A 55,651-nucleotide genomic window follows, 5' to 3' on the forward strand; every position below is an offset into this window, starting at 1 on the left:
GGTTAGCTCGCCACCCTGTCAAGGTGGAGGTCGCGGGTTCAAGTCCCGTCAGGTTCGCTGAAGCCGGAAACGGTTTCGTGGCTGGGTAGCTCAGTTGGTACGAGCGATCGCCTGAAAAGCGATAGGTCGCCGGTTCGACCCCGGCCCCAGCCACCACAGGAAGGCCCCGTCCATCGGACGGGGCCTTCCGTCGTTACTCCCTCCCTGCGGCCTCGACCGCCCCGGCCGCCGGCCGCGCCCGGCGGCGCCACCGGATCAGGCCCACGGCGGCCGCCCCGACCGCCACCGGCCCGAGCAGCGCCCCGTCGGGGACCCCGCCGGCCAGCGAGCGGACCCGCTGCTCCACCGCGAACGAGTCGTCGACGTCCAGCAGTCCCGGCAGCGCGCTCGCCCCGTCGTAGGCGAGGAACAGCGCGCCCAGGGTGATGAAGAACAGCCCGGACAGCAGCGAGGTGGTGTGCAGGGAGAAGCGGCCCACCGTCAGGGCCCGCCCGCGCAGCCAGCGCCGCCGGCCGAGATCGAACCGTTCCCAGAGCAGGGCCAGTACGAACAGCGGTACGGCCATCCCCAGGGCGTAGACCGCCAGCAGCAGGCCGCCGTAGGCCGGGCTGCCGCTGACCGCCGCGACCGTCAGGACGCTGCCGAGGATCGGGCCGGCGCAGAAGCCGGCCAGCCCGTAGACCGCGCCGAGCGCGTACACCGACAGGGCGGTGGTCGGCCGGATCCGCCCGGACAGCTCGGAGACGCGCTTCGGGGCGAAGCCGAGGCCGAGGATCTGGGCGAGGCCGAGGAGGATGATCAGCCAGCCGCCGGCGAGGACCAGCGCGTCGCGGTTGCCGTGGAAGAAGCGGCCCGCGTACGAGCCGGCCGCGCCCAGGGGTACCAGGGTGGTGGCCAGGCCCGCGTAGAAGATCCCGGTCCTGGCCAGGAGCCGGGAGGCCGAGTCGATCGAGTACGCGAAGAAGGCGGGCAGCAGCAGTGCGCTGCACGGGCTGAGCAGGGCGAGGAGGCCGCCGAGCAGGGCGGCCAGGTATCCGATGTCGCTCACTTGCGGGACGCCGCCCCGGCCTTGGCGATCGCGGCGTCGAAGGCGGCCAGCGGTTGGGCACCCGCGATCGGCTGCCCGTTGACGAGGAAGGACGGGGTGGAGGTGACGCCGATGGAGTAGCCCTCCTCCCGGTCCGCGGCCAGGGCGGCCGCGGCCTGCTCGCCGGCCGCGTCGCGTGCGAAGCGCTCCAGGTCCGGGACGCCGGCCTCGCGGGCCAGGTCCAGGAGGCGGGTCTCACCGAAGCCCTTCTCCTTGGAGCCGTCGGCGTACGCGGCGGCGTGGAAGGGGACGAACCGGTCCTGCTGCCCGGCCGCCCAGGCGGCCCTGGCGGCCGCCTCCGACTCGGCGCCGAAGATCGGGAAGTTGCGCCACTCGATGCGCAGGGTGCCGTCGTCGACGTACTTCCTCACCAGGGCGGGCTCGACGTCGCGGGCGAACTTGCCGCAGTAGCCGCACGCGAAGTCGGAGTACTCGATCAGGACGACGGGCGCGTCGGCGCGGCCGACGGCGAGCTTGTCGCCGGACTCGCGGCGGGCGAGCGCCTTCAGCGCGGCGGCGGGGTCGGCCGCGGGCGCGGAGGCGGCGGCCGCGGGCCCGCCGGAGGGCTTGTCCGCGGGGGCGGTGGCCTGCCAGCTGACCACCCCGAGGGTCAGCGCGGCGAGCGCGACCCCGGCGGCGTACAGCAGGGGCTTGCGGGAGGAAGGGGACGCGGAAGAGGACATGCGGGTGCTCCAGGACTGCGGGTGGGGTGGTGGGCGGGCCGGGGCGACCGGCTCGGGAGGTGCCGTCACCGTCGCTCCGTACGCCCGGAGGGCGGGCCGCGCGGTGTCCGGTGCGTACGTGCCGGGCACCGCACGGCGGGAGCGGGGGCGACGACACCTCCGAGGCCGTCTAGACCCGCAGTACCGAGAGCTCCACCGGGCCGGGAGCCTGCCGGTCGGGCCCGCGTACGGGGACCCGTACGGGCGCCGTGCCGTGCGGCCGGGGCTCCTCGGGCGCCGGCCGGGCCGCCGGGGCCTGGGCGTGGTCGGACCCGGCGCGCGCCGGGACGGCGGGGACGCCGCCCCGGCCGGGGGCACCCGGGTCGCAGACGGGGCCCCGGTCGCCGGGGGCCGTCGCGAAGGCGGCGCCGGCCGCGGGCGGGACCCCGGCCGGGACGGCGTTCACGGCGGCGGGCGCGGCCGTCGCGGGAGCCGGGCCGCCGGCCGGTTGCCCCGGCGGACCGGCCATGACGCCCAGGACGCCCAGCAGCATCGCGAGTGCGGCCGCCACGAGGCTCCACACAGGGCGACGGCGGGACAAGGTGGGCTGCCTCTCACTCACACAACTGGGGTACTCGTCCCGAAATGGTACGGGGAGGGGCACAAATGCGTTCGCCACTCGGCCGCCGCGGGTGAGATCCTCGACCAGGTATGTCTACTTCCTTCGCCGCCCTGCAGACGCTTCTCGGTGAGATCTCCCTCCGTGACGCGCACCGCCTCGGCCGCCGCCTCGAGGGCGCCCGCCGCATCCGCAAGCCCGAGGCCCGGCAGGCCGTGCTCGACGAGATCGCCGCGGAGGCCTCGAAGGCCGCCGAGCGGCTGCTCGGGCGCGCCTCGCGGATGCCGGAGGTCACCTATCCCGAGAATCTGCCCGTCAGCCAGAAGAAGGACGAGATCGCCGAGGCGATACGCGACCACCAGGTCGTGATCGTCGCGGGCGAGACCGGCTCCGGCAAGACCACGCAGATCCCCAAGATCTGCATGGAGCTGGGCCGCGGCGTCCGGGGCATGATCGGGCACACCCAGCCCCGCCGGATCGCGGCCCGCACGGTCGCGGAGCGCATCGCGGAGGAGCTGAAGTCCGAGATCGGCCAGACGGTCGGCTGGAAGGTCCGCTTCACCGACCAGGTGGACCAGGACGCGACCTTCGTGAAGCTGATGACGGACGGCATCCTCCTCGCCGAGATCCAGACGGACCGCGAGCTGCGCGCGTACGACACGATCATCATCGACGAGGCGCACGAGCGGTCGCTGAACATCGACTTCCTGCTCGGCTACCTCGCCACGCTGCTGCCCAAGCGCCCCGACCTCAAGGTGATCATCACCTCGGCGACCATCGACCCGCAGCGGTTCTCCCGGCACTTCGGGGACGCTCCGGTCGTGGAGGTCAGCGGCCGCACGTATCCCGTCGAGGTCCGCTACCGCCCCCTCCTGGAGGAGGAGGGCGACGACAGCGACCGGGACCAGATCACCGCGATCTGCGAGGCCGTGGACGAGCTCCAGGCCGAGGGGCCGGGCGACGTCCTGGTCTTCCTCTCCGGCGAGCGGGAGATCCGCGACACCGCGGACGCCCTGAACAAGCGGAATCTTCGCTTCACCGAGGTCCTCCCCCTGTACGCGCGGCTCTCGCACGCCGAGCAGCACCGGGTCTTCCAGCAGCACACGGGCCGCCGGATCGTTTTGGCGACCAACGTGGCCGAGACCTCCCTGACCGTCCCGGGCATCAAGTACGTGATCGACCCGGGCACCGCCCGGATCTCCCGCTACAGCCACCGCACCAAGGTGCAGCGCCTGCCCATCGAGCGCGTGTCGCAGGCCAGCGCCAACCAGCGCAAGGGCCGCTGCGGCCGTACCTCGGACGGCATCTGCATCCGGCTCTACTCCGAGGACGACTTCCTCTCCCGCCCGGAGTTCACGGACGCCGAGATCCTGCGGACCAACCTGGCCTCCGTCATCCTCCAGATGACCGCGGCCGGCCTCGGCGAGATCGAGAAGTTCCCCTTCATCGACCCGCCGGACCACCGCAACATCCGCGACGGCGTCCAGCTGCTCCAGGAGCTCGGCGCGCTGGAGCAGGGTGAGAAGTCCTCCCCGGAGGGCCGCAAGGGGCAGCGGCTCACGCCGATGGGCCGCCAGCTGTCCCAGCTGCCCGTGGACCCGCGCCTCGCCCGCATGGTGGTGGAGGCCGACAAGAACAACTGCGTCCGCGAGGTCATGGTCATCGCGGCCGCCCTGTCCATCCAGGACCCGCGCGAGCGGCCCGCGGACAAGCAGACCCAGGCCGATCAGAACCACGCCCGCTTCAAGGACGAGACCAGCGACTTCCTGGCGTACCTGAACATGTGGCGCTACGTCCGCGAGCAGCAGAAGGAGCGCGGCTCGTCCTCGTTCCGCCGGATGTGCAAGCAGGAGTACCTGAACTTCCTGCGCATCCGGGAGTGGCAGGACATCTACTCGCAGTTGCGCACGGTCGCCAGGTCCATGGGCCTCAACGTGCAGGAGTCCCCGACGGGTGCGGACGCACCCGAGCAGCTCATCCACGTCTCGCTGCTGGCCGGCCTGCTGTCGCACATCGGCCTGAAGGACACGGACAAGAACGAGTACCTGGGGGCCCGCTCCGCCAAGTTCGCGATCTTCCCGGGCTCGTCGCTGTTCAAGAAGCAGCCGAAGTTCCTGATGTCGGCGGAGCTCGTGGAGACCTCGCGGCTGTGGGCCCGGGTCAACGCCAGGGTGGAGCCCGAGTGGGTCGAGCCCCTCGCGCAGCACCTGCTCAAGCGCACGTACAGCGAGCCGCACTGGGAGAAGGACCAGGCGGCCGTCATGGCGTACGAGAAGGTCACCCTGTACGGCGTGCCGATCGTCGCCCAGCGGAAGATCAACTACGGCCGGATCGACCCCGAGGTCTCGCGCGAGCTGTTCATCCGCAACGCGCTGGTCGAGGGCGACTGGAAGACCCACCACAAGTTCTACGCCGACAACCGCCGCCTCCTCACCGAGGTGGAGGAGCTGGAGAACCGGGCCCGGCGCCGCGACATCGTCGTGGACGACGAGACGCTCTTCGACTTCTACGACCAGAAGATCCCCGACCACGTGGTGTCCGGGGCGCACTTCGACTCCTGGTGGAAGCACAAGAAGCGCGAGGAGCCCGAACTCCTCGACTTCGAGCGCGAGATGCTGCTGACGGAGAAGGCGGCCGGGGTCACCAAGGCCGACTACCCGGACTCCTGGCACCAGGGGCAGCTGAAGTTCCGGGTGACCTACCAGTTCGAGCCGGGGGCGGACGCGGACGGCGTGACCGTGCACGTCCCGCTGCACGTGCTGAACCAGGTCACCGACGCGGGTTTCGACTGGCAGATCCCCGGGCTGCGCGAGGAGGTCGTCACCGAGCTGATCCGCTCGCTGCCGAAGCCGATCCGCCGCCACTACGTGCCCGCGCCGAACTTCGCGGGCCGCTTCCTGGCCACCGCCGTGCCCCTGCAGGAGCCCCTGCACGTGACCCTGGCGCGCGAGCTCCAGCGGATGGTCGGCGTGCCGGTCGCGGCCGAGGACTTCGACCTGACCCGCATCCCGGACCACCTGAAGATCACCTTCCGGATCGTCGACGAGCGGCGCAGGAACCTCGCCGAGGACAAGGACCTGGAGGCCCTGCGGCTGCGGCTGAAGCCCAAGGCCCGCCAGGCGCTCTCCCAGGCCGCGGCGGCGACCGCCGAGCGCGCGGGCGGGGAGTCCGTGGAGCGCTCCGGGCTGACCGACTGGACCATCGGCACGCTGGCCAAGGTCTTCGAGACCCGGCGTGCGGGCCAGCCGGTGAAGGCGTATCCGGCGCTGGTGGACGACGGCGCGAGCGTCTCGGTACGGCTCTTCGACACCGAGGCGGAGCAACAGCAGGCGATGTGGCTGGGCACCCGGCGGCTGATCCTGCTGAACATCCCGGTGAACCCGGCGAAGTTCGCCTCGGACCACCTGACCAACCAGCAGAAGCTGGCCCTGTCCCGGAACCCGCACGGCTCCATCCAGGCGCTGTTCGACGACTGCGCGACCGCGGCGACCGACCGGCTCATCGCCGCCCACGGCGGCCCGGCGTGGGACGAGGCGGCCTTCCGCAAGCTCTACGAGGCGGTCCGGGCCGACCTCGTGGACACGACCGTCCGCACGGTCGGGCAGGTGCAGCAGGTGCTCGCCGCCTGGCAGGCGTGCGAGCGCCGGCTGAAGGCCGTGAACAGTCTGACCCTGGTGGCGAACCTCCAGGACGTGAAGACGCAGCTGGCCGCCCTGATGCCGGCCGGCTTCGTGACGCTCACGGGCCTGCGCCGCCTGGGAGACCTCATGCGCTACCTGGTGGCGGTGGACCGGCGGCTCCAGCAGATGCCGACGGGCGTCCAGCGCGACACCACGCGGATGCAGAAGGTCCACGAGATGCAGGACGAGTACGCCTGGCTGCTGGAGCAGTTGCCGAAGGGGCGTCCGGTGCCGGCCGCGGTCACCGAGATCCGCTGGATGATCGAGGAACTGCGGGTCAGCTACTTCGCCCACGCGCTCGGGACGGCGTACCCGATCTCCGACAAGCGGATCGTGAAGGCGGTGGATGCCGCGGCACCGTGATCGGGTTCGACTGCACCCCCTGAGCTGCTGTACAGTCTGTTTCGCAGCCGGGTGACCGGCAGCCAAGCAAGGACCTGTGGAGCAGTTGGTTAGCTCGCCACCCTGTCAAGGTGGAGGTCGCGGGTTCAAGTCCCGTCAGGTTCGCAGTAACGTCAGGGCCCGTATCCCCCAGGGGATACGGGCCCTGACGCGTGTGCGGGGTGCACGTGGGCAACGGCCTTGGGAGGCCCTCTGTGGCCCCCGGAGGGCCGCGGCCACCCCAACTGCCCAGTACGCCGCCCCGCGGCCCGTACGCGGCGCGACGCGGCCCGATGCCCCGCCCGACGCGCCGGCCGATGCGCCCCGTACGCGATCCGGCGGTTTCCCGGGCCGGCCGCAGAATCCCCCGTTCGCATGATGCGCTTCGCGCGGGACCTCCCCTTACGGGGTGCATTGCCGGATGTACAAGAGTGATCATCTGTGACGGGAGTCACCGTACGGGTTTTTGAGACGTGTACTTTTATCGCACCCCTACGCGCTCTCGATTTAATATGTGCAATGGCACCTATCGCTCCACGGCCCCCCGCTCCCGCCCGATGCCGCCCTGACCTGGGCATAAAAAAATCGCGCTGGACCCGGCGGAGTCCAGCGCGATCAACGACGGGTGAACCTGTTGGGGCAGGTTCGGTCGCGTGAAGCACAGTGGGTTTCATCGGATTGGGGGACCCGAATACGACCCGTTAAAGCAGGGGTGCTGCGGAACCTCAGGCCTCGCTGCGCTGCTGCGGAATTCCCGCAAGCAGTGCGCGGACCTCAGCCTCGCGGTAACGGCGGTGTCCACCCAGGGTGCGGATGGACGTGAGCTTGCCAGCCTTGGCCCAGCGGGTGACCGTCTTCGGGTCCACGCGGAACATCGTGGCAACCTCAGCCGGGGTCAGCAGCGGCTCGGCATCAGGGGTGCGAGCGGTCATGAGCGGCCTCCTCGGGAGAACCGAACCATCTCGGTTCTTTCCTCTAAATTCTGCACCTTGGCCCGCGGTGTCCGAAATGGACAGACGCGGGCCGAGTCGGTTATAGGACGAACGGCTTGTCCTCGGCACTACAACTACACCATCCGTCCAGCCCCAAGGGCCAAACCGACGGAATTGCCCTCCGAGGTGTTCATCAGCGGCGGAAGCCGATGGACCGCCCTATAACGGACAGTCACCCCACTGTGACGATCAGTCACAGAGCGATCAGGAGTCGTCAGACCCCCCGTAGAGCGCAATGCCGAGCATTCCACCCTTAGTTGGACGGAAGGAACCCTCCCCGGACTCCTTGTCCTATTTTGGCACGAGGGTAGGGGAAGGGCGCAAGGGTGTAGATAGTGCGGTCCGTCACGCTTGGGCCAATGGCCCGTATCGGGACGAAGGTCCTGGCACAACGTCCCAAATCTGGCGATCAGGGCTCTGATCAGGCACTTATGTCCGATCGACCGATAGATATCGGTACGTGCGCGTGCCCCGGGGGCCAGATCCGGCCGTCGCCCCCACTTTCGGCCTAATTAGCGAAAAGCCGCTCCCGCACCGCCCTCCAGCGTTCCGCGAGCTCCTCGTACGCCTCGACCGCGCCCTCGGTGTCGCCCGCCCGCAGCGCGTCGAAGCCCGACACCAGGTCCCGGGCCGAGCGGTCGCCCGCCAGCCGGTCCGCCGGCAGCGCGTGCAGCAGCCCGGCGTAGTCCAGCTCGACCATGGAACCCGGGTGGAACTCCTCCAGCCAGCTCCCGACCTCCACCAGGCCGTCGGCGAGCATCCCGTACCCCTCCGCCTCCCGCAGGAGCCGCAGGGCCCGCGCCAGCCGCCGGCGCGCCTGGACCATCGGCGTCCGGTAGCGCAGCCGCTCGCCCGGCACGTACTCCCGCTCCTCGTCCGCCACCAGCACGAACCAGCGCAGCGGCACCTGCCACACGCCCGTACGGATCCACGGGCGGGCGTCCGGGTTCCGCTCGCGCCAGCACTCGTACGCGTCGGTCGCCCGGCGGCGCGCGTCCGGCGGGAGCGCCGCGTCCAGCACCGGGAGCGGGAACCACTCCACCAGCTCCCGGAGCGCCAGCCAGCCCCGGAGCCGGGTGCGCCAGGGGCAGACCAGCAGCACCCCGCCGACCTCCGCCGTGAAGGCGTCGGCGCTCTCCTGAGCCGGGACCCCCACCACGGGCACCCGTACCAAGTCGGCCAGCGACCGGCGCAGTTCGTCCTGAGCCGTCGGGCACACCCCGCGCCGGGCGTAGTCGGCCCAGTGCGCGCGCTCCGGCTCGGGGAAGGCGGCCAAGGGCTCGTAGACCCGCAGGTAGGAGGCGTAGGGGACGGTCGGCGCCGTGCGGGCGGCGGGCAGCTGGGGCTCGGGGGATTCGCTCACGCCCTCGTACCTCCCCCCTTTGGGGGCCCGGTTCACCTCCCGGCCGCCGGCAGCGTGGCGGACGGGTGCGCGGGGGCCTCCGGACGGGTGCGCGGGCCGGTGCGGGGGCGGGCGCGCGGGCGGGCGCGGACCCCCGCGCACGGGGGTCCGTACTCCCGGAGGGTGCCGATCCCCGGACAGGTCGCCTCAGTGCGCCCCGCAGGTCTTACGCTGCTCCCAGCACGCCCTCCCCCACCCGCAGGGCGGGCGTCATTCCGCCGCATCTCTCCCATGGGAGTCACCACCGTGACCGAAATGACCGACGGCGTCCTGCACACCCTGTTCCGTACGGAACAGGGCGGCCACGAGCAAGTCGTGCTGTGCCAGGACCGAGCCACGGGCCTCAAGGCCGTCATCGCGATCCACTCCACCGCCCTGGGCCCCGCCCTCGGCGGTACGCGCTTCCACGCGTACGCCTCGGACGAGGAAGCCGTCCAGGACGCGTTGAACCTCTCGCGCGGCATGTCGTACAAGAACGCCCTCGCCGGTCTCGACCTCGGCGGCGGCAAGGCCGTGATCATCGGTGACCCTGACGTCATCAAGAGCGAGGAACTGCTGCTGGCCTACGGCCGGTTCGTGGAGTCCCTCGGCGGCCGCTACGTGACCGCCTGCGACGTCGGCACCTACGTGGCCGACATGGACGTCGTGGCCCGCGAGACCCGCTGGGCGACCGGGCGCTCCCCCGAGAACGGCGGAGCGGGCGACTCCTCCGTGCTCACCGCCTTCGGCGTCTTCCAGGGCATGCGCGCCAGCGCGCAGCACCTGTGGGGCGACCCGACCCTGCGCGGCCGCAAGGTCGCCGTGGCGGGCGTGGGCAAGGTCGGCCACTACCTGGTCGAGCACCTGCTGGAGGACGGCGCCGAGGTGGTCATCACGGACGTACGGGAAGAGTCCGTGCACCGGATCCTGGAGAAGCACCCGGGGAAGGTCACGGCGGTCCCGGACACGAACGCGCTCATCCGCGTCCCGGGCCTGGACGTCTACGCCCCCTGCGCGCTCGGCGGGGCCCTGAACGACGAGACGGTGCCGGCGCTGACCGCCAAGATCGTCTGCGGTGCGGCCAACAACCAGCTCGCGCACACGGGCATCGAGAAGGACCTCTCGGACCGCGGCATCCTCTACGCCCCGGACTACGTGGTCAACGCGGGCGGCGTGATCCAGGTCGCCGACGAGCTGCGCGGCTTCGACTTCGACCGCTGCAAGGCCCAGGCGACGAAGATCTTCGACACCACTCTCGCCATATTCGCACGTGCGAAGGCAGACGGTATCCCGCCGGCCGCCGCGGCCGACCGGATCGCCGAGCAGCGGATGTCCGACGCCCGCGCCGCGCGCGCGGTCTGACCCCTCCGGGGGCCCCTGGGGCCATCTGCCGGGGCGCGGCGAGACGGAACTCACTGCGCTTCGGCGGGTCGCCCGCCAGGAAAGGGTTAAAATCGCAGCTGACCAGCGAGGACGGGGCGCCCCGTTGGTTCTGCATCGAGGCGCGTCATGCGGGCGGCGTACCGTATGGCCGCGGAAGCAGGTACCGTTAAACCCCTACGGACGGTCTCTCCACGGAGAGCCCGCTCCGAACCATGAACGCGTGTCAGACTCTGGGGCCGTCGAGCCCCGTCACCGAGGGGGTCGAGCCATGGGGCGCGGCCGGGCCAAGGCCAAGCAGACAAAGGTCGCCCGCCAGCTGAAGTACAACAGCGGCGGGACTGATCTCTCGCGTCTGGCCAACGAGCTGGGCGCATCGCCGACGGAGCCGCTGCCTATCAGCGAGCCGGTCGAGGTCGATGACGATCAGGACGATGACGAAGACGACCCGTACGCGCAGTACGCGGCTCGGTACAACGGCGATGACGACGACGAGGACGACGAGTCCGGTCCGTCGGCACACCGCCGCGGCGCTTGACGCCCACGGCGTCGGCACAGCAGGTCAGAAAGCCGAAACCCGGTCCAGGGCATAGCCCCGGGCCGGGTTTCGGTGCTGTTCAGCTCGCGTAGGTGCCGGTCAGGGTGGCACCCTCGGTGCGGTCACCGCGGTCCAGGATCTCGCCCGCGACCCACGCGTCGACACCCCGGTCGGACAGCGCGGTCAGCGCCACGTCCACCGACTCGGCGGGGACGACGGCCATCATGCCGACGCCCATGTTCAGCGTCTTCTCCAGCTCCAGCTGCTCCACCCGGCCGGCCTTGCCGACGAGGTCGAAGATCGCACCGGGGGCCCAGGTCGTACGGTCGACCGTGGCGTGCAGGTGGTCCGGGATGACCCGGGCCAGGTTGGCCGCGAGGCCGCCGCCGGTGATGTGCGAGTAGGCGTGCACCTCGGCCGTACGGGCGAGGGCCAGGCAGTCCAGGGAGTAGATCTTCGTGGGCTCCAGCAGCTCCTCGCCGAGGGTGCGGCCGAGCTCGGCGATCTCCTGGTCCAGGGACATTCCGGCCCGGTCGAAGAGCACGTGCCGGACCAGCGAGTACCCGTTCGAGTGAAGGCCGGACGAAGCCATCGCGATGACGGCGTCACCCGTACGGATGCGATCGGCTCCCAGGAGGCGGTCGTACTCCACCACGCCGGTGCCGGCGCCCGCGACGTCGAAGTCGTCCGGGCCCAGCAGGCCCGGGTGCTCGGCGGTCTCGCCGCCCACCAGGGCGCAGCCGGCGAGGACGCAGCCTTCGGCGATGCCCTTGACGATGGCCGCGACACGCTCGGGATGCACCTTGCCGACGCAGATGTAGTCGGTCATGAAGAGGGGCTCGGCGCCGCAGACGACGATGTCGTCCATGACCATCGCGACCAGGTCGTGGCCGATGGTGTCGTACACGCCGAGCTGGCGGGCGATGTCCACCTTGGTGCCGACGCCGTCGGTGGCGGAGGCGAGCAGGGGGCGCTCGTAGCGCTTGAGGGCGGAGGCGTCGAAGAGGCCGGCGAAGCCGCCGAGGCCGCCGAGGACCTCGGGGCGCTGCGTCTTCTTCACCCACTCCTTCATCAGCTCGACGGCGCGGTCGCCCGCTTCGATGTCCACGCCTGCGGCTGCGTAGCTGGCACCGGTGGTCTTCTCTGTCATGACAGGAGAGAGCTTTCGTGTCGTTACTGCGGGTGGTGCCGAGCCCTGGGAGAAGCCTCAAAGACAGGGCCCGGCGCAGGTGGAGCGGGCCGGAGGGGAATCCGGCCTACGGGCGGCGGAGCGCGTCGGCGGCGTCCGAGCCGCCGGCGAGCTCGGTCTCCAGGAGCTGCTTGCCCAGGAGCTGCGGGTCGGGCAGCTCCATGGGGTACTCGCCGTCGAAGCAGGCACGGCAGAGGTTGGGCTTCTGGATGGTGGTCGCCTCGATCATCGCGTCGAGCGAGATGTACGAGAGGGAGTCCGCGCCCATGGAGGTGGCGATCTCGTCGACCGTCATGCCGTTGGCGATGAGCTCGGCCCGGGTCGCGAAGTCGATGCCGAAGAAGCACGGCCACTTCACGGGCGGCGAGGAGATCCGGATGTGGACCTCCGCCGCGCCGGCCTCGCGGAGCATCTTGACCAGGGCGCGCTGGGTGTTGCCGCGGACGATCGAGTCGTCCACGACCACCAGGCGCTTGCCCCGGATGACTTCCTTGAGGGGGTTGAGCTTCAGCCGGATGCCGAGCTGGCGGATCGTTTGCGAGGGCTGGATGAAGGTCCGGCCCACGTAGGCGTTCTTGACCAGGCCGACGCCGTACGGGATCCCGCTGGCCTCGGCGTAGCCGACGGCGGCGGGCGTGCCGGACTCCGGCGTCGCTATCACCAGGTCGGCTTCGACCGGGGCTTCCCGGGCCAGGCGGCGGCCCATCTCGACACGCGAGAGGTAGACGTTCCGGCCGGCGATGTCGGTGTCCGGGCGCGCCAGGTAGACGTACTCGAAGACGCAGCCCTTGGGCTTTGCTTCCGCGAAGCGCGAGGTGCGCAACCCGTTCTCGTCGATCGCGATGAGTTCGCCCGGCTCGACCTCGCGGACGAAGCTGGCGCCGCAGATGTCGAGGGCGGCGGTCTCGCTCGCGACCACCCAGCCGCGGTCCAGGCGGCCGAGGACCAGCGGGCGGATGCCCTGCGGGTCACGGGCGGTGTAGAGGGTCCCCTCGTCCATGAAGACGAGCGAGAAGGCGCCCTTGACCTTCGGGAGGACCTTGGTGGCCGACTCCTCGATGGTCAGGGGCTTGCCGTCGTCGTCGGTCTGTCCGGCGAGGAGGGCGGTCACGAGGTCGGTGTCATTCGTGGCGGCCACCTGGGTGGCACGGCCGTCCTGACGGGGGAGGTCGGCGACCATCTCGGCGAGCTCGGCGGTGTTCACCAGGTTGCCGTTGTGACCCAGGGCAATGGAGCCGTGGGCGGTCGCGCGGAAGGTCGGCTGGGCGTTCTCCCAGACGGAGGCCCCGGTGGTCGAGTAGCGGGCGTGACCGACCGCGATATGACCTTGGAGCGAGCCGAGAGAGGTTTCGTCGAAGACCTGGGAAACGAGGCCCATGTCCTTGAAGACGAGGATCTGGGAACCGTTGCTCACAGCGATTCCCGCGGACTCTTGTCCGCGGTGCTGCAGTGCATACAGTCCGAAGTAGGTGAGCTTGGCGACCTCTTCACCCGGAGCCCAGACACCGAAGACGCCGCAAGCGTCCTGGGGGCCTTTCTCTCCGGGGAGCAGGTCGTGGTTGAGTCGTCCATCACCACGAGGCACAGAACCGAGTGTAGGCGAGATCGACCACTGGTCCGAATTGGGGACGGCCAGGAAAGAGTCACAGTGCGGACAGTCGGGTTGTCCGTGCGGAGGGTGACCGTCTCGAAATCCGGAATGCCCTGGTTGACAGGTGCCTGTCGCTTCGTACAAGCTCCGCCCCATGCAGCCTTCCGGTGACCGCACCGTCACCCTCGTCGAGCGCCGGCACGTGGACCTGGTCCGTGTCGCGAGCGCCATCTGTCGTCGCTGCGCGTAGGCATCCGCCTTTCCCTTTCGCATTCCCTTTTCTTTTTTCCTGCTCCCCGTCCGAGCCCGCCCCGCCGTGCCGTGCGCCGCTGCGCGCCGCCCCCGGGCGGGCCAGCGGGCCGTGCCCTGGAGTGCCTCTGTGAGCTCGAATGAATCCCCCCTGTCCCGGCGTGCCTTCGGGGGTGCGGTCGGCGTGACCGCGGCCGCCGCCGCGGTGGGTCTGGGCGCCCCGCCGGCGCAGGCCGCCGAGGAGCGCCACGCGGCCGCCGGGGAGCGGGAGTTCCGCGCCGCGCGGGACCGCCGGTCCCGCCGTCCGAACATCCTGTTCATCCTCGGCGACGACCTGGGCTGGGCGGATCTGTCCTCGTACGGGTCCCCGCACATCAAGACCCCGAACCTGGACCGGCTGGCCCGCCAGGGCGTCCGGTTCACCGACGCCTACTCGGGGTCGGCGACCTGCTCCCCGACCCGCTTCAGCCTGTACACGGGCCGCTACCCGGCCCGTACCAGGGGCGGTCTCGCCGAGCCGATCGCCGACAGGTCGGTGGGCCTGGAGCCCACCCACCCGACGCTGGCCTCGCTGCTGAAGGAGGCGGGGTACTCCACCGCGCTGATCGGGAAGTGGCACGCGGGGCACCTGCCCGACTACAGCCCGACGAAGTCCGGCTGGGACGAGTTCTTCGGGAACTTCGGCGGGGCCCTGGAGTACTACTCCAAACTCGGCCCGGGCGGCGAGTACGACCTCTACGAGGGCGACACCGCGTACGAGGACCTGCGCTACTACACGCGGATCATCACCGAGCGGGCGAGCGAGTTCGTGGGGCGGGAGCACCACGGAAAGCCGTGGCTGCTGAACCTCAACTACACGACCCCGCACTGGCCGTGGATCGCCGAGGGCGACACGGAGGAGAGCGCCGAGATCGTCCGCCGGATCGAGGCGGGCGACGGACGGGCGCTGTGGCACCAGGACGGCGGCTCGGTCGAGAAGTACAGGCAACTGGTCGAGGACCTCGACCGGTCGGTCGGCGAGGTCCTGAAGGCGCTGAAGCGCTCCGGCCAGGAGGACGACACCTTGGTGGTGTTCTCCAGCGACAACGGTGGCGAGCGTTTTTCGTACAACTGGCCGCTGTCGGGGAACAAGGCGTCGCTGCAGGAGGGCGGCATCCGGGTCCCGAACATCGCCCGCTGGCCGGCACGCCTGGAGGGCGGGCAGGTCAGCCACGTGCCGGTGTTCAGCCCTGACTGGACGGCGACGCTGCTGGAGGTGGCCGGGACCCGGCCGCACCGCGCGTACCCGCTGGACGGCGTGAGCCTGGCCGGGTACCTGCTGCGCGGCGAGAAGCCGGCCCAGCGGGACCTGTTCTGGCGGGTGCGTGGGGAGCGGGCGCTGCGGCGCGGCGACTGGAAGTACTACCGCGGCAGGGCGGGCCGGGACCAGCTGTTCAACCTGGCCGGGGACGTCCGCGAGCAGGCCGACAAGGCGGCCGTGGAGCCGGTCCGGCTGGCGGAGCTGCGGGCGGCCTGGGAGAAGACCGACGCGGGGCTGCTGCCGTACCCGGTCTGAGCCGGGCGGTGCGCGGGCGCGGTGCGGACGGCGTACGGCGCCCCGGTCAACGGCGTACGGCGCCCCCGGTCAGGGGTGCGCCGTGACGGCCGCACGGCGTCCCCGTCACGGGCCGGCCCCCGGCCGCGGCCGCGGGCCGGCCCGCCGCGGCGGGATCACTCCGCGGCGGAGCCCGCCGTGGCGCCCAGACCCGTGCCGTCGGGGGCGGTCAGGTTCAGCTTGCCGCCCTGGACCTTCCAGGTGAGCGGGCCGCTGCCCAGCAGGCCGGTCAGGGTGCGCTCGACCTCGCCCTCGGGGCCCTGACAGGCCATCCGGGTCGTGGTGAGCGGCCCGAAGACGACGGTGGCTCCGTCGACGGTGGCCTTGGAACTGAACCGGTTGCAGCCGAGATTGCCGCTCGCGGTGCCGTCGGCGGCGAGGGTGAAGCGGGCCTTGCCGGCCGCCTCGGCGGGTACGTTGGACACGCTCGCGCCGCTGACCAGGGAGTCGACGGTCCACTCGGTGACCGTGAGCGGGGCGTCCGGGACGGGGGGTTCGGCGGTCATGGCGAGGGTGCTCCCGTCGGCGGTCTTCAGGGTGAGCCGGTCGGGGCCGCGGTCGACGGTGAGCCGGCCGCGGAACATCTTGGCGAACTCGATCTCGAACGCCTGGTTCGCGCAGGCCATGGTGGTCGACATGCCCGGGGTGACGGTCAGGGCGGCGCCGCCCTCGGGGACCACCTTCGCCGTGAAGCCGTTGCAGCCGTAGTTGCCCTTGGCCTCGTGCTCGGCGAGCTCGAGGCGGGCCTCGGCGGGCGCGTGGAGCGTCCGGCCGCCGGTCGTCAGGGACTCGACGCGCCAGGAGCCCTGGCCGCCGGGCAGTGGATCGGCCGGCTCCTCCCCCGCTCCGCCGCCGCAGGCGGCGAGGGCGAGGACGAGGGCCAGGCCGGGGGTGAGGTTCCGGAGAGTACGCATGGCCCTGTGACGGAACGGCCGCCGGAGCGGTTCCGCTCAGCTCATCAGCGGGAGCAGCGCGGACAGGTCCGCCCGCTCTCCACTGGCCCGCACCAGGGCGCCGTCGAGCGCCTCCGACCAGCGCGTACGGCCCGTCGCGAGCCGGATCCAGGTCAGCGGGTCGGTCTCCACCACGTTCGGCGGGGTGCCGCGGGTGTGGCGGGGGCCCTCGATGCACTGGACCACCGCGAACGGGGGGATCCGTACCTCGACCGATCCGCCCGGCGCCCTGACGGCGAGGGCGTCGGCGAGCAGCCGGGTGCAGGCGGCCAGGGCCTGGCGGTCGACGGGGACGTCCAGTCCGGCGGCGCGGTTCAGGTCGTCGGTGTGGACCACCAGCTCGACGGTCCGGGTGACGAGGAAGTCGGCCAGGGTCATGTCCCCGATCCACAGGTCCAGCACGCGGTGGCCGGGGTGTGCGTCGAGGGCGCGGGCCAGCCGGGTCCCCGCCCGCTCGTACAGCTCGGGCAGCGGGGCGCCGCCCAGGGTCTCCCGGGCGGCCTCCGAGATCTTCCCGGCGAGGGAGGCGGTGGCGAAGGGCCACTCGACGGCCGACAGCTCCGCGACGGCGGCGGGCGGCCGGTCCAGGCCGGCCGCGAGGGAGTCCGCGATCCACGCGACGTGCGCGGCGAGGTCGGCGACGGTCCAGTCGCCGAGCCCGCTGGGCCGTTCCAGCTGCCCGGGGGTCAACTCCCCTACGGCGCGGGCGACGTGGCCGAACTGTGTGGTGACGGCCGTACGGATCCGGGTGGGGTCGTAGGCGCGCTGCTTCTTCCTGGCGGGCGGCATGACCCGACCCTACTCGGCGTCCTTCTCCGGCCCCGGGACCACCGGACCGGTGCGGCCGCGGCCCTCAAACGGGTCCGTGGTCGGGCGTTCAGGACGGCCGGGCCGGCGCTCCGGCGTCGAAGGGGGTGCCGGCGGCCGGGACGCCCAGGCCCCGCCAGGTGAAGGGCAGTCCGCGGGCCGTGTCCGGGTCCGGGCCGTCCATCAGCTGGAAGTGCAGGTGCGGTTCGGTGGAGTTGCCCGAGTTGCCGCAGTCGGCGAGGCGCCGGCCCGCCGCGACGCGGTCCCCCGGGCGCACCGTGAGGGAGCCGCGGCGCAGGTGGGCGTAGAGGGCGTACCTCCCTCCGCCGAGGTCCAGGACCACGTGGTTGCCGAGGACCGGGCCGGCGCCCCCGAGGTCGCGGAAACCGCCCGCGAGGAGCATCTGGTAGAGCGCGGCCGGGCCGGAGTTGCGGCTCAGGTGGTCGCGCGCCCGGTCGCTCGTACGGACCACGGTGGCGTCCGCGACGGCCAGCACCGGGGCGCCGAAGGCCGGGAAGTCGCCGGGTCGGCGGACCAGCGGCCGGAAGGCGGCGAAGGCGGGCCGCTCCCGGTCGGAGCCCGGCTCGCCCTCGGCCACGAGGTCGATGGCGCAGGCCTGTCCGTAGCGGTGGGTGCCGTGGCTGGGCACCCGGTCGGCCGGGCTGTTGAGGGCCGACCAGCGCCCCGAGACGGGCGGTTCGACCTCGACCGGCGGCTCGCCGGTGCGGGCACCGCGCGCCGCTCCCGCTCCGGCGGCCGCGTGGAGCAGCGCCCCGGCGCCGGCGCACAGCAGGAACCAGAGCATGCCGAAGGGCAGGCCGACGGCGAGGTCCACCGCGATCATGGCGAACGCGAGGACCATCAGGATCCGGTAGAGGACGTGGAAGGGCTTGGGCACGACGGGTTCACCTCACGCGGTGGCGGCGGACAGCAGGACGAGGAGCGGGACCACGCGCGCTCCGGGCACCTCGTGGCGGGCCCGGCCCGCCGGGTGCAGCCAGCCGGCGGCGGTCAGCTGGCGCAGGTGGTGGTAGACCTGCCCGCTCGTGCCGACCCCGTCGAGGGCGGTCAGCTCGGCGGCGGTGCGCCGACCGGCCAGGATCTCGCGCAGCAGCCGCAGCCGTACGGGGCTGCCGAGGGCCGCCAGCGACTCGGCGGTGCGCCCGCCGTCGGGCCCGTCGTGCGCTCCGTCCCCGGGGGAGCCGTGGGCCCCGTCCCCGAGGAGGGAGCCGGTGACCGCGGCCTGCTGCCACTCGTACCGCTCTCCGGTGGGCAGGGTGACGGCGCCCGTGAACAGCACCCCGCCGTCGTCGGCGCCGAGCGCGGCGAGCTGCGCCTTCCAGCCTTCCAGAGCCCAGAAGTCCCCCTCGGTGGACTCCGGCGGGACCGGTGCCGACCGCTCCGACGATCGCTCCGACTCCAGTGCGGCCAGGCGGCGTTCCAGCTCCGCGACGCGTTCCTCAAGCTCCATGGACCCGAAGTTACGTCATTACGTAATCCCGTACAAGGCGGGGAGAGGCCCTCGGGGCACGAACGAGCCCCCGCCCGGTACACATCCGGACGGGGGCTCGGAACGGAGCGGGATCAGGCGAACAGCGCCGGGATCGTCGCCTCGTGGGCCTCGCGGAGCTCGGCCAGCGGGAGCGTGAACTCGCCCTGGACCTCGATCTCGTCGCCGTCCACCACGCCGATGCGGGCGGCCGGCAGGCCCCGCGCACCGCACATGTCGGTGAAGCGGAGCTCCTCGCTGCGCGGAACGGACACGATGGCCCGGCCCGCGGACTCGGAGAACAGGAAGGTGAAGGCGTCCAGGCCCTCGGGGACCACGATCCGCGCACCGTTGCCGCCGCGCAGACAGGACTCGGTGAGCGCCTGGATCACGCCGCCGTCGGACAGGTCGTGCGCGGCGTCGACCATGCCGTCGCGCGAGGCGGAGATCAGGATCTCGCCGAGCAGCTTCTCGCGGCCCAGGTCCACCTTGGGCGGCATGCCGCCGAGGTGGTCGTGGACGACCTGGGACCAGGCCGAGCCGCCGAATTCCTCGGCCGTGTCGCCCAGCAGGTAGAGCAGCTGGCCGGTCTCCGCGAACGCCATCGGCGTCCGGCGGTTGACGTCGTCGATCACACCGAGGACCGCCACGACGGGGGTCGGGTGGATCGCGGTGTCGCCCGTCTGGTTGTAGAGCGAGACGTTGCCGCCGGTGACCGGGGTGCCCAGCTCCAGGCAGCCGTCCGCGAGACCGCGGCAGGCCTCGGCGAACTGCCACATGACGCCCGGGTCCTCCGGCGAGCCGAAGTTCAGGCAGTCGGAGATCGCGAGGGGCTTGGCACCGGTCGCGGCGACGTTGCGGTACGCCTCGGCCAGCGCCAGCTGCGCACCCGTGTACGGGTCGAGCTTGGCGAAGCGGCCGTTGCCGTCGGTGGCCATGGCGACGCCGAGGTTGGTCTCCTCGTCGATGCGGACCATGCCCGCGTCCTCGGGCTGCGCCAGGACGGTGTTGCCCTGCACGAAGCGGTCGTACTGGTCGGTGACCCAGGACTTCGAGGCCTGGTTCGGGGAGGAGACCAGCGCGAGGACCTGCGCGCGCAGCTCGGCCGACGTGGCCGGGCGCGGCAGCTTGTTCGCGTCGTCCGCCTGGAGCGCGTCCTGCCACGCGGGCCGGGCGTACGGGCGGTTGTAGACCGGGCCCTCGTGGGCGACGGTGCCCGGGGGCACGTCCACGATCTGCTCGCCGTGCCAGAAGATCTCCAGGCGCTCGCCCTCGGTCACCTCACCGATGACGGTGGCGATGACGTCCCACTTCTCGCAGATCTCCATGAAGCGGTCGACGTGACGCGGCTCGACGATCGCGCACATGCGCTCCTGCGACTCGCTCATGAGGATCTCCTCGGGCGAGAGCGTCGCGTCGCGCAGCGGGACGGTGTCCAGCTCGACCCGCATGCCGCCGGAACCGGCGGAGGCCAGCTCGGAGGTCGCGCAGGAGAGCCCGGCGCCGCCGAGGTCCTGGATGCCCGCGACCAGCTTCTCCTTGAAGATCTCCAGGGTGCACTCGATGAGGAGCTTCTCCTGGAAGGGGTCGCCGACCTGGACGGCGGGGCGCTTGGTGGGCTTCGTGTCGTCGAAGGTCTCGGACGCGAGGACCGAGACGCCGCCGATGCCGTCGCCGCCGGTGCGGGCGCCGTAGAGGATGACCTTGTTGCCGGGGCCGGAGGCCTTGGCGAGGTGGATGTCCTCGTGCTTCATCACGCCGATGCAGCCGGCGTTCACGAGGGGGTTGCCCTGGTAGCAGGCGTCGAAGACGACCTCGCCGCCGATGTTCGGCAGGCCCAGGCAGTTGCCGTAGCCGCCGATGCCCGCGACCACGCCCGGCAGGACGCGCTTGGTGTCGGGGTGGTCGGCGGCGCCGAAGCGCAGCGGGTCCACGACGGCGACCGGACGGGCGCCCATGGCCAGGATGTCGCGGACGATGCCGCCGACGCCGGTGGCCGCGCCCTGGTAGGGCTCGATGTACGAGGGGTGGTTGTGCGACTCGACCTTGAAGGTGACCGCGTAGCCCTGGCCGACGTCGACGACGCCGGCGTTCTCCCCGATCCCGACGAGCATCGCGTCGTTCTGCGGGGCCTTCTCGCCGAACTGCTTCAGGTGGACCTTGCTGCTCTTGTACGAGCAGTGCTCGGACCACATGACCGAGTACATGGCGAGCTCGGCGCCCGTGGGGCGGCGGCCGAGGATCTCCCGGATGCGGGCGTACTCGTCCTGCTTGAGGCCGAGTTCCTGCCAGGGCTGGGCCGCGTCCGGGGTCTCGGCGGCGTTCTTGACCGTGTCCAGGCTCATGCGTTGACCAGCTTCTTCAGTACCGACGTGAAGAACGGGATGCCGTCGGTGCGGCCGGTGCCGACCAGCGGCTCGACCGCGTGCTCGGGGTGCGGCATGAGACCGACGATGTTGCCCCCGGCGTTGCTGATGCCGGCGATGTCGCGCAGCGACCCGTTGGGGTTGCCGGCTCCGTCGGCGGCGTCGCCGTCGACGACGTACCGGAAGGCCACGCGGCCCTCGGCCTCCAGTTCGTCGAGCGTGCGCTCGTCGGCGGTGTAGCGGCCGTCCACGTTCTTGAGCGGGATGGAGATCTCCTGGCCGGCGGTGTAGTCGCCGGTCCACGCGGTCTCCGCGTTCTCCACCCGCAGCTTCTGGTCGCGGCAGATGAAGTGCAGGTGGTTGTTCCGGAGCATCGCCCCCGGCAGCAGGTGGGCCTCGGTGAGGATCTGGAAGCCGTTGCAGATGCCGAGGACGGGCATGCCGCCCCTGGCCTGCTCGATGATGGTCTCCATCACCGGCGAGAACCGGGAGATGGCCCCGGCGCGCAGGTAGTCCCCGTAGGAGAAGCCGCCCGCGAGGACGACCGCGTCGACCTGGTGCAGGTCCTTGTCGCGGTGCCAGAGCGAGACCGGCTCGGCCCCCGCGAGGCGGATGGCGCGCAGCGAGTCACGGTCGTCGAGCGTTCCGGGGAACGTGACGACTCCGATGCGAGTGGTCACCGTCAGGCCTCGACCTTCACGGTGAAGTCTTCGATGACGGTGTTGGCGAGGAACGTTTCGGCCATCTTGTGGATGCGGTCGAGGGCGGCCTGGTCGACCGGTCCCTCCACCTCCAGTTCGAAGCGCTTCCCCTGGCGGACGTCGGCGATCCCCTCGAAGCCCAGACGCGGCAGTGCACGCTGCACCGCCTGGCCCTGGGGGTCGAGGATCTCCGGCTTGAGCATGACGTCGACTACGACGCGTGCCACTGGCACTCCCGTGTGGTGGTTGGTGCGAAGGCGGTTCCCTCAGCGTACCCGGCGAAAATTTCTACGCGGGTAGATATCCTTCGGCCTTGATCGCCGGATCGATTCGGCTTCACCAACGCTTCGCAAAATCCGCCGGAAAACCACGCCCCCGGCATTGCGGCGGGACACGCGGAGAGAATTAACTGGGCTTCGCAATGCAATGGGAATCAAGGTACAAAGGAATCACCCGCTGCGAGTGACTTTTGCCGCTTCGCAACGGGGACGGAAAGATGCATTGCTCCGAAACATCCACACAGGCGACATCACCGCACGTCAGTAGGTGGCGTTGTCGCACGAAGGGACCGATATCCGTGGCGCAGCGCGTAGTAGTCACGCTCTCCGACGACATCGACGGCGGAGAAGCGGCGGAAACGGTCGTGTTCGCTCTGGACGGTAAGTCGTACGAGATCGACCTCAATCCCGCCAACGCGAAGAAACTGCGGAAGGGCCTCGCGCCCTTCGTGGCGGCGGGCCGGCGCCAGTCCCGCTCCGGGAAGGCCTTCAAGCACACGGCGGTCGCACCGGACCCGGCGGTCGTGCGGGCCTGGGCCCGGTCGAACCAGCACGAGGTGCCGCCCCGGGGCCGCATCCCCAAGAGGATCTACGAGGCCTACAACGCGGCCCACTGAGAGCCGATTTGCCATCCACCCCCCTCCGTCGGCTAGTGTGTGGATCACGCCGAGGGGCGAGGCCGCAGGTCAAAGCCTCCGAGGTCGTGCGGGTGTAGTTCAGTAGTAGAACATCCCTCTTCCAGAGGGAAGGCGCAGTGTGCGATTCCTGTCACCCGCTCTGCATCGCTTTACCGACCACCACAGTGGATCAGGTAGAGTGATGCACGCATTGCCGAGCGCGTAGTCCAGCGCGGTGCATGCGGACGTAGCTCAGTTGGTAGAGCACCACCTTGCCAAGGTGGATGTCGCGAGTTCGAGTCTCGTCGTCCGCTCAGAGTGAGAAGGCCCCGGTCGTTATGACCGGGGCCTTCTTCGTGTGCCCGGCCTTTCCCGTCGAGCCGCCCGCTGCCGCCCGCCCCGCCGGCCGGCGACGCCCCTGACAAATGTCATCGGCGGCCATGACAGCGCGCACTGCCCGGCCCGTCCGGGCGCCGCGAGGCTGGATCCATGACTGACACCGTGATCGACGTCGAGGACCTGCGCCGCGGCTACTCGGGCGGCTTCGAGGCCGTCCGGGGCGTCTCGTTCTCCGTGCCGCGGGGCGAGATCTTCGCGCTGCTCGGCACCAACGGCGCCGGCAAGACCTCCACCGTGGAGCTGATGGAGGGGCTGGCCGCGCCGACCGGCGGGCGGGTGCGGGTCTTCGGGCTGGACCCGTACGCCCGGCGGGCCGAGGTGCGCCCCCGGACCGGCGTCATGCTCCAGGAGGGCGGATTCCCCTCCGACCTGTCCGTCGCCGAGACCGTACGGATGTGGGGCGGGGTCACCTCCGGCGCCCGCCCGGCGGGGGAGGCGCTGGAGCTGGTGGGGCTGGGCGCGCGCTCCTCCGTACGGGTCAAGCAGCTGTCCGGCGGCGAACGACGGCGCCTGGACCTGGCGATGGCCCTGCTGGGGCGGCCCGAGGTGCTGTTCCTCGACGAGCCGACCACCGGCATGGACCCCGAGGGCCGCCGGGACACCTGGGCGCTGGTGCGGGAACTGCGGGCGCAGGGCACCACGGTGCTGCTCACCACGCACTACTTGGAGGAGGCCGAGGAGCTCGCGGACCGCCTCGCGATCCTGCACGAGGGGGAGCTCGTCCTGACCGGAACACCCGCCGAGGTCACCGCGACGCGGCCCTCGCGGATCCGCTTCACCCTGCCGGCGGGGGTGCCCGCGGCGCAGCTGCCGCTGACGCTGCGGGCGGCCGCGGACGGCCGGGACGTGGAGGTCCGCACCGGACGGCTCCAGGCCGACCTGACCGAGCTGCTGCGCTGGGCCCACGACCACGGGGTGGAACTCGGCGGGCTCGACGCCCGCTCCGCCTCCCTGGAGGAGGCCTTCCTGGAGATAGCGCGGAACCGCCGCGATGCCGGCGGCCGTACCGAGACCACGACGGTGGGGACCCGATGAACACCATGACCCTGAACCCCGGGCGCCTGTCGGCGCTCGGCCGCTCCGAGCTCACGCTGCTGGTGCGCAACCGGGCCGCGCTGAGCGTGGCACTGCTGATGCCGCTGGTGATGGTGTTCGTCCTGCGCACCTCGGTGACCGGCGTCGACGGCCTGGCCGCCGTCGGGGAGGCCACCCTGACCGGCGGGATCGGCATGGTGCTGATGCTCGTCGTGTACATGAACCTGGTCTCCGCGTACGTCGCCCGGCGCGAGGAGCTCGTCCTCAAGCGGCTGTGGACCGGCGAGGCGGGCGACCTGGAGATCCTGGCCGGGACCGCGCTGCCCTCCGCCGTCCTGGCCCTCGGCCAGATCGCCGTCCTCGTGGTCGCGGGCTCCGTCGTCCTCGACGTACCGCTGCCGCGCGAACCGCTGCTGATCGCCGTCGCCGTCCCCGCCGCGATCGTGCTGCTGGCCGGGCTGTCCGCGGCGACCAGCGCGGTCACCCGGAACGTGGAGAGCGCGGGCATCACCACGCTGCCGCTGTTCCTGCTGACGTCGCTCGGCTCCGGGCTGTTCGTGCCGGTGGACCTGCTGCCGGACGCGCTGGCCCCGGTCTGCGAACTGCTGCCGCTCAGCGGCGTGATGGCCCTGGTGCGCGCCGGATGGTCCGGGGGCGTCGCGGGCGGGGACCTGCTGGGGGCCGCACTGATCACGCTGGCCTGGACGGCGATCAGCGTGTTTGCTGTCCAGCGGTGGTTCCGCTGGGAACCGCGCCGCTAGTACGCGGAACGAGCCGGGGGGAGGCGCCGTGTCGAAGCTGACCGGATGGTGGAGGAACCGCAGCAGTGCCGGGAAGGTCGAGCTGTACACGCGCTGGTCGTTCCACTTCTTCGTGCTGATAGAGATCACGACGATCGGCCTCGCCGCGCTGGGGTCCATGACCGCCACCAGCTCGGCGCTGCTGCCCTTCGCGCTCTTCCTCGCCGTGTGCGTCCACTCCGTCCTGTGCGGGGTGCTCTCCTCCAGGGCGCTGGACTGGCACGTGGAGCGGCGCGCGCGGCCGACGCGGCTCGCCGTGGCCGCCGTGGCCGTGACCGCCGCGGCGTGCCTGGCGGTGCTCCTCCTGCGCCGGGCCGGACTGACCGGGCCTCCGGAGGTGGCTCCGACGCTGGTCCTGGGCCTGGCCTGCTTCACCTGCGGTTCGGTGGTGCTGTGCATGCGCAGGGTCCGCCACATGCTGCTGACGGCCCCCGCCATGGCGGTGGGCACCGCGCTGGCCATGCTCGCCATGGGCCTGCCTGCCGCGGAGGCCCTCGGGTACGGCGTCGGGATCCTGCTGAGCGGCTGCTTCCTCGTCGCCGCCTGCGGCTTCTCGGCCTGGCTGGTGCGCGCCGTACGGGAACTGGACCGGTCGCGGGAGCTCCAGGCGCAGCTGGCGGTCGCGGAGGAGCGGCTGCGTTTCGGCCGCGACCTGCACGACGTGATGGGGCGCAACCTCGCGGTGATCGCCCTCAAGAGCGAGCTGGCCGTCCAGCTGGCCCGGCGCGAACGCCCGGAGGCCGTGGACCAGATGATCGAGGTGCAGCGGATCGCCCGCGACTCCCAGCGGGAGGTGCGGGACGTCGTGCGCGGCTACCGCGAGGCCGACCTGGCGGTGGAGCTGGAAGGTGCGCGGGGTGTGCTGAGCGCAGCCGGGATCGACTGCCGGGTGGAGTTGCGGGAGCGCCGGCCGCTGCCTCCGGCGGTGCAGTCGGCACTGGGCTGGGTGGTGCGCGAGGCCACCACGAACGTGCTCCGGCACGGGGAGCCGCGGCACTGTGTGATCCGGCTCGCGGCCGTGGACGCCGGGGAGGACCTGGTCCTGGTCGTGGAGAACGACGGGGCGCCCGCGGTGGCCGCGCCGGGCGACGGCAAGCCCGGTTCCGGGCTGGCCGGGTTGCGGGAGCGGCTGGCCGCGCTGGAGGGAACCCTGGAGGCCGGTCCCGCGCCCGGCGGCCGCTTCCGGGTCCGGGCCGAGATCCCCGCGCGGCGGCTGCGCGGGAACACCGAGGAAGAGGAAGAGGAGGTCCGGGTGTGAACCCCGTACGCGTCCTGCTCGCGGACGACGAGCACCTGATCCGCGGGGCGCTGGCCGCCCTGCTCGCGCTGGAGGACGACCTGCTGGTCGTCGCCGAGGCAGCTTCGGGCCCCGAGGCGCTGGCGATGGCCAGGGCCCACCGGCCGGACGTGGCGGTGCTGGACCTCCAGATGCCGGGGGCGGACGGTGTGAGCGTGGCCACATCGCTGCGCACCGAACTCCCCGGCTGCAAGACCATGATCGTGACGAGCCACGGCCGTCCCGGACACCTGAAGCGCGCCCTGGCGGCCGGGGTGCGGGCCTTCGCCCCCAAGACCGTCTCGGCGCAGCGGCTGGCGGAGCTGATCCGGACCGTGCACGCCGGAGGGCGGTACGTGGACCCGGAGTTGGCGGCCGACGCGATCAGCGCGGGGGACTCGCCGCTGACCGCCCGGGAGGCGGAGGTGCTCGAACTCGCGGCGGACGGGGCGCCGGTCGCGGAGATCGCGGAGCGGGCCTCGCTGACGCAGGGGACCGTAAGGAACTACCTGTCCTCGGCGGCGACGAAGCTGGGGGCCGAGAACCGGCACACGGCGGTGCGTCTCGCACGGGAGCGGGGTTGGGTATAGTGGGTACCGCGCTACGGCGCATGCGGACATAGCTCAGTTGGTAGAGCACCACCTTGCCAAGGTGGATGTCGCGCGTTCGAGTCGCGTTGTCCGCTCAGCGCAAGAAGCCCCCCGGCCATCGGCCGGGGGGCTTCTTCGTGTCTCAGGTCCCGGTGGCCGCGGTCCAGGACAGGCCGGTGAGCCGCTCGTACGCCTCGACGTACTTGGCGCGGGTCTGCTCGACGACGTCCTGCGGCAGTGCGGGCGGCGGGAGTTCGCCCTTGGGGTCCCAGCCGGAGGCGGGGGAGGCCAGCCAGTCGCGGACGTACTGCTTGTCGAAGGACGGCTGGCTGTGACCCGGCTCCCACTGGTCGGCGGGCCAGAAGCGCGAGGAGTCCGGGGTCAGCACCTCGTCGGCGGCGACCAGGGTGCCGTCGGCGAAGCCGAACTCGAACTTGGTGTCGGCCAGGATGATCCCGCGCTCGCGGGCGATGTCCCGGGCGCGGCCGTAGACGGCGAGGGTCGCCTGGCGCAGCAGGGCGGCGGTCTCGGCGCCGGTGGTGCGCGCGACCTCCTCGTACGAGACGTTCTCGTCGTGCTCGCCGACGGCGGCCTTGGCGGCCGGGGTGAAGATCGGGGCGGGCAGCTCGGAGCCGTCCACGAGCCCCTCGGGGAGGGCCAGTCCGCAGACCGTACGGGTCTTCTCGTACTCGGCGAGGCCGGAGCCGGTGAGGTAGCCGCGGGCCACGCACTCGACCGGGACCATGTCGAGGTTCCGGCAGATCAGCGTGCGGCCGGCCCAGTCCGCCGGGGCACCGGCGGGCAGTTCGGTGGAGACGACGTGGTTCGGGACCAGTTCGGCCAGCTGGTCGAACCACCAGAGGGACAGCTGGGTGAGGACGCGGCCCTTGTCCGGGATCTCGGTGGGGAGCACCCAGTCGAAGGCGGACATCCGGTCGCTGGCGACCATGACGAGGTGGCCGTCCCCGTCGCGGTAGAGGTCGCGCACCTTGCCGGTGTGGAGGTGGACGAGGCCCGGCACCTGGACCGGCTCGGGCTTTTCGACGAATCCGGACACGGGGTCTCCCTGTGGTTCTGTACGAGCGCACGGCCATTCTCCCGCACCGGGACCCCCCGCACCGCCCGGGGGGTGTCAGTCGCGCTTGCAGATGCGGTCGAGGAGATTGGCCGTGGCCCGCTGGACCCGCTCGTCCACGTGACCCGGCCGGTCGAGCGCCGGGGACCAGGCGAAGGTGCCGGAGGCGAAGACGAGCGCGCCGCTGGGGGCCCGGTAGAGCGAGGTCTCCTGATGGCGCCGGTGGCCCTCGCCGTCGAGGTAGGGGGAGTGCGCCAGCAGGATGCGGTCCCGGTGCTCGGGGAGCTGCGTGCGGGGGAAGTACCGGTCGGCCTCGCCCGCGACCAGGCCGGGCAGTTCGTCGTTCTCGCCGGCTCCGGTGGAGTCCCAGATCCAGTGCGTCGCGTTGCGCACGATGAGGGGCTCGGGCTCGGGGACCCGCCCGGCGTACTGGATGCCGAGGAGCTGCTGCTCGGGGCGGTCGACCTCGCGCCAGAGGCTGGAGCGTCCGGGGCCGCGGCGTTTTCTGCAGGTGAGGAGGCGGTCGTCGGTCCCGGAGGGGGACGGGCCCAGCTCCACCTGCCAGTACATGGTGTTGGCGGAGAGGAAGACGAGCGAGGTGCCGTGCTCGCGGGCGCGTTCGACGGTGCGGCGCATGGGGGCCGACCAGTACTCGTCGTGGCCGGGGAAGACCAGGCCCCGGTAGCGGGTGGGGTCGACGCGGCCGGCGTGCAGGTCGCGGGTGTCGGCGTACGCGAGGTCGTAGCCGTAGCGCTCGGCCCAGCGGATGAAGTCGTACGCGTGGCCGACGTGCAGGGGCAGGCCGGCGCCCGCGTAGGGGCGGTCGAAGGAGACCGTGATGGCGGCGTCCCGCTCGCCGAGCAGCCGGCCGTCCTCGTCCCAGGCGTGGTAGAGGCTGGCGCCGGTGCGGCCGTCCTCCGGGTAGAGGTTGTAGGCCTGCCAGGTGATGTCGGGGAGCAGGAGCAGCAGGTCGGCGGGGTGGTCGTCGCGGACCGTGAAGGGGACGTGGGAGCGGTAGCCGTCGACGGTGGTCAGGACGGCCACGTACGCCCCGACGCTCCAGTAGCTCGGGACCTGCAGGCGCCACGACATCCACCAGTGGTGGCAGGAGACGGTGCGGTCGGCGGTGAGGGGGGCCGGCTGGACGATGCCGGAGAGGCGGGGACTGGTGGTGATCTTGGAGGCGCCGTCGCCGCCGTAGTGGCCGATCCGGTAGACGTCGACGGAGAACTGCTGGGGCGGGTCGACGGTGATGTGGAAGTCGATGGCCTCGCCAGGGGTGACGGCTCCGGTGGAGGCGAACCCCTTGATCTGGCGGTGCACGTCGTCGGCGGTGCGGGGCCCGCCGTTGGTCCGGGCGCGGGGGATCCTGCCGGTGTCGGCGGCCGCGGCGGCCGGGTCCACGTACCAGGGCACGACCTGGCCGGTGTCGTCGAAGTAGAGCTCGCTGCCCCGGAACCAGGGCAGGGGCCCCTGCCCGAAGGGGTCGGTCACCGCGTGCGCGAGCGCACCTGACTCCCAACGCCGGATCTGGTCCGCACCCATGACCGCTCCCCTCCCTCGCTCCCCCGAACGGGCGTTCTCCGAGCCGCTGCGCGGCACTGTTTCCGGTCGCCGTTTCCGGTCACCGGGCAGCGACCGGTCCCAGCACATCACATAACGCACGCACTCCGTCACCGTTCGTCGCGAATTGACGTGAGCGGAACATCTGCGTCCGTTTGCCTGTACGAGCCGCGGCCGACGGCGCGGCCCGTCCGGACGCGGCTCAGACCAGCCGTACCGGCTTCTCCGGGCGGACGCCCAGATCCGCCAGCCAGTCCCGCAGCGGACCCGGGTCACCGTCCTCGACCAGGGACAGCACGCGCGTCGCCAGGTCGGAGCGGCGCGCGCCGCCGACCAGGAGCACCGGTCCGTCGAGCCAGTCCAGCCCGGGTGCGGCGCCGGCCGAGTCGACCGCCGCGCAGCACACCATCGCGGTCACGTGGTCGGCCAGCAGGTCCCTCCCGCTGCGGGGCGGCTGCAGCGGGAACAGCGGTACGGCGTCCGCGCCGCGCGCCTTCCCGGCGCCCTCGGCCGGGCCGGAGGCGCGCTCCTCGCGGGCCAGGTCGCCGCTGAGCCGGCCGGCCAGCGCCTCGCCGGCCCCGCCGTCACCGGCGGGGTCCGTGAGATAGCCGAGCACCCGCTCCAGCGTGGGCCCGGTGAAGGCGTGGTCCGAGGACGCCGCACCGGCGCTTCCCCCGGCGGGGCCAGCGACCCCGGGCGCACCGGCGGAGGTCCTCGGGGCGGAGGTGGCCGGGGCTCCCGCGACCGGCGCCGCGGGGGCCGCCGGGACGGCCGGGGCCGCCGCCTTCGCCGAGGCGGCCGACAGGGCGGGCGTGGCGGTCGCGGGGACCACCGGGACCGGCGCGGGGGCCGGGGCGGCCGGTCCGTCCGTGCGCGCCGGCGCCGCGGTCCGGTCGGCGGAGCCCGCCGGACCCGCCGCGCCGGACGGGACGGCCAGGGCGTCCAGGGCCGTGTGCAGGCGGGCCGCCTCGGTGCGCCACTTGCGGTCCACGACCTCCTCCGGGTACGCCGTCCAGTCCACGGGGGACCAGTCGGGTCCCCCCTCGGCGGGACCGCCGTGGAAGAGGCGCGCGGCCAGCAGGGACGTCGCCTCGTCGATCACCCCGGGCTGGTCCAGCAGGTCGCACGCGGGCCGCTCGCCGAGGCGGGAGGTGAACCCCTCCGCCAGCCGGTCCCGCCGGGACAGCTCGGTCAGCGCGGAGACGACTCCGGCGTCGAGGTGCGCCGGCCAGCGGCCCATCCGCCAGGCGGGCAGCGCGACCCGGGTCAGCAGCCGGTCCCAGCCCGCGTAGGCGAGGCCGACCTGCTCCTGGGCGACGATGCGCAGTCCGTAGTCCACACCCTGTGCACGGTCCGAGGCGGCCGCGGCCACGCCGCGCTCCATCTCGGCCGCGTCGACCCGGCACAGCCGCAGCAGCAGCCTCGCGAACCCGGCGATCCAGCCGAGTCCGGGCCGGCCGCCCACGTCCACGGCGGCGTCCAGCCCGCGCACGAAGCCGCGGGCGTCCGCTATGTCGGGATGGGCGGACGGGCCCGTCCCGGCGACGACCGGGGCGAGGACGGCGCGGAGCTCCGCGACGCGCATCCACCACAGGAACGGAGAGCCGATCACCAGGACCGGTGCCGCACCGGGCGCCGATTCCGGGCCGGCGGACGTACCGCCGCGGCGGTGTGCGGCGTGGGTGCGGTCCTCCAGCCAGCTGTCGCAGTCGGGGGTCAGGGCTATCGCCGAGGGCGCCGGCACGTCCATCCGGTCGGCCAGGTCGCGCACCAGCCGGTAGAGGTCGGGCGCGGCGGTCTCCGACAGCGGGACCGTCGGGGTCACGGCGGGGCTCGCCCGCAGCACCACCGCGGCGAAGACCCCGCCGACGAGCAGGACCAGTACGGCGACGGCGCAGACGGCCAGGGTCACCACGGGCCAGGGGTCACCGGCCAGCCTGCCCGTCATCCGGGCGGTGACCAGCACCACCGCGAGGGCGGCGGGCAGCAGCCCGACGGCCAGGGCCCTGCTGCGTACCCGCAGCACGGCCAAGGCGCGGGAACGCGCGGACGGCACGCCCACTTCCATGATCGAACCGGTTCCGGACACAGCCGGACCTCACCCCCTCTGCCCTGCGGCGGCTTTGCTCACTCCCCCACTGTGACACCCGCCCCTGACATCGCAATGCCGGTGGGCCAAGTGCCGGAATGCTTGCGCCGCACCCTAGTTGGGGCACGCCCGGACGTCAGGCGGTCGGGGTGACGATCACCCGATGGAATGGCTTTGGGTAAAGCTGGGTGCGTTCGAACGCGGCCGGATGCAATCGCCCGGGGACATGCCCGCGGGCCCGGACGCACCTCGTGCGCACCGGGCCCGCGGGTCCACCTCGTCGCGGATCAGCGCCCCGCGGCCGCCGCGGCCGCGATGTCCGTACGGTGCTGGGAACCGTCCAGCCGGATCCGGGCGACGGCCTTGTACGCCTTCTCGCGGGCCTGCGCCAGATCAGAACCGGTCGCCGTCACCGACAGCACGCGGCCGCCCGCGCTGACGACCGCGTCGCCCTCCTGCCGGGTCCCGGCGTGCAGCACGTACGCATCGGGCGCGTCCTGCTCGGCGACCTCCGCGAGGCCCTCGATGGGGTCACCGGTGCGCGGGGTCTCCGGGTAGTTGTGCGAGGCGATGACCACCGTGACGGCGGCGTCGTCGCGCCAGCTGAGCGGGGGCTCGGAGTCCAGGGTGCCGTTGGCGGCGTTCAGCAGCACGCGCGCGAGCGGGGTGCGCAGCCGGGCGAGGACCACCTGGGTCTCGGGGTCGCCGAACCGGGCGTTGAACTCGATGACCCGGGTGCCGCGGCCGGTGATCGCCAGCCCCGCGTAGAGCAGCCCGGAGAACGGGGTGCCGCGGCGGCGCAGCTCGTCGACGGTCGGCTGGAGGACCAGCTCCATGACCTCGTCGACCAGCTTCGGATCGGCCCAGGGCAGGGGGGAGTACGCCCCCATGCCGCCGGTGTTCGGGCCCTCGTCGCCGTCGAGCGCGCGCTTGAAGTCCTGCGCGGGCTGGAGCGGGACCACGGTGACGCCGTCGGTGATGGCGAAGAGGGAGACCTCCGGGCCGTCGAGGTACTCCTCGATGACGACCCGGTCGCAGGCCACGCCGTGGGCGCGGGCGGCGTCCCGGTCCGCGGTGACCACCACGCCCTTGCCCGCGGCGAGGCCGTCGTCCTTGACGACGTACGGGGCGCCGAAGGCGTCGAGCGCCGCGTCCACCTCCTCGGGGGTGGTGCACACGTAGCTGAGCGCCGTCGGGACCCCGGCGGCGGCCATCACGTCCTTGGCGAAGGCCTTGGAGCCCTCCAGTTGCGCCGCCGCCGCGGTCGGGCCGAAGCACGGGATGCCGGCGGCGCGGACGCTGTCGGCGACACCGGCGACGAGGGGCGCCTCCGGGCCGACGACGACGAGGCCGACGCCGAGCTCGGCGGCGAGCCGGGCCACGGCGGTGCCGTTGAGGGCGTCGACCGGGCGCAGTTCCGCCACCTCGGCGATGCCGGCGTTGCCGGGAGCGCAGTAGAGCGCGGAGACGTCGGGGTCGAGGGACAGAGAGCGGCACAGGGCATGTTCGCGGGCGCCGCCGCCGATGACGAGGACCTTCACGCTGCTCAGCCTAGCCGGGACGGCGCGGCCGGATTCGTGCGGCCACCCCAACTCCGGGGTCCTACTCGTTCGTGTATTCCTCCACAACCGTAGCTCCGAGCTCCCGCACGATGAGGTCGTGACCCGTCAGGGCGCTGTCGACCAGGTCGGGATCGTCCTCCTCGGGGACGTCGTCCTCGGGGGCCACGGGCGGCGGCGCCTGGTGCGCCGGGGGCTGCGGGGCGGGGGGCTGCTGCGGGGACTGATGAGGCTGCTGCTGATAGGGGGCCGCGGGGGCCTGCTGGGCCTGGGGCGGGCTGTAGGCGGGCTGCGGGGGCGCGTACGAGGAGGAGACGGCCGGGCCGCCGCCGCCCACCACGGCCTCGATCTTCCAGGTGACCTGGAACTGCTCGGCCAGGACCGCCTTGAGCACCTCTTCGCTGCCGCTGCTCGCGAAGTTGTCGCGGGCTCCGGCGTTGGGGAAGCCGAGCTGCAGGGTGGTGCCGTCGAAGCCGGCGACCTGGGCGTTCTGGCTGAGCAGGATCCAGGTGAAGCGGCGGCGGTTCTTGACCGCGTCCAGGACCGCGGGCCACATGGCCTGGATCTGCCCGGCGCCGGCGGCCATGCCCGGAGAGGGTGCGGAGGCCGCGGGGGCGGACGGGGCCTGCGCGGCCGGCGCCGGTGCCTGGGCCGCGGGCACGCCCTGGCCGGGAGCGGCCGCGCTGGGCCAGGCCCCCGCGGCCGGGGCGGACGGGGCCGGGGCGGACGGTGCGGGGGCGGACGGTGCGGGGGCGGACGGTGCGGCCGCCGCCGGCGCCGCGGCTCCGGGCCAGGCGCCGGGGGCGCCGCCGCCGGGCTGCGCCGCTCCGGGCCAGGCCCCCGGGGCGGGGCCGGCGGGTGCGGGCGCGGCCGGGGCGGCCGCGGGCGGGGCGGCGGGGGCGGCCTGGTGGGACGGCTCCGGGGGCGCGGGGGCTCGTACGGCCGGGGCGGGCGCCGCCTCCGGCTCCGGGGCCCGCGCGGCGGCCCGCGCGGCGGCGGGGCCTCCGCCCGGCCCGGCGGGGGCCATGGCGTGCGCCTCGGGGCCGGGGGCGTACCCCATGGCGGGCTGCGGAACGGCGGCGGCAGCGGCGGCGGCCATCGCCAGGCCGGCCCCGCCGCGCTCCAGCCGGTCGAGCCGGGCCTGGAAGGACCGCTCGTCGTCGAAGGCGGCGGGCAGCAGCACGCGGGCGCAGATCAGCTCCAGCTGGAGCCGCGGCGCGTTGGCGCCGCGCATCTCGGTGAGCCCGGTGTTGACGAGGTCGGCGGCGCGCGACAGCTCGGCGGCGCCGAACACGGACGCCTGGGCCTGCATCCGCTCCACGACATCGGCGGGGGCGTCGATCAGCCCCTTCTCCCCGGCGTCGGGCACGGCGGCCAGGATGACCAGGTCGCGCAGCCGCTCCAGCAGGTCGGCGACGAAGCGGCGCGGGTCGTTCCCGCCCTCCACGACGCGGTCGACGACCTCGAAGGCGGCGGCCCCGTCCCCGGACGCGAAGGCGTCGATGACGGAGTCGAGGAGCGAGGCCTCGGTGTAGCCGAGCAGCGAGGTCGCCATGGCGTACGTCACACCCGTGTCGGTGGCGCCTGCGAGCAGCTGGTCCATCACGGACATCGAGTCGCGCACGGAGCCGGCGCCGGCGCGCACGACGAGCGGCAGCACGCCGTCCTCGACCTTGGCGCCCTCGCGGCCGCAGACCTCGCCCAGGTAGTCCCGCAGGGTGCCGGGCGGAACCAGCCGGAAGGGGTAGTGGTGCGTCCTGGACCGGATGGTCCCGATCACCTTCTCCGGCTCCGTGGTGGCGAAGATGAACTTGAGGTGCTCCGGCGGCTCCTCGACGACCTTCAGCAGGGCGTTGAAGCCCGCCGAGGTGACCATGTGGGCCTCGTCGATGATGTAGATCTTGTAGCGGCTGGAGGCCGGTCCGAAGAAGGCCTTCTCGCGCAGGTCACGGGCGTCGTCCACACCACCGTGCGAAGCGGCGTCGATCTCGATGACGTCGATGGAGCCCCGCCCGTTCCTGGCGAGGTCCTGGCAGGACTGGCACTCCCCGCACGGGGTCGGGGTGGGGCCCTGCTCGCAGTTCAGACAGCGGGCGAGGATGCGCGCGCTGGTCGTCTTTCCACAGCCGCGCGGCCCGCTGAACAGGTACGCGTGGTTGACCCGGTTGTTCCGCAGGGCCTGCATCAGCGGTGCAGTGACATGCTCCTGCCCGATGACCTCGGCGAACGACTCGGGGCGATAGCGGCGGTACAGCGCAAGGGACGACACGTCTACGAGGTTATCCGGGCCCGCCGACAACGGCGGCCCTCGGCCACCGCGGGATCCGCCCCGGGATCCACAGCGGGACCCGCCCCCGGAACGCAAAGCGCCCCCCACGCACCCGCCAGAGCCCACTTACCCTTGCTGCCTTCCGGCCCTGGGGGAATTGGGTGAGATAGCGCCACGTGAGGGGCTGGCCCCACCCTAGCGGATGGAAGGCCCCGGAATCGAGCCGGACTCCGACCGGAACTCCCGCCCGATCGTTCGCGGACGATCACGTTCGCGAGCACCCCTCAACGTCTTGTATTGTTTGCCGCGGAGGATTCGCCTAGTGGCCTAGGGCGCACGCTTGGAAAGCGTGTTGGGGGCAACCCCTCACGAGTTCGAATCTCGTATCCTCCGCCAGTGCCTCACCGGGCACGATGTCGAAGAGCCCCACCGCTTGCGGTGGGGCTCTTCGCGTCGTCCCGTCTCAGTTTCCGTCTCAGTTGGCCTTGACGGAGGACCCGGCGACGATGGCGAGGTCCTCGACCGCGTCGGTGGTGATGGCTGCGGTCAGGTCCTGGCCGCCCTCCAGACGGACCTTGACCGTCGACAGGGCCTCGCCGGAGGTGACGGCGGTGACGGTGCCGGCCGGCTGGTTGCGGATGCTCAGCGTCATGGGTGGTTCGACCTCTTGCCGTGGGGGCTGCGGGGCCCGGGGGCCGCACGGCTCGGGGGAGCCGCGGGACCGACCGTAGGCGGCGTCGCCGCGCCGCGGGCCCGGCCCGTCGCACCCGCGGACGGGAACCACCCGACCGGCTGGCGCCTGCGCGAGCGGCTGGCGCCTGCGCGAGCGGCGGTCCGGGCCCGGCGGGGACCGGGCCCGGCAAGATCCGGGCAGGGCCGGCCGCGAGCCGGGAGCGCCGGCCTACGCGTCCGACAGCCGCGGCATCTCCCCGACGGTCGTCGTCAGGTCGATGACCGCGAAGGCGGCCCCCTGCGGGTCCGCGACCGCGGCGAAGCGCCCGAACGGGCTGTCCATCGGCCCGAAGTACAGCCTCCCGCCGTGCTTCCTCGTCTTGGCGACCGCCTCGTCGCAGTCCGGGACGGCGAAGTAGACCTGGACGTAGGAGGGGATCTCGGGCGGGAAGTCCTCGCCCATGCCCATCCGCCCCAGCACCGCGTGGTCGGGCTCGGAGCCGCCCAGGGTGAACAGCTTGAAGTCCATGTCGCCCGGGTCCGGGTCCTCGCCCGGCTCCATGCGCTGGACCCCGTACGGGAAGACCTTCGGCAGGAACCCGTCCGCCTTCTCCGGTTCCCGGGAGAAGACCTCCGCCCAGGCGTAGGAGCCCGGCTCGCCGGTCTTCTCGAAGCCCTTGTGCTCGCCCGGCTGCCAGACGCCGAACACCGCCCCGCTCGGCTCCTTCGCAAGAAGCATCGTGCCGAACGTGCCGACCTGCATCGGCTCCATCAGCAGCTCGCCGCCGGCCGCCTTCACCTTTTCGGCGGTGGCCGCCGCGTCGGGCGAGGCCAGGTACAGGCACCACTGCGACGGGGCGTCCGCTCCCGGCATCGGCGGGACGACGGCCGCGACGGCCTTGCCGTCCGAGTAGGCCTGCGTGTAGTTGCCGTACTCACTGCTGGACTCGCCGAAGGTCCAGCCCAGCACGTCGGCGTAGAAGGTCTTGGCGGCCTCCACGTCGGTGAACATCGCATCCGCCCAACACGGTGCGCCTTCCGGGAACTCAGCCATGATCGATCGACTCCTGTGTCGTGTGCCCGCGCCCGCCGTACGTTTTCGTGCGTTCTGTCCGTGCCGTACTCACGCTAGGCGCGCGGTGCGGCGACCGCGCGGGGAGCGCGACCCGGGGGCAGGCTGGAGCCATGGAGCACAAGGACACCCCCGTGATCCGGCTGGCCCAGCAGCCGGAGGCCGACGCACTGCTCGGCCGGAGCCCGCTCGCCGCCCTCGTCGGGATGCTGCTCGACCAGCAGGTGCCGATGGAGTGGGCGTTCTCCGGGCCCTGGACGATCGCCCGGCGGCTCGGCGCCGACGACCTGGACGCGCACGCGATCGCCGGCCAGGACCCGGAGGCCTTCGCCGCCCTGCTCTCGGAGAAGCCGGCCGTGCACCGCTATCCGGGGTCGATGGCCACCCGCGTCCAGCAGCTGTGCGCCTACCTGGTGGAGCACTACGGAGGGGACGCCGAAGCCGTATGGGCCGACGCCGGGACGGGCGCGGAGCTGCTGAAGCGGCTCAAGGAGCTGCCCGGCTTCGGCGAGCAGAAGGCCCAGATCTTCCTCGCCCTGCTGGGCAAGCGGTTCGGGGTGCGCCCGAAGGGCTGGCGGGAGGCCGCGGGCGGGTACGGGCCGGACGGCGTCTACCGGTCGGCGGCCGACATCACGGGACCGGAGTCGCTGGCCAAGGTGCGCGCCCACAAGCAGGAGATGAAGGCCGCGGCCAAGAAGGCCAAGGCGGAGACGGCGGCGAGGGCTGACAAGACGGCGAGGGCTGACGGGACGGAGAAGGCTTGACCGGCGGCCGAGGCTGCAAGCCCGACGGAATTGACCGGCCTGGCAGCCCTCCGATTGACCCCTGTGGCCGGTCTATCAGGTCCGTAGATTGAGGGCATGACAGAGACCGCGGTCCGCGCCGCCACCGCCGAAGCCGTCCAGGACGCCCCGGGCAGCGTCATCACGCTGCTGACGGACACCGCAGAGCTCACCTGCAACACGGCCACCTTCGACGAGGGCGCGGCCGGCGCCCCGGTGCACTTCCACACCAGGGCGACCGAGTTCTTCCACGTCACCGCCGGGCGGCTCGACGTGCTCGTCGGCGACGAGATCCACACCCTCGGCGCCGGCGACTTCATCGTGGTCCCGCCCGGCGTCACGCACGCCTTCGCGCCCGCCGCGGGCCACGCGGCCTCGGTGTTCGTCGGATTCACGCCCGGCATGGGCCGCTTCGACTACTACCGGCTCCTCGGCCGGGTCCATGCGGGCGAGGCCACCGTGCAGGACATCAAGGACAGTTCACCGACGTACGACAACCACTACGCGCAGAGCCCGGTCTGGAGCGGCCGCCGCCGCAGCGCGGCCCCGTAGACCTCGTCCGCGTCCAGGCGGCGCAGCTCCTCCGCCATCAGCTCGGCGCCGCCGCGGATCTTCAGGGCCACCTTGCGGTCCGGGCTCCCCGGCAGGGCCAGGGTCGCCAGCACGCCCCCGGGCCGGTCCACGCTGATCTCGCCGGCCCCGGTCTCCAGCACCACCCGGGTGATCACCGGGCCCTCGCTCGCCACGCGGGCGGCGGGCACCCCGAGCCGGTCCTCCAGCCACCGCGCCAGCAGCTCGGAGCTGGGATTGTCGGGCTCGCTCTCCACCCGTGCGCCGGTCACCCGCAACGGCTTCTGGTCCAGCGCGGCGGCCAGCAGGGCCCGCCACGGCGTCAGCCGGGTCCAGGCCAGGTCGGTGTCCCCGGGCTGGTACGCCGCGGCGCGCACGTCCAGTTCGGCGACCGGGTCGGCCGCGGCCTGGGCGTCGGTGATCCGGCGCTGCGCGAGGACCCCGAGGGAGTCCCGGGCCGGGTCGGCGGGGGCGTCGGCCGGCCACCAGGCCACCACGGGCGCGTCCGGCAGGAGCAGGGGGAGCACCACCGAACCGGCCTGACCGGTCAGCTCGCCGTGCAGGCGCAGCATCACGATCTCGCCCGTTCCGGCGTCCGCCCCGACCTTCAGCTCGGCGTCCAGCCGGGTCGCGCGGAGCTTGTGGGGCCCCCGGGAGGTCCGTTTGATCACCGCGATGATGCGGCACGGGTGCTCGTGCGAGGCCTCCGAGGCCGCCCGCACGGCGTCGTAGGCGTTCTCCTCGTCGGTGACGACGACGAGCGTCAGCACCAGCCCCATGGTGGGGCTGCCTATCGCCCTGCGGGCTTCGAGCAGCGCCCGGTTGACCTTGCTGGACGTGGTGTCGGTGAGTTCGGTCCGCATGGACCGAGTCTGTCAGCGACCGGTCCGGTCCCGGCACCAGGTTCGCTCGAATCCGCCCGGAGCGGGGTGCGGGGCCGCGGCCGGCGTCAGCGGCGCTTGCGCGCCGTACCGAAGACCGACCGCGAGATCTCCCGGCCCAGCTGCGTCCCGATCGACCGGGCCAGCGAGCGGAACAGCCCGCTGCCCACCACCTGTTCGGCGAGCGAGGGGGCGGGCTCGGGGGCCCTGCGGGCCGCCTTCCCGGCTTCCCTGGCCTCCGCCCCGGCCCGCTTCTCGGCCTCCGCGGCGGCCGCGGCCGCCTCAGCCGCCGCCTCGGCCGCGGCCTGCTCGGCGCTGATCTTCTCGTACGCGGACTCGCGGTCGACCGGCTCCGCGTAGCGCGGGTACAGCAGCGAGCCCTTCACCGCCGCGTCCAGGGCGGCCGCGTCGACCGGCCCCATGAGCGACTGCGGGGCGCGCAGCCGGGTCGCCGCGACGGGGGTGGGGGCGCCGTTCTCGCTGAGCACGGTGATGACCGCCTCGCCGGTGCCGAGCCCCGTGAGGAGCTCCTCCAGGTCGTACGCGGAGTGCGGGAAGGTCCGCACCGTCGCCCTGAGCGCCTTCGCGTCGTCGGGGGTGAAGGCGCGCAGCGCGTGCTGCACGCGGTTGCCGAGCTGGGCGAGCACGTCCGCCGGTACGTCCTTGGGCGTCTGCGTCACGAAGAAGACGCCGATGCCCTTGGAGCGGATCAGGCGCACGGTCTGGGTGATGGAGTCGAGGAAGGCCTTCGAGGCCCCGTTGAACAACAGATGGGCCTCGTCGAAGAAGAAGACGAGCTTGGGCTGCTCCAGATCGCCGACCTCCGGCAGGTCGTTGAACAGGTCGGCCAGCAGCCACATCAGGAAGGTGGAGAAGAGCTGCGGCTTGTCCTGGACGGCCGGGAGCTCCAGTACGGAGACCACTCCGCGGCCGTCGGCTGCCGTGCGGAGGAACTCGCCGGTGTCGAACTCCGGCTCGCCGAAGAACTCGCCGGCGCCCTGCTGCTCGAAGGCGGTGAGCGCCCGCAGGATCACCCCGGCGGTCACCGTCGACAGTCCGCCGATGCCCTTGAGCTCCGGCTTCCCCTGGTCGGAGACGAGGAAGGCGGCGACGGCGCGCAGGTCCTTGAGGTCGACGAGCTCCAGGCCCTTGGCGTCGGCGTAGTGGAAGATCAGGCCGAGGGACTGCTCCTGCGTCTGGTTGAGCTGGAGCACCTTGGACATCAGGACCGGCCCGAAGCTGGTCACGGTGGAGCGGACCGGGATCCCGGGGCCGATGCCGCCGAGCGAGTAGAACTCGCTCGGGAAGCCGGTGGCGTGCCACTCCTGGGCGACGTCGGCGGCGCGCTGCACGACCTTCTCGTGGGAGGCGCCGGGCGCCGAGATCCCGGAGACGTCGCCCTTAACGTCCGCGAGGAAGACCGGGACGCCGTTGGCGGAGAGCTGCTCCGCGATGAGCTGGAGGGTCTTGGTCTTGCCGGTGCCGGTGGCGCCAGCGACCAGCCCGTGCCGGTTCAGCATCGACAGGGGGATGCGGATCTGGCGGTCCGGCAGGCAGACGCCGTCCCAGAGCAGGGCCCCCAGGTCGAGGGCGGGGCCGGTGAAGGCGTATCCGGCGGCGATCCGCGCGGCCGGTCCGGAATCGTCGTCCGGTCCCGCCGCGTCGGCCGCCGCGCCCGCGGCCGGTGCCGCACCGTCAGCCGGGGTGCTCGCGGGCGTCGTGGCGTCTGGGTCGGTGCTCTCACTCATGCATCACTCCCGAGTTGGTGCCGTTCGCCACTTTTGCACCAACCGTGCAAGGCTGCGCCCGCAGGCACCGGCCCGGTAGGCTTTCCGTGTGATCTTCAAGCGCATCGGTAACGGAAAGCCGTACCCCGACCACGGCCGGGAAAGCACCCGGCAGTGGGCGGACGTCGCGCCGCGCCCGGTCCGGCTCGACCAGCTGGTGACGACCAAGGGGCAGCTCGACCTCGAAACGCTGCTCGCCGAGGACTCCACCTTCTACGGCGACCTCTTCGCGCACGTCGTCAAGTGGCGGGGCGACCTCTATCTGGAGGACGGGCTGCACCGCGCCGTGCGCGCCGCCCTGCAGCAGCGCCAGGTGCTGCACGCCCGCGTCCTCGAAATGGACTGACGACCCGCCGACGGCCCGCCCCGGTGCCCGTCGGCGGCCCCGCGGCCGGTCCCCGCGCCGAGCGTCGGCGCTTCGTACCGGATTGCGCCTTTCGGGTCGCCCTTTGCGTATCAGCACATCATCGAGTGGGCATCGCCGGTGGGCGGCACTACGCTGCGCTCATGAGCATGCTCACTCCCCCCGGCATGGGCGGAAAGTACCGCGTCACGGGAGCGGCTTACCCCCGCATGAGCCGTAAGCGGAGCCTCCGCCGGATCGTCCTCACCGCACTCGGCGCGGTCCTCGCCCTCGCAGTGATCAGCTACGGGGCACTGCAGCTCATCGACGTGTTCCGGGGCGACAGCCTCAAACGGAACACGGCGGCCGGCGCCGGGGACTGTCCGACCGCGAAACCCGCGGCCGCCGTCAAGGGCGCCCCCGCGGCCGCCCCTTCGACGTCTGCCAAGCCGGCCGTCGTGCTGCCCCAGCCCGGCCAGATCACGGTCAACGTCTTCAACGCGACCCCGCGCGCCGGGCTGGCGAAGGCAGTCGGCGACGAGCTGAAGAAACGCGGCTTCCTCGTCGGCAGCGTCGGCAACGCCCCGGCCACCTTCGACAAGAAGGTCCCCGGCACCGGGATACTGGTGGGCTCCCCGGCCACCGACAAGGCCGCCTTCGCCGTGCTCGGCACCCAGCTGACCGGCACCACGCTGCAGACCGACAACCGCGAGGGCGCCGACATCGACCTGATCCTCGGCGACGCCTTCAAGGAGCTCAGCACGAAGGAGGACGCGGACAAGGCACTGGCCCTGCTGGCCAACCCCGCACCCGCACCCGCCAAGAACTGCTGACGGCCCGGAGCCCCGGAGCCCGCGGGGCTCCGGGGCTCTCCTGTGCCCTCCGCCGCTCCCGCTCCCGCGGGTCGCGGCCGCCGGGACGGCTGCGCGCTACTCGGCGGAGCCGTACATCCGGTCACCCGCGTCGCCCAGCCCCGGCACGATGTAGCCGTGCTCGTTGAGCCGCTCGTCCACCGCGGCGGTGACCACGGTCACCGGCGTGCCCGCCAGGTCGCGCTCCATGACCTCCACGCCCTCCGGGGCGGCCAGCAACACCACGGCGGTGACGTCGTCGGCGCCGCGCTTGATCAGCTCGCGGATCGCCGCGACCAGCGTGCCGCCGGTGGCGAGCATCGGGTCGACGACGTAGACCTGACGGCCGGAGAGGTCCTCGGGCATGCGCGTCGCGTACGTGGAGGCCTCCAGGGTCTCCTCGTTGCGGACCATGCCCAGGAAGCCCACCTCGGCGGTCGGCAGCAGCCGCACCATGCCGTCGAGCATGCCGAGACCGGCGCGCAGGATCGGCACGACCAGCGGGCGCGGGTGCGACAGCTTCACCCCGGTGGTGGGACCGACCGGGGTCTCGATGTCGGCCTGCTCGGTGCGCACGTCCCGGGTGGCCTCGTACGCGAGCAGGGTGACCAGCTCGTCGGCGAGGCGGCGGAAGGTGGCGGAGTCGGTGCGCTTGTCGCGCAGGGTGGTGAGTTTGTGCGCCACCAAGGGGTGATCGACGACCTGCAAACGCACAACATCCTCCAAGACTCGGAAACCCAGGGTTCTCGACCTGCGACCTGCGAAAACGGCCGCACGACGCGACCCGCACCCAAAAGGCTACGCGCTGCCGGAGGCGCTTCACGTCTCAAGGCGCGGACGCACCGCCGCCGTCTGGAGATGCGGCCCGGGTGCGCACCCAGCACGCTGGACGGATGAGCAGCGCACCGGTGATCGCGGCCGTCGACGGATCCGACCACAGCCTCGGAGCCCTGGAGTGGGCCCGGGCCGCCGCCCTGCGGCACCGTACCGGACTGCTGATCGCCCATGTGCTTCCCGACCACGCCCAGTTGTACGCCGGCCGGCGGGCCGCGCTGCACGACGCCTCACAGCCCGACGAGTTCGCCGACCCGGTCCGCGACCGCATCCGGGCCCTCCTCGACAGCGGCCCGGAGCTGCCCGGCGAAGTGCGCTACGAGGCGCTGGAGGGCTCCGTGCCCGAGGCGCTGCGGGTCATCGGCGCGCGGTCCCTGATGCTGGTGATGGGCTCCCGGGGCCGCGGCGGCTTCGCCACCCTGCTGCTGGGCTCGAACAGCCGCGCCGTCTCCACGACGGCGCCGTGCCCGGTGGTGGTGGTCCCGCACGAGGAGCGCCGCGCCGGCGCCGCGCCGGACGCGTCCGCCGGGCGGGTGGTCCTGGGGCTGCACGCCGCCGAGACCCCCGAGGACGTACTGGACTTCGCGTTCGCGGAAGCGGCCGCACGGGGGACCACCGTCCAGGTGGTCTCCGCGTACCTGATCCCGCCCTCGCCGACGCTGGTGATGGACAGCCCCTTCGCGGTGATCCCGCCGGAGGGGCTCGCCGACGGCGGGGACGCCGTGCCGGCCGAGCGGGAGATGCTGCGCTCCCAGACGGAGCGGCTGGCCCCGCTCCGGGCCCGCCACCCGGACGTCCCCGTCGAGCAGGCCGCCGTCCCCGGGGACCCGGCGGGCCGACTGGTCGAAGCCTCCCGCTCGGCGGCCCTCGTCGTCGTGGGCCGCCACCACCCGCGCCGCGGCGCGATGTCGCTCCTCATGGGGTCGGTCGCCAACGCGGTCCTCCAGCACGCGCACGGCCCGGTGGCCGTCGTCCCGACCCTCACGGACGACTAGGGCCGCCGGGCGACCGGTCTGACCTGCACCGGGGTGGCATCAATCGGGCCGACCGGGGGAAGGTGGTCCGCGGGGGGTCTGCTTCGCGCCGGCGGAGGAGGACGACCGGACCAGCCGGGGTGGTGGCCGATGCCCGACACGCAGTCGAGCGACGAGACCGACAACTACGGAACGCCGGAGACGGCGGCGCAGCGCCGTGCGCGGCGCGCGCAGTTCCTGCGCGACCTGAACGAGGCGCGCGAGCTGCGCGACCGCGTCCAGCCCCGGCGCGCCCGCGCGGCGCGGATGCGCCAGCAGATGCGCATGCGCACGTTCCGCTGGTAGCCCGGCGGGCAGCCCGGCGGGCGCGCCTCCGGACCGGGTCGCGGGCCGCGTCCGGCCCCGAACGGCCACCGGCGCCAGGGCCGCCCCGGCCCGCGCCGCGCCCGCCGACACGGCCGGGACGCGCCGGGCCGCGCGACCGCCGGAGCGGGCCCCGCCGGAGCCTCCGGACCCGTACGGCACCACCGTCCCGGGGTCCCCGTACGCGCCGCGCGGCGCACGGCACGGCGCGACGCAAGCGCGGAAGACCTCTCGCAAAGCCGCCGTTTCTGCCACGATGCCGATTGGGCGGGGCACGGGCGGCGAGCAGAACGGCCGTTCCACCCCATCCTCCGGCCGGGGGGACCTCCAACCGGCACGCCTAAGACCAGTGGGAGAGTCACGGTGTACTTCGCCGCACTGCTCGCGCGCACCGAAGACGGGTGGGAAGCGAGCGACATGGAACTCGACAACGTCGAGTCCCTCAGTGATCTGATCGATCTCGCCCGTTCCGCCGCTGTCGACGACGACACGGTGGTCGCCCTCATCGAGCAGGAGGACGCCTGGTTCGGCGTCGTCCGCGTGGACGGCGAGGAGGACCCGCGGTACTTCGTGTCGAACGCCGCCGGGGCCGCCCGCAGCTCCTACGGCTCGATGCTGACCAAAGAGCTGCTGGGCAACGACGAGGAGGACGACGACGAACTCGACGAGCTGGACCTGGACGGCACCGAGGACGGCGAGGAGGAGCCCGTCGCCCCGTTCGCGGCCGGGGCCGCCGACGCCGACGAACCGGGCGGGAGCGGCGCGGAGCCGGTACCGGCCGGGCCCCTCGGTGACCCCGCGCTGCTGGACGACCTCGGCGTGACCAACAAGCAGCTGATGAACCTGAATGGGGAAGCCCTCTCGGAGATCGCCGACTCGCTCGGCGCCACCGAGGTCCTGGAGGCCGTCCGCTTGTGACCGGCACGCACGACGCACCCCCCGGTCCCGATCCCGTACGGGACCCCTGGCGGGACTCCATGCGCCTCGCGCTCGTGGAGGCCGCCAGGGCGGTGCCGGCCGGCGACGTGCCGGTCGGCGCCGTGGTGCTCGGCCCGGACGGCGGGCTCCTCGCCACCGGGTACAACGAGCGCGAGGCGACCGGCGACCCCACCGCGCACGCCGAGGTGGTGGCGCTGCGCCGGGCGGCCGCCGCGGTCGGGGAGTGGCGGCTCCCGGGGTGCACCCTGGTGGTGACCCTGGAGCCGTGCGTGATGTGCGCGGGAGCGCTCGTCCAGTCGCGGGTGGCCCGGATCGTCTTCGGCGCCGTCGACGAGAAGGCCGGCGCGGCCGGTTCGCTGTGGGACCTCGTACGGGACCGCAGGCTCAACCACCGGCCCGAAGTCGTGGGCGGGGTTCTGGCCGAGGAGTGCGCCCGGCAGCTCACGGACTTCTTCCGGAGCCTGTGACGGATACGGATTTCAGAGCACGGTGCACCGTGGGCTAAGCTCTCTCTCGGTAGCGTGTCCGAGCGGCCGAAGGAGCACGCCTCGAAAGCGTGTGATGGTGCAAGCTGTCCGTGGGTTCAAATCCCACCGCTACCGCTCTGACCGAGAGCCCCGCCCCGCAAGGGTCGGGGCTCTCGGCGTTCCAGGGGGTGCACGAAACCTGCGGGGGCCGCTGAGGCCGCCGGCGGCTCCTCCGGGTTCACCCGTGGCCGGACGCGGCCGTTCGCGGCCGTTCGCGCCTGTCCGGCGGACGTCCGCGTGACCGCCCGGCGCCTCGGCCGTTGTCACGGCATGACCAAGACCCAGCGCATCCTCGCCGCCTTCGCCCTCGCGGGGGCCGCCGCGGGCCTCGCCGCATCCGCCGCCTCGGCCGCCCCGATCGCCCCCCTGACCCTGCCGGACCTCCCGACGGCGGCTCCCGGCATGCCGGCCGGGGCCACGCCCGGCTCCGTCCAGGAGATCGGCGCGAAGCTCAACCAGCTGAACGAGCTCAACCAGCTGATGGAGGTCCCGAACCACCTGGCGCCCGTGATCGCCCCCGTGGAGCCCGTCGTCGGCCTCCTGGGCGGCGTCCAGTAGCCGGCCGGCTCCTCCCCCGGACACGCGAAGAAGGCCCCGGCCTGAACCGGGACCTTCGACGCTCGGGACGGGGGGAGCGGCATCGGGGGGACAAGCCGCTCCCCCCGACGAGGACGGAACCTGCCAGTCCGGGCCGCAGTCAGGGGGAAGCTTGCGGCTCGGACCCCGCAGTGAGGTCCTGTCCCTCACCCACCGGTTTCCTGCCAGAACCGGTGGGCTCGCATCCATCCTGCGCCCGCGGCGCACACCGACCCGACGGCAAAGGACCCGGACCGCCGGGTCCTTGGTCCTCAAAGGCCTGGTGAGTGTCCAAACCCGACCGGTTAGACTCACCCGACTTTGGCAGGACCGGTTGGGGAGGCCGTCACCGCACATGGACACCAAGAAGCTCATCACGGGCGTCGTCACCGTGTTCGTCCTCTTCGTGATCATCACGCAGCCCAAACGGGCCGCCGAGATGGTCGGAATAGGCTTCCAGGGCATATCGGATGCCGCGTCCGGCATCGGCGAGTTCATGACCGAACTGGTGCGCTGAGCCCGTACGCTGATGCGGTTTCCGGATTCCCGGCCCCCCACTCCGACGGGTGGGGGTTTTTTGCGTACCCAGGACTGGGCATATTGCACCTATTTGGCCAACTTGCCGTCAACACGGCGTTATACGGTGCTTGCACACAGTGCATATCTCTTGTGATGCTATGACCGCTTTTAACGGATGAGTTGACTGAAGGGGTGGCGTGACCGTGCCGGCCAGTACTGCGCCTCAGGTGCCACCCCAGCAGGATCCCCAGCAGGACCGCCCACCGGTGTCGGCGCAGACGTCCCCGCAGGCGCCGCCCCAGCCGGGCCGGCAGGCCCCGGCGCAGGCATCCCCGTACGAGCCCCACCAGGAATCCCAGGTGCCTCTCCAGCAGGAATCCCGCCAGGAGACCCGCCCGGAGACCCGCCCGGAGACCCGCCCGGAGCCGGCGGAGGGACCGGGGCAGGAGGCGCAGCCGGGCGGACAGGCCGAGCAGGGCACTCAGGGCGAGGCCCAGGCCGCCGCACCGCCCGCCCCGGTCCCCCCGAGACCGTCCAGCAGGGGCGCGGACACCCGGGCGCTCACCCAGGTGCTCTTCGGTCAGCTGAAGAACCTGGAGCCGGGCACCGGCGAGCACACCCGGGTGCGCGGGGCCCTGATCGAGGCCAACCTTCCGCTCGTCCGGTACGCGGCCGCCCGCTTCCGCAGCCGCAACGAGCCGATGGAGGACGTGGTCCAGGTCGGGACCATCGGGCTGATCAACGCCATCGACCGGTTCGACCCGGAGCGCGGCGTGCAGTTCCCGACCTTCGCGATGCCGACCGTCGTGGGCGAGATCAAGCGGTACTTCCGCGACAACGTCCGCACCGTCCACGTGCCGCGCCGCCTCCACGAGCTGTGGGTGCAGGTCAACGCCGCGACCGAGGACCTCACCACCCTCCACGGGCGCACCCCGACCACCCCTGAGATCGCCGAACGGCTGCGCATCACCGAGGACGAGGTGCTGTCCTGCATCGAGGCCGGCCGCAGCTACCACGCGACCTCGCTGGAGGCCGCCCAGGAGGGCGACGGCATGCCCGGGCTGCTGGACCGCCTGGGGTACGAGGACCCGGAGCTTGCCGGGGTCGAGCACCGCGACCTCGTCCGCCACCTGCTCGTACAGCTGCCCGAACGCGAGCAGCGCATCCTGCTCCTGCGGTACTACAACAACCTGACGCAGTCCCAGATCAGCGCCGAGCTCGGCGTCTCCCAGATGCACGTCTCCCGGTTGCTCGCGCGCAGCTTCGCCCGGCTGAGATCCGCAAACAGGATCGAGGCGTAACCGGAACGAGTGGAGACCATTCCCTCGATTCCCGGCAGAACAGCCATATCCCCTTCTGACCTGGTCTGTCGCTGGAGATATATGTCGACTTGGCGCTACAGCGTGTTGCCGACATGTGACATTCTGCTGGAACCGCGTTTGCCGCAGCCCCGCCTCCGGTATTCAGGTGGAGGCTGCGTTCCTCTGACGGGCGCGCCGCACGCGACCGTCCGCGACCTCAAGGGGGTGGCATGTCCGTAGACCAGGGCAGCTCCAAGGTGCTCACGCTCGTCAAGAGCCCGACACCGGCAGTGTCCGACCGCTCGGAAGCCATCGACACCCGCACCCTCTCCCGCTCCCTCTTCCAGCGGCTCGCCTCCCTGGACGCGGACAGCCCCGACCGGGTGTACGTACGCGACACCCTGATCGAGCTGAACCTGCCCCTGGTGCGGTACGCCGCCGCCCGGTTCCGCAGCCGCAACGAGCCGATGGAGGACATCGTCCAAGTCGGCACGATCGGCCTGATCAAGGCGATCGACCGGTTCGACTGCGAACGCGGCGTCGAGTTCCCGACGTTCGCGATGCCGACCGTCGTGGGCGAGATCAAACGATTCTTTAGGGACACCTCCTGGTCCGTCCGCGTCCCGCGGCGGCTCCAGGAGCTGCGCCTGGCGCTGACGAAGGCCAGCGACGAGCTCGCCCAGAAACTGGACCGCTCGCCGACCGTGCCGGAGCTCGCCGCCGTGCTCGGGGTGTCGGAGGAGGACGTCGTCGACGGCCTCGCCGTGGGCAACGCCTACACCGCGTCCTCGCTCGACTCGCCCTCCCCCGAGGACGAGGGCGGCGAGGGCTCGCTCGCGGACCGCCTCGGCTACGAGGACACCGCGCTCGAAGGCGTCGAGTACCGCGAGTCGCTCAAGCCGCTGCTCGCCAAACTCCCGCCCAGGGAACGGCAGATCATCATGCTGCGGTTCTTCGCGAACATGACCCAGTCGCAGATCGGCGAGGAGGTCGGCATCTCCCAGATGCACGTCTCCCGGCTGCTCACCCGCACCCTCGCGCAACTGCGTGTCGGGCTGATCGGTGAGTAACCCGTACCGCGCCGTTCCCAATTGACGCAGCGTCAGCAAAACTGGCGCGATGCGAAAGGGATCTCGCGCGGCCGCTCTCCTCGCCCTGTGCTGCACGGCCGCCGCCGGCCTCACCGGCTGCAGCGGCCCGTCGCCGGACGGCTACGTCGCCGTGGGCGCCGCGGCCCCGGGCCCCGAACGGGGCGCGGGGGAGAACGTGGCGCCGCAGGGTGCGGTGGAGTTCCAGCAGCTCGGCGGCCCGTCCGCGGCGGGCGGTTCCGCCGGATCCCCCGGTACGCCCACCAGCAGCGCGGAGGGCCATGCCCAGGGCGGCTCCGCCCGGAGCGGAGCCCCGTCCGGCGCACCCGGCGGCCCGGCATCCGGCACCGGCGCACCACCGGGACCCGGGCACATCACCAGCACCCCCGGCGGCTCCGCCCCGCGGGACACCCCGGGCGGCCCCGGCGCGCCCGGTTCCGGCACGTCCGGGGGCGCGGGCGGTTCCGGGACCCCGCCCACCGCGCCGACGACCCCGCCGGGCACCGGGCCCGGCACGACACCGCCCGCGCCACCGCCTCCGGCCACTCCGGCGCGGCTGGCGGTCTCGGCCCCGACCAGGGCGGCCGCGGGCGACCGCTGGTGCGAGCGGGTCACCGTCACGTTCACCAACAGCGGCACGACCGCGGCCCGGTCCGGCACGGTCGGCTTCGCGACGCACATCATCGGCGCCCTCGGCGTCGACTGGGCCACGATCACCACCACCCAGCCGCTGCCGGCACCGATCGCGGGCGGCGCCGCGAAGACGCAGACCTACACCGTGTGCGTGGAGTCCTGGCGGGTCCCGCTGGGCATGCGGGTGGAGACCAGGAAGGTCACGGCAGCTTGGAGCTGAGCCGCGGGCGCGCGCCCGCGGAGGCGCGCGACGGGCCCGGGGGAGGGCGTACCGGATCGCGTCGGGGCACGGCGGGCCGGCCCACCGCGGGGCAGGCGGGCTCCGCCCGTGCAGGCCTTGCGGCACGCGCCGCTCTGCCCGGGGGCGCGCGCCGCTCCCGTCCGCGCGGGACGGCCCATACGACGGCCGTCCCGTGATCCGTCAGGGACGGCTCAGTGCAGGACGACCCACACGGCGGCGCCGATGGCGAGCACCAGACCGAGGGCGATGCCGATCCACTGCCCCTTCTTCGAGCCGGCCTGCTGCTGTCCCGCGCGGCGCTGCTGACGGGCGCCGGGGCCCGCCTGCCGGGTTGGAGCGGCTTCGTCGACGAACGCCCGGAACATCTGAGTGCTGCCCGCGGGGTCGTAGTTGCCCTCGGGGCCCTGTGAGTTGTGGTTCGCAGCCATGGATCAGGACCCTAGCCGGTTTTCCGATTCCTTTACCGCCCGACCCCCTCGATTCATTTGCCTGTAGCAACCATCCGCTTCTATGGTTGCTCTAAGCAACAAGATGAGGGGCTGCCCGGTGACCACTCCTACCGTTCCGAGCACATCCACCCGGTACCAGGAGCTGGCCCGCCAGCTGACCGGGATCGGCGCGGTCAAGCGCGACCTCGCCCGCACACTGCCCCCGGACTGTCCGGCCGGCGCCGCCGCCGTCCTCACCGTGCTCGACCGGCACGGCGAGATGCGGCTGAGCCGGCTCGCCGCGTTCATGGCGATCGACGTCTCGGTGACCAGCCGGCACGTGGCCCACGTGGCCGACCGCGGCTGGATCGCACGGGAGATGGACCCGGGGGACGGCCGCTGCCGGATCCTGCGGCTCACCCCGGCCGGGCGGGCGCTGCTCACCGAGCTCGGCGCCCGGTACACGGACGCGCTGGAGAGAGCCCTGGCCGACTGGTCCGCCCGGGACATCGACGAACTCAACACCCTGCTGGCCCGACTCCGATCGAGCTTCTAGTACGTAAGGAAACACATGGCTACGACCACACCCTCCGGTGTGCGGGGAGGCGGCGGCCAGTCGGGGACCACGTCCGACGGCACGTCCATGACCCACCCCCAGATCATGAAGGCGCTGTCCGGGCTCATGCTCGGCATGTTCGTCGCGATCCTGTCCTCCACGATCGTCTCCAACGCCCTGCCCGAGATCATCAGCGACCTCGGCGGCACCCAGTCCTCCTACACCTGGGTCGTCACCGCGGCCCTGCTCTCCATGACGGCCGCGACCCCGCTGTGGGGCAAGCTGTCCGACCTGTTCAGCAAGAAGCTGCTGGTCCAGATATCCCTGGTGATCTACGTCCTCGGCTCCGTCGTCGCCGGCCTGTCGCAGAACACCGAGATGCTCATCGCCTGCCGCGTGGTCCAGGGAATCGGCGTCGGCGGCCTGTCCGCCCTCGCCCAGATCGTCATGGCCGCGATGATCTCGCCGCGCGAGCGCGGCCGGTACAGCGGCTACCTCGGCGCGGTCTTCGCCGTCGCCACCGTCGGCGGTCCGCTGCTGGGCGGCGTCATCACCGACACCTCGTGGCTCGGCTGGCGCTGGTGCTTCTACGTCGGCGTCCCCTTCGCGATCATCGCGCTGGTCGTGCTCCAGAAGACCCTCAAGCTTCCCGTGGTCCGCCGTGACGTGAAGGTCGACTGGCTCGGCGCCCTGCTGATCAGCGGCTCCGTCTCGCTGCTGCTGATCTGGGTCACCCAGGCCGGCACCTCGTACGACTGGGTCTCCTGGCAGACCTGGGCGATGACCGGCGGCGCCGTCGCGCTCGGCCTGCTCTTCGTCCTCGTCGAGTCCCGCGCGAGCGACCCGATCATCCCGCTGCGGCTGTTCCGCAACAAGACCATCACCCTCGCCTCGGCCGCCTCGCTGTTCGTGGGCGTCGCGATGTTCTCGGGGACCGTGTTCTTCAGCCAGTTCTTCCAGCTGGCCCGCGGCGAGTCCCCCACGATGTCCGGAGTCCTCACGATCCCGATGATCGCCGGCCTCTTCGTCTCCTCCACCGTTTCCGGTCAGGTGATCACCAAGACCGGCCGGTGGAAGGCCTGGCTCGTCGGCGGCGGCGTGCTCCTGACGGCCGGACTCGGCCTGCTCGGCACACTGCGGTACGACACCCCGTACTGGCACATCGCGATCTACATGGCGCTGACCGGCCTCGGCCTCGGCATGATGATGCAGAACCTGGTCCTCGCCACCCAGAACCAGGTCGCCCCGGAGGACCTGGGCGTGGCCAGCTCCGTCGTCACCTTCTTCCGCTCGCTCGGCGGCGCCATGGGCGTCTCCGCGCTGGGCGCGGTCATGGCCAACCGGGTCACCCACTACGTCCAGGACGGCCTCACGGCGCTCGGCCCGAAGGCCGCGGCCATGGGCCACGGCGGTACCGCCGGGGGCGGGATCCCCAACCTCGACAAGCTGCCGGCACCGTTCCGCGAGGTCGTCGAGGCCGCGTACGGCCACGGCGTCGGCGACGTCTTCCTGTACGCCGCCCCGTTCGCGCTGCTCGGGCTGGTCCTGGTGCTGTTCATCAAGGAGGTCGCGCTGAGGTCGAAGCCGGCCGCCCACGCCCCGGCCGCCGGCTCCGGCACCGCGGCGGGCACCGAGGCCCCGGCCCCCGCGCAGGCCACGGTCTGACCTCCCGGGCCCTGCGACGAGACGCCGCGCCGCCCCGCGAGACCTGCGGCGGCTGAGGCGCCTGCGGCACCGCGGCACCGCGGCACCTGAGAACGGCCACCGCCCGAACCCGGACATCCGGGTTCGGGCGGTGGCCTTTCCCCTCGGGTGCCGAGGGGACAACGGGGGACAGCCTGGTCAGGAGGTCGGGGCGGGGGCCGGGGCGGGGGCCGGGACCGGGGCCGTCAGGTCGTAGAACGTGGCCCCGCCGACGGTCGACGCCTTGAACGTGGCCTTCACCCAGGTCTCGATCGCCGTACCGGTGGCGCCGGACGGGCCACCGCCGCGGGTGGGGCCCGCCGCAGCGTCCTCGGCGCCCTCCCCGGCGCCGCTCTGGCCGATGAACCAGTGGATCTTCCCGGCCTGCACGTACTCCTGGAACCGCTCCAGGGTCGGCGACGGGTCGCTGCCGTTGAACCCGCCGACCGGCATCACCGGCTCGCCGGAGGCCAGCTGGTAGCTCGCCGCGTTCTGCGAGCCGATGGCGGCCGCCGCCCAGGTGTACTGCCCGGCGTCCGTGCGCAGGGCGGCCGTGGCCTCCGCCGCGACCCTGGTCCCGCCCAGCAGCCCGCCGGGACCGCCCTGGCCGCCGCCACCGGCGCCGCCGGGCCGTCCGAAGCCGCCGCCGGGCCCGCCCTGGCCACCCGGTACTCCCTGGCCGCGCCGGCCGTCTTGGCCGCCCTGGCCGCCCTGGCCGCCCGGTACGGCTTGACCGTCTTGCGTACCCTGGCCGCGCCGGCCGTCCTGCGGCGCGCCGCCGGGCGCGACCCCGGCGGTCCCACCGGCACCACCGGCGGTGCCGGTCCCGTCGGCACCGCCGGGGCCCTGCTCCCCGCCGGGTGCGAACCTCATCCCGCCGCCCGGCCCGCCACGGCCTCCCGCCACCGCCGGTCCGGCGGTCACGATGGAGCCCGTGTGCCCGGTCGTCACGGTGGTCAGGCAGTACGCGAACGGCCCGGCCAGCGCCGCCGCCAGTCCCAGAGCCGCCACCGCCGGAAGCGCCCGGCGCCCCACTCGTGCGGCGAGCGGCAGCGCGACCGCGGCGAGCAGCCCCGCCGCCAGCACCGTCCAGCGCAGCCATGGCAGGTACCCGGTGGCCCGGCCGAGCAGCACGTACGACCAGACCGCCGTCAGGGCGAGGACCCCGGAGAGCGTGAGCGCGGCGGCCGGGCTGCCGCGCTCCTCCCACAGCACGGCGACGCCCATGCCGACGAGCGCGGCCACGAACGGCGCCAGCGCCACCGTGTAGTACTCGTGGAAGATGCCCTGCATGAAGCTGAAGACGAGCACGGTGATCAGCAGCGAACCGCCCCAGGCCAGGAAGGCCGCCCGGGCCGTGCTCTCCAGCGAGTCGGTGGCCCGGCGGGCCCGCCAGGTCATCACCAGGCCAACCACCAGGAGGACCAGGGCGGCCGGCAGCAGCCAGGAGATCTGTCCGCCTAGGGTGCCCGCGAACAGGCGGTCGATGCCGGTCTCGCCCCAGCCCCCGCCCCCGCCGGGCCGTCCGCCACCGCCCACGCTGCCGGTCTCGTTGCCGTTGATCCGGCCCAGCCCGTTGTATCCGAGGGTCAGTTCGAGGAAGGAGTTGGTCTGCGAGCCGCCGATGTACGGACGCGAGCCCGCCGGCCACAGCTCGACGGCCGCCACCCACCAGCCGCCCGCCACGGCCATGACGGCTCCGGCGAGCAGCAGCTGGCCCAGGCGCCTGCGCAGCCGGGTGGGCGCGCAGACCGCGTACAGGAGGGCGAGCGGCGGCAGGATGACGAAGGCCTGCAGGGTCTTGGTGAGGAAGGCGAAGCCGACCGCGACACCGGCCCAGACCAGCCACCGGGTGCGGGCCCCGTCGAGGGCCCGCAGCACGCAGTACACGGTGACCGTCAGCAGCAGGGTCAGCAGCGCGTCGGGGTTGTTGAAGCGGAACATCAGCGCCGCGACGGGCGTGAGCGCGAAGGCCGCGCCGCTCAGCAGCGCCGCCCCCGGTCCGAACGAACGGCGGACGGCCGCGTACAGGACCGCCGTCGTCCCGACGCCCATCAGGGCCTGCGGGACGAGGATCTGCCACGCACCGAGGCCGAACAGCCGCACCGACAGCATCATCGGCCACAAGGCGGCCGGCGGCTTGTCGACGGTGATGGAGTTCCCGGCGTCTGAGGAGCCGAAGAAGAAGGCCTTCCAGTTCTCGCTGCCCGCCTGGACGGCGGCGGAGTAGAAGGAGTTGGCGTACCCGGAGGAGCCCAGGTCCCACAGCAGCAGGACGGCCGTGGCGATCAGCAGCCCGGCGAACGCGGGACGCTCCCAGCGGGGCCGGTCGGTCCGGGCCCGTACCGCGGCGATCGCGGTGGGCGCATCGGGCCCACCGGGCGCATCGGGTGCGTCGGGTGGGAGGAGCGGGAATGCGGCCGTGGTCATTGGCTGTCCTTGGGCGTGGGGAGCGCGGAGCCGCGCCGCTCGGGGAAGACCCAGGCGCGGAAGAGCAGGAACCGCAGCACGGTGGCGGCGAGGTTGGCGGTGATCAGGACGGCCAGCTCGGTGCCGTGCGCCGGCCGGTCGGTGGCCGCCGCGAGGGCGGCGAGGGAGCCACTGGTCAGGGCCAGCCCGATGGCGAACACCACCAGTCCCTGGGCCTGGTGGCGCACGGCCCGGTCCCGGCCGCGGATCCCGAAGGTGAGCCGGCGGTTCGCGGCGGTGTTGGCGACGGCGGACAGCAGCAGCGCGGCGCCGTTGGCGGTCTGCGGGCCGGTGCCGGTCCGGATGGCGGAGTAGAGGAGCAGGTAGAGCAGGGTGGACAGCGCGCCGACGGC

At 72.7% G+C, this 55,651-nt stretch carries 51 protein-coding genes, 8 tRNA genes, 1 other RNA gene and 1 pseudogene (2 of these 61 only partly in view); 33 read left to right on the forward strand and 28 right to left on the reverse strand.

The annotated features are described in order from the left end of the window. Together ACFWW8_RS07865 and ACFWW8_RS07870 are read left to right on the forward strand one after the other, a co-directional pair. Window positions 1-57 (forward strand) — tRNA-Asp (locus ACFWW8_RS07865) (it extends 117 nt beyond the left edge of the window). Between the two features lie 22 nt (window positions 58-79). Next, window positions 80-156 (forward strand) — tRNA-Phe (locus tag ACFWW8_RS07870). A gap of 37 nt (window positions 157-193) precedes the next feature. Here the strand turns inward: ACFWW8_RS07870 and ACFWW8_RS07875 are convergent. The 3 genes from ACFWW8_RS07875 to ACFWW8_RS07885 form a co-directional block, all read right to left on the reverse strand. After that, window positions 194-1,048 (reverse strand): cytochrome c biogenesis CcdA family protein, encoded by an 855-nt coding sequence (locus tag ACFWW8_RS07875; RefSeq protein WP_386525152.1) that lies wholly within the window; start codon window positions 1,046-1,048, stop codon window positions 194-196. After that, complete coding sequence (locus ACFWW8_RS07880) at window positions 1,045-1,770, reverse strand: DsbA family protein (RefSeq protein WP_386525154.1); 726 nt, start codon at window positions 1,768-1,770, stop codon at window positions 1,045-1,047. The genes ACFWW8_RS07875 and ACFWW8_RS07880 overlap by 4 nt, the downstream gene beginning before the upstream one ends. Before the next feature lie 169 nt (window positions 1,771-1,939). Further along, window positions 1,940-2,320 (reverse strand): hypothetical protein, encoded by a 381-nt coding sequence (locus ACFWW8_RS07885; RefSeq protein WP_386525156.1) that lies wholly within the window; start codon window positions 2,318-2,320, stop codon window positions 1,940-1,942. A 140-nt stretch (window positions 2,321-2,460) separates the two neighbouring features. Between ACFWW8_RS07885 and hrpA the strand changes: the two genes are divergently transcribed. Beyond that, a complete protein-coding gene (gene hrpA / locus ACFWW8_RS07890) occupies window positions 2,461-6,411 on the forward strand; it encodes an ATP-dependent RNA helicase HrpA (protein WP_386525158.1) in 3,951 nt (1,316 codons plus the stop codon). A 70-nt stretch (window positions 6,412-6,481) separates the two neighbouring features. Next, window positions 6,482-6,555: transfer RNA gene (locus ACFWW8_RS07895), tRNA-Asp, on the forward strand. Between the two features lie 599 nt (window positions 6,556-7,154). On the opposite strand, the gene bldC is transcribed toward ACFWW8_RS07895, so the two are convergent. Together bldC and ACFWW8_RS07905 are read right to left on the reverse strand one after the other, a co-directional pair. Then, window positions 7,155-7,361 carry a developmental transcriptional regulator BldC gene (gene bldC / locus ACFWW8_RS07900; RefSeq protein ID WP_003949541.1) on the reverse strand — a complete coding sequence of 69 codons (207 nt, stop codon included), beginning with the start codon at window positions 7,359-7,361 and terminating at the stop codon, window positions 7,155-7,157. Between the two features lie 568 nt (window positions 7,362-7,929). Next, window positions 7,930-8,784 carry a hypothetical protein gene (locus ACFWW8_RS07905; protein ID WP_386525161.1) on the reverse strand — a complete coding sequence of 285 codons (855 nt, stop codon included), beginning with the start codon at window positions 8,782-8,784 and terminating at the stop codon, window positions 7,930-7,932. A gap of 285 nt (window positions 8,785-9,069) precedes the next feature. Between ACFWW8_RS07905 and ACFWW8_RS07910 the strand changes: the two genes are divergently transcribed. Both ACFWW8_RS07910 and ACFWW8_RS07915 read left to right on the forward strand, forming a co-directional pair. Further along, window positions 9,070-10,164, forward strand: coding sequence for a Leu/Phe/Val dehydrogenase (locus tag ACFWW8_RS07910; RefSeq protein WP_386525164.1), 1,095 nt, complete (start codon window positions 9,070-9,072; stop codon window positions 10,162-10,164). A 289-nt stretch (window positions 10,165-10,453) separates the two neighbouring features. Continuing rightward, complete coding sequence (locus tag ACFWW8_RS07915; protein ID WP_386525166.1) at window positions 10,454-10,720, forward strand: DUF3073 domain-containing protein; 267 nt, start codon at window positions 10,454-10,456, stop codon at window positions 10,718-10,720. Window positions 10,721-10,799: 79 nt separating this feature from the next. On the opposite strand, the gene purM is transcribed toward ACFWW8_RS07915, so the two are convergent. Beyond that, a complete protein-coding gene (purM, locus tag ACFWW8_RS07920; RefSeq protein WP_386525169.1) occupies window positions 10,800-11,870 on the reverse strand; it encodes a phosphoribosylformylglycinamidine cyclo-ligase in 1,071 nt (356 codons plus the stop codon). 106 nt (window positions 11,871-11,976) lie between these two features. Then, window positions 11,977-13,494 carry an amidophosphoribosyltransferase gene (purF, locus tag ACFWW8_RS07925; protein WP_386525171.1) on the reverse strand — a complete coding sequence of 506 codons (1,518 nt, stop codon included), beginning with the start codon at window positions 13,492-13,494 and terminating at the stop codon, window positions 11,977-11,979. Window positions 13,495-13,654: 160 nt separating this feature from the next. Between purF and ACFWW8_RS07930 the strand changes: the two genes are divergently transcribed. Both ACFWW8_RS07930 and ACFWW8_RS07935 read left to right on the forward strand, forming a co-directional pair. Further along, window positions 13,655-13,750, forward strand: coding sequence for a putative leader peptide (locus ACFWW8_RS07930; protein ID WP_386525173.1), 96 nt, complete (start codon window positions 13,655-13,657; stop codon window positions 13,748-13,750). Between the two features lie 129 nt (window positions 13,751-13,879). Beyond that, window positions 13,880-15,304, forward strand: a complete 1,425-nt coding sequence (locus ACFWW8_RS07935) for a sulfatase-like hydrolase/transferase (protein ID WP_386525175.1) — start codon at window positions 13,880-13,882, stop codon at window positions 15,302-15,304. 155 nt (window positions 15,305-15,459) lie between these two features. Here ACFWW8_RS07935 and ACFWW8_RS07940 read toward each other — a convergent pair whose 3' ends face one another. The 7 genes from ACFWW8_RS07940 to purS form a co-directional block, all read right to left on the reverse strand. Next, on the reverse strand, window positions 15,460-16,257 hold the full coding sequence (locus tag ACFWW8_RS07940; protein ID WP_386525178.1) for an META domain-containing protein: 798 nt from the start codon (window positions 16,255-16,257) through the stop codon (window positions 15,460-15,462). Window positions 16,258-16,293: 36 nt separating this feature from the next. Then, window positions 16,294-17,085, reverse strand: a complete 792-nt coding sequence (locus ACFWW8_RS07945; protein WP_386525181.1) for a sterol carrier family protein — start codon at window positions 17,083-17,085, stop codon at window positions 16,294-16,296. An 88-nt stretch (window positions 17,086-17,173) separates the two neighbouring features. Beyond that, window positions 17,174-17,965 carry a M23 family metallopeptidase gene (locus ACFWW8_RS07950; protein WP_386525744.1) on the reverse strand — a complete coding sequence of 264 codons (792 nt, stop codon included), beginning with the start codon at window positions 17,963-17,965 and terminating at the stop codon, window positions 17,174-17,176. Between the two features lie 48 nt (window positions 17,966-18,013). Beyond that, window positions 18,014-18,574: an ArsR/SmtB family transcription factor gene (locus tag ACFWW8_RS07955; protein WP_386525184.1), complete on the reverse strand. Its 561-nt coding sequence runs from the start codon at window positions 18,572-18,574 to the stop codon at window positions 18,014-18,016. A gap of 113 nt (window positions 18,575-18,687) precedes the next feature. Further along, a complete protein-coding gene (gene purL / locus ACFWW8_RS07960; protein WP_386525186.1) occupies window positions 18,688-20,937 on the reverse strand; it encodes a phosphoribosylformylglycinamidine synthase subunit PurL in 2,250 nt (749 codons plus the stop codon). After that, entirely contained in the window at window positions 20,934-21,638 is a 705-nt protein-coding gene (purQ, locus tag ACFWW8_RS07965) for a phosphoribosylformylglycinamidine synthase subunit PurQ (protein ID WP_267721629.1), read from the reverse strand. Before purQ ends, purL begins: the two co-directional genes overlap by 4 nt. A 2-nt stretch (window positions 21,639-21,640) precedes the next feature. Beyond that, window positions 21,641-21,892 (reverse strand): phosphoribosylformylglycinamidine synthase subunit PurS, encoded by a 252-nt coding sequence (purS, locus tag ACFWW8_RS07970; protein ID WP_008740952.1) that lies wholly within the window; start codon window positions 21,890-21,892, stop codon window positions 21,641-21,643. 344 nt (window positions 21,893-22,236) lie between these two features. Between purS and ACFWW8_RS07975 the strand changes: the two genes are divergently transcribed. The 8 genes from ACFWW8_RS07975 (at window position 22,237) to ACFWW8_RS08010 (ending at window position 26,749) form a co-directional block, all read left to right on the forward strand. Next, complete coding sequence (locus ACFWW8_RS07975; protein WP_386525189.1) at window positions 22,237-22,554, forward strand: Lsr2 family protein; 318 nt, start codon at window positions 22,237-22,239, stop codon at window positions 22,552-22,554. A gap of 88 nt (window positions 22,555-22,642) precedes the next feature. After that, a tRNA-Gly gene (locus ACFWW8_RS07980) sits at window positions 22,643-22,714 on the forward strand. A gap of 81 nt (window positions 22,715-22,795) precedes the next feature. Beyond that, window positions 22,796-22,868: transfer RNA gene (locus ACFWW8_RS07985), tRNA-Gly, on the forward strand. A gap of 175 nt (window positions 22,869-23,043) precedes the next feature. Beyond that, on the forward strand, window positions 23,044-23,988 hold the full coding sequence (locus ACFWW8_RS07990; protein ID WP_386525192.1) for an ABC transporter ATP-binding protein: 945 nt from the start codon (window positions 23,044-23,046) through the stop codon (window positions 23,986-23,988). Further along, entirely contained in the window at window positions 23,985-24,749 is a 765-nt protein-coding gene (locus tag ACFWW8_RS07995) for an ABC transporter permease (RefSeq protein ID WP_386525195.1), read from the forward strand. The genes ACFWW8_RS07990 and ACFWW8_RS07995 overlap by 4 nt, the downstream gene beginning before the upstream one ends. 28 nt (window positions 24,750-24,777) lie before the next feature. After that, window positions 24,778-26,046, forward strand: a complete 1,269-nt coding sequence (locus tag ACFWW8_RS08000; protein WP_386525198.1) for a sensor histidine kinase — start codon at window positions 24,778-24,780, stop codon at window positions 26,044-26,046. Then, window positions 26,043-26,654, forward strand: a complete 612-nt coding sequence (locus ACFWW8_RS08005; protein WP_383923840.1) for a response regulator — start codon at window positions 26,043-26,045, stop codon at window positions 26,652-26,654. The genes ACFWW8_RS08000 and ACFWW8_RS08005 overlap by 4 nt, the downstream gene beginning before the upstream one ends. A gap of 22 nt (window positions 26,655-26,676) precedes the next feature. After that, window positions 26,677-26,749, forward strand: a tRNA-Gly gene (locus ACFWW8_RS08010). Window positions 26,750-26,796: 47 nt separating this feature from the next. Here ACFWW8_RS08010 and ACFWW8_RS08015 read toward each other — a convergent pair. The 6 genes from ACFWW8_RS08015 to ffs all read right to left on the reverse strand — a co-directional run bounded on the left by ACFWW8_RS08015 (window position 26,797) and on the right by ffs (window position 35,398). Next, window positions 26,797-27,711, reverse strand: coding sequence for a phosphoribosylaminoimidazolesuccinocarboxamide synthase (locus tag ACFWW8_RS08015; protein ID WP_386525201.1), 915 nt, complete (start codon window positions 27,709-27,711; stop codon window positions 26,797-26,799). Window positions 27,712-27,786: 75 nt separating this feature from the next. Continuing rightward, entirely contained in the window at window positions 27,787-29,274 is a 1,488-nt protein-coding gene (locus ACFWW8_RS08020) for a N,N-dimethylformamidase beta subunit family domain-containing protein (RefSeq protein ID WP_386525204.1), read from the reverse strand. Between the two features lie 220 nt (window positions 29,275-29,494). Further along, window positions 29,495-31,360 carry a hypothetical protein gene (locus tag ACFWW8_RS08025; protein ID WP_386525746.1) on the reverse strand — a complete coding sequence of 622 codons (1,866 nt, stop codon included), beginning with the start codon at window positions 31,358-31,360 and terminating at the stop codon, window positions 29,495-29,497. A gap of 308 nt (window positions 31,361-31,668) precedes the next feature. After that, window positions 31,669-32,922: a phosphoribosylamine--glycine ligase gene (purD, locus tag ACFWW8_RS08030; protein ID WP_386525206.1), complete on the reverse strand. Its 1,254-nt coding sequence runs from the start codon at window positions 32,920-32,922 to the stop codon at window positions 31,669-31,671. Window positions 32,923-32,983: 61 nt separating this feature from the next. Continuing rightward, complete coding sequence (locus tag ACFWW8_RS08035) at window positions 32,984-35,209, reverse strand: DNA polymerase III subunit gamma and tau (RefSeq protein ID WP_386525208.1); 2,226 nt, start codon at window positions 35,207-35,209, stop codon at window positions 32,984-32,986. 90 nt (window positions 35,210-35,299) lie between these two features. After that, window positions 35,300-35,398: signal recognition particle sRNA small type (ffs, locus tag ACFWW8_RS08040), an RNA gene on the reverse strand. A gap of 119 nt (window positions 35,399-35,517) precedes the next feature. Between ffs and ACFWW8_RS08045 the strand changes: the two genes are divergently transcribed. Beyond that, window positions 35,518-35,605 (forward strand) — tRNA-Ser (locus tag ACFWW8_RS08045). 85 nt (window positions 35,606-35,690) lie between these two features. Here the strand turns inward: ACFWW8_RS08045 and ACFWW8_RS08050 are convergent. Both ACFWW8_RS08050 and ACFWW8_RS08055 read right to left on the reverse strand, forming a co-directional pair. Beyond that, window positions 35,691-35,861: pseudogene (locus tag ACFWW8_RS08050) on the reverse strand (molybdopterin-binding protein); the annotation flags it as partial. Between the two features lie 249 nt (window positions 35,862-36,110). Then, a complete protein-coding gene (locus tag ACFWW8_RS08055; RefSeq protein WP_386525211.1) occupies window positions 36,111-36,935 on the reverse strand; it encodes a VOC family protein in 825 nt (274 codons plus the stop codon). Between the two features lie 131 nt (window positions 36,936-37,066). Between ACFWW8_RS08055 and ACFWW8_RS08060 the strand changes: the two genes are divergently transcribed. After that, complete coding sequence (locus ACFWW8_RS08060) at window positions 37,067-37,717, forward strand: HhH-GPD-type base excision DNA repair protein (protein ID WP_386525213.1); 651 nt, start codon at window positions 37,067-37,069, stop codon at window positions 37,715-37,717. 96 nt (window positions 37,718-37,813) lie between these two features. Further along, the gene (locus ACFWW8_RS08065) at window positions 37,814-38,287 is read left to right on the forward strand and encodes a cupin domain-containing protein (RefSeq protein ID WP_386525215.1); all 474 of its coding nucleotides are present in this window, start codon (window positions 37,814-37,816) and stop codon (window positions 38,285-38,287) included. On the opposite strand, the gene opcA is transcribed toward ACFWW8_RS08065, so the two are convergent. Together opcA and ACFWW8_RS08075 are read right to left on the reverse strand one after the other, a co-directional pair. Next, window positions 38,236-39,168 (reverse strand): glucose-6-phosphate dehydrogenase assembly protein OpcA, encoded by a 933-nt coding sequence (opcA, locus tag ACFWW8_RS08070; RefSeq protein WP_386525217.1) that lies wholly within the window; start codon window positions 39,166-39,168, stop codon window positions 38,236-38,238. The genes ACFWW8_RS08065 and opcA overlap by 52 nt on opposite strands. Before the next feature lie 86 nt (window positions 39,169-39,254). Beyond that, window positions 39,255-40,934 (reverse strand): helicase HerA-like domain-containing protein, encoded by a 1,680-nt coding sequence (locus ACFWW8_RS08075; RefSeq protein ID WP_386525220.1) that lies wholly within the window; start codon window positions 40,932-40,934, stop codon window positions 39,255-39,257. Between the two features lie 88 nt (window positions 40,935-41,022). On the opposite strand from ACFWW8_RS08075, the gene ACFWW8_RS08080 reads away from it, so the two are divergent. Together ACFWW8_RS08080 and ACFWW8_RS08085 are read left to right on the forward strand one after the other, a co-directional pair. Next, a complete protein-coding gene (locus ACFWW8_RS08080) occupies window positions 41,023-41,319 on the forward strand; it encodes a type II toxin-antitoxin system VapB family antitoxin (protein WP_017240525.1) in 297 nt (98 codons plus the stop codon). A gap of 161 nt (window positions 41,320-41,480) precedes the next feature. Beyond that, window positions 41,481-42,149, forward strand: coding sequence for a LytR C-terminal domain-containing protein (locus tag ACFWW8_RS08085; RefSeq protein ID WP_386525222.1), 669 nt, complete (start codon window positions 41,481-41,483; stop codon window positions 42,147-42,149). Window positions 42,150-42,245: 96 nt separating this feature from the next. On the opposite strand, the gene upp is transcribed toward ACFWW8_RS08085, so the two are convergent. After that, window positions 42,246-42,881 (reverse strand): uracil phosphoribosyltransferase, encoded by a 636-nt coding sequence (upp, locus tag ACFWW8_RS08090; protein WP_386525225.1) that lies wholly within the window; start codon window positions 42,879-42,881, stop codon window positions 42,246-42,248. Between the two features lie 179 nt (window positions 42,882-43,060). Between upp and ACFWW8_RS08095 the strand changes: the two genes are divergently transcribed. The 10 genes from ACFWW8_RS08095 (at window position 43,061) to ACFWW8_RS08140 (ending at window position 50,141) form a co-directional block, all read left to right on the forward strand. Next, window positions 43,061-43,996, forward strand: coding sequence for a universal stress protein (locus tag ACFWW8_RS08095; protein WP_386525227.1), 936 nt, complete (start codon window positions 43,061-43,063; stop codon window positions 43,994-43,996). A gap of 129 nt (window positions 43,997-44,125) precedes the next feature. Continuing rightward, the gene (locus ACFWW8_RS08100) at window positions 44,126-44,320 is read left to right on the forward strand and encodes a hypothetical protein (protein WP_386525229.1); all 195 of its coding nucleotides are present in this window, start codon (window positions 44,126-44,128) and stop codon (window positions 44,318-44,320) included. Window positions 44,321-44,701: 381 nt separating this feature from the next. Continuing rightward, window positions 44,702-45,256, forward strand: coding sequence for a hypothetical protein (locus ACFWW8_RS08105; RefSeq protein WP_386525230.1), 555 nt, complete (start codon window positions 44,702-44,704; stop codon window positions 45,254-45,256). Between the two features lie 59 nt (window positions 45,257-45,315). Further along, window positions 45,316-45,744: a tRNA adenosine(34) deaminase TadA gene (tadA, locus tag ACFWW8_RS08110; RefSeq protein WP_386525749.1), complete on the forward strand. Its 429-nt coding sequence runs from the start codon at window positions 45,316-45,318 to the stop codon at window positions 45,742-45,744. 48 nt (window positions 45,745-45,792) lie between these two features. Beyond that, a tRNA-Ser gene (locus ACFWW8_RS08115) sits at window positions 45,793-45,879 on the forward strand. A gap of 195 nt (window positions 45,880-46,074) precedes the next feature. Further along, on the forward strand, window positions 46,075-46,362 hold the full coding sequence (locus tag ACFWW8_RS08120; RefSeq protein ID WP_386525232.1) for a hypothetical protein: 288 nt from the start codon (window positions 46,075-46,077) through the stop codon (window positions 46,360-46,362). Window positions 46,363-46,735: 373 nt separating this feature from the next. Further along, window positions 46,736-46,897 (forward strand): hypothetical protein, encoded by a 162-nt coding sequence (locus ACFWW8_RS08125; RefSeq protein WP_386525234.1) that lies wholly within the window; start codon window positions 46,736-46,738, stop codon window positions 46,895-46,897. 361 nt (window positions 46,898-47,258) lie between these two features. Next, complete coding sequence (locus tag ACFWW8_RS08130; RefSeq protein ID WP_386525237.1) at window positions 47,259-48,200, forward strand: RNA polymerase sigma factor SigF; 942 nt, start codon at window positions 47,259-47,261, stop codon at window positions 48,198-48,200. A gap of 230 nt (window positions 48,201-48,430) precedes the next feature. Next, a complete protein-coding gene (locus ACFWW8_RS08135) occupies window positions 48,431-49,270 on the forward strand; it encodes an RNA polymerase sigma factor SigF (RefSeq protein ID WP_351275052.1) in 840 nt (279 codons plus the stop codon). A gap of 49 nt (window positions 49,271-49,319) precedes the next feature. Beyond that, a complete protein-coding gene (locus ACFWW8_RS08140; RefSeq protein WP_386525240.1) occupies window positions 49,320-50,141 on the forward strand; it encodes a hypothetical protein in 822 nt (273 codons plus the stop codon). A gap of 212 nt (window positions 50,142-50,353) precedes the next feature. Here the strand turns inward: ACFWW8_RS08140 and ACFWW8_RS08145 are convergent, their stop codons facing one another. Then, on the reverse strand, window positions 50,354-50,590 hold the full coding sequence (locus tag ACFWW8_RS08145) for a hypothetical protein (RefSeq protein ID WP_386525243.1): 237 nt from the start codon (window positions 50,588-50,590) through the stop codon (window positions 50,354-50,356). 118 nt (window positions 50,591-50,708) lie between these two features. On the opposite strand from ACFWW8_RS08145, the gene ACFWW8_RS08150 reads away from it, so the two are divergent. Both ACFWW8_RS08150 and ACFWW8_RS08155 read left to right on the forward strand, forming a co-directional pair. After that, window positions 50,709-51,146 carry a MarR family winged helix-turn-helix transcriptional regulator gene (locus ACFWW8_RS08150; protein ID WP_386525245.1) on the forward strand — a complete coding sequence of 146 codons (438 nt, stop codon included), beginning with the start codon at window positions 50,709-50,711 and terminating at the stop codon, window positions 51,144-51,146. 15 nt (window positions 51,147-51,161) lie between these two features. Beyond that, complete coding sequence (locus ACFWW8_RS08155; protein WP_386525248.1) at window positions 51,162-52,811, forward strand: MDR family MFS transporter; 1,650 nt, start codon at window positions 51,162-51,164, stop codon at window positions 52,809-52,811. A gap of 177 nt (window positions 52,812-52,988) precedes the next feature. Here the strand turns inward: ACFWW8_RS08155 and ACFWW8_RS08160 are convergent, their stop codons facing one another. Beyond that, a complete protein-coding gene (locus ACFWW8_RS08160; protein ID WP_386525251.1) occupies window positions 52,989-55,259 on the reverse strand; it encodes an ArnT family glycosyltransferase in 2,271 nt (756 codons plus the stop codon). Continuing rightward, window positions 55,256-55,651, reverse strand: the 3' portion of a protein-coding gene (locus ACFWW8_RS08165) for a glycosyltransferase (RefSeq protein ID WP_386525254.1). 879 nt of this gene lie beyond the right edge of the window; the window shows 396 of its 1,275 coding nt (coding positions 880-1,275); its start codon lies beyond the right edge, outside the window — the gene reads right to left on this strand; its stop codon occupies window positions 55,256-55,258. The genes ACFWW8_RS08160 and ACFWW8_RS08165 overlap by 4 nt, the downstream gene beginning before the upstream one ends.

Origin of the sequence: Streptomyces sp. NPDC058701 (assembly GCF_042715295.1) — a bacterium.
Classification (GTDB): Bacteria; Actinomycetota; Actinomycetes; order Streptomycetales; family Streptomycetaceae; genus Streptomyces.

Excerpts from the sequence above, each read along its gene's own strand:
- ACFWW8_RS07880 (WP_386525154.1), bottom strand. The coding sequence starts at position 1,770 with ATGTCCTCTTCCGCGTCCCCTTCCTCCCGCAAGCCCCTGCTGTACGCC.
- hrpA (WP_386525158.1), top strand. The coding sequence starts at position 2,461 with ATGTCTACTTCCTTCGCCGCCCTGCAGACGCTTCTCGGTGAGATCTCC.
- bldC (WP_003949541.1), bottom strand. The coding sequence starts at position 7,361 with ATGACCGCTCGCACCCCTGATGCCGAGCCGCTGCTGACCCCGGCTGAG.
- ACFWW8_RS07915 (WP_386525166.1), top strand. The coding sequence starts at position 10,454 with ATGGGGCGCGGCCGGGCCAAGGCCAAGCAGACAAAGGTCGCCCGCCAG.
- purM (WP_386525169.1), bottom strand. The coding sequence starts at position 11,870 with ATGACAGAGAAGACCACCGGTGCCAGCTACGCAGCCGCAGGCGTGGAC.
- ACFWW8_RS07930 (WP_386525173.1), top strand. The coding sequence starts at position 13,655 with ATGCAGCCTTCCGGTGACCGCACCGTCACCCTCGTCGAGCGCCGGCAC.
- ACFWW8_RS07940 (WP_386525178.1), bottom strand. The coding sequence starts at position 16,257 with ATGCGTACTCTCCGGAACCTCACCCCCGGCCTGGCCCTCGTCCTCGCC.
- ACFWW8_RS07945 (WP_386525181.1), bottom strand. The coding sequence starts at position 17,085 with ATGCCGCCCGCCAGGAAGAAGCAGCGCGCCTACGACCCCACCCGGATC.
- ACFWW8_RS07950 (WP_386525744.1), bottom strand. The coding sequence starts at position 17,965 with ATGGTCCTCGCGTTCGCCATGATCGCGGTGGACCTCGCCGTCGGCCTG.
- ACFWW8_RS07955 (WP_386525184.1), bottom strand. The coding sequence starts at position 18,574 with ATGGAGCTTGAGGAACGCGTCGCGGAGCTGGAACGCCGCCTGGCCGCA.
- purL (WP_386525186.1), bottom strand. The coding sequence starts at position 20,937 with ATGAGCCTGGACACGGTCAAGAACGCCGCCGAGACCCCGGACGCGGCC.
- ACFWW8_RS07990 (WP_386525192.1), top strand. The coding sequence starts at position 23,044 with ATGACTGACACCGTGATCGACGTCGAGGACCTGCGCCGCGGCTACTCG.
- ACFWW8_RS07995 (WP_386525195.1), top strand. The coding sequence starts at position 23,985 with ATGAACACCATGACCCTGAACCCCGGGCGCCTGTCGGCGCTCGGCCGC.
- ACFWW8_RS08020 (WP_386525204.1), bottom strand. The coding sequence starts at position 29,274 with ATGGGTGCGGACCAGATCCGGCGTTGGGAGTCAGGTGCGCTCGCGCAC.
- ACFWW8_RS08025 (WP_386525746.1), bottom strand. The coding sequence starts at position 31,360 with ATGGAAGTGGGCGTGCCGTCCGCGCGTTCCCGCGCCTTGGCCGTGCTG.
- ACFWW8_RS08055 (WP_386525211.1), bottom strand. The coding sequence starts at position 36,935 with ATGGCTGAGTTCCCGGAAGGCGCACCGTGTTGGGCGGATGCGATGTTC.
- ACFWW8_RS08060 (WP_386525213.1), top strand. The coding sequence starts at position 37,067 with ATGGAGCACAAGGACACCCCCGTGATCCGGCTGGCCCAGCAGCCGGAG.
- ACFWW8_RS08065 (WP_386525215.1), top strand. The coding sequence starts at position 37,814 with ATGACAGAGACCGCGGTCCGCGCCGCCACCGCCGAAGCCGTCCAGGAC.
- opcA (WP_386525217.1), bottom strand. The coding sequence starts at position 39,168 with ATGCGGACCGAACTCACCGACACCACGTCCAGCAAGGTCAACCGGGCG.
- ACFWW8_RS08075 (WP_386525220.1), bottom strand. The coding sequence starts at position 40,934 with ATGAGTGAGAGCACCGACCCAGACGCCACGACGCCCGCGAGCACCCCG.
- ACFWW8_RS08085 (WP_386525222.1), top strand. The coding sequence starts at position 41,481 with ATGAGCATGCTCACTCCCCCCGGCATGGGCGGAAAGTACCGCGTCACG.
- ACFWW8_RS08095 (WP_386525227.1), top strand. The coding sequence starts at position 43,061 with ATGAGCAGCGCACCGGTGATCGCGGCCGTCGACGGATCCGACCACAGC.
- ACFWW8_RS08100 (WP_386525229.1), top strand. The coding sequence starts at position 44,126 with ATGCCCGACACGCAGTCGAGCGACGAGACCGACAACTACGGAACGCCG.
- tadA (WP_386525749.1), top strand. The coding sequence starts at position 45,316 with ATGCGCCTCGCGCTCGTGGAGGCCGCCAGGGCGGTGCCGGCCGGCGAC.
- ACFWW8_RS08120 (WP_386525232.1), top strand. The coding sequence starts at position 46,075 with ATGACCAAGACCCAGCGCATCCTCGCCGCCTTCGCCCTCGCGGGGGCC.
- ACFWW8_RS08125 (WP_386525234.1), top strand. The coding sequence starts at position 46,736 with ATGGACACCAAGAAGCTCATCACGGGCGTCGTCACCGTGTTCGTCCTC.
- ACFWW8_RS08135 (WP_351275052.1), top strand. The coding sequence starts at position 48,431 with ATGTCCGTAGACCAGGGCAGCTCCAAGGTGCTCACGCTCGTCAAGAGC.
- ACFWW8_RS08140 (WP_386525240.1), top strand. The coding sequence starts at position 49,320 with ATGCGAAAGGGATCTCGCGCGGCCGCTCTCCTCGCCCTGTGCTGCACG.
- ACFWW8_RS08145 (WP_386525243.1), bottom strand. The coding sequence starts at position 50,590 with ATGGCTGCGAACCACAACTCACAGGGCCCCGAGGGCAACTACGACCCC.
- ACFWW8_RS08155 (WP_386525248.1), top strand. The coding sequence starts at position 51,162 with ATGGCTACGACCACACCCTCCGGTGTGCGGGGAGGCGGCGGCCAGTCG.
- ACFWW8_RS08160 (WP_386525251.1), bottom strand. The coding sequence starts at position 55,259 with ATGACCACGGCCGCATTCCCGCTCCTCCCACCCGACGCACCCGATGCG.